A 57,671-nucleotide genomic window follows, 5' to 3' on the forward strand; every position below is an offset into this window, starting at 1 on the left:
TAGCAAAAAGCACCGGGAAAAGTAGAGGATAAATTTTTTCGCTTTGATGGCATTGTGTCGTTTATAAAGCTGAATTAGCGAAGAAGGCGCCTGTTTATTTCAAAGATGGAAAATGCAAGAGTTGATTGCGTATATACCTGGACAGCATATTAATTAGCATTCAATCAAAGTTTCTTTGGGGCAGGCAGTCAGTTTCTACGAAGAAGTGGAAGTGCCAGCAGCAGCAACGCGGGAACAAATCCTGCATTGCTTTCGGGAGAAGAGCTTGAATTGATTTCAACTAATTTTGAGTGAACCCAGTTTCCAGCGCAAATCCGAATAGCGTTGGAAACGGGCACCAATATTCTTTACATGTGTTGGTCTCAATGGCAAAATGACAAGTCGTTCGATTTCGAACAATTTGTCGTTTTTTAATGTAAAAATTTTTAAGTGCCCCCCTAAAGCGCTTGTTTTTCCTGGCGAGATGTACTAATCCAATGCTATAAAGATAAAAGCAATCGTAGGCTGTTTTCATCATGACAAAATTTTTAAAGACGAGAACGATTGACCTTGGTCTAAAAATCTAAATACGTATTATGGCTTAGATACTATTGTTTTTCTTTATGTTGCCTTTAAAAAATTTCTAATTGAGTGATATTTTTAACAGAAAATTAAAACTGTCTTGACTATTTGTAATATTAGGATATATAATAACAATCAATATAACGTCATATGACGTTATCAAAAAATGGGGGTGTTGACTTGAAACAAGAAAATGGAGTTTTAGTCAAAGAAGTTGAAAATGTAAAAAAAACTCAAAGGGGTGTGGACATGAAACAAGAACATGCAACTCAAATCCAGAATGTCGTAAAGGCGGTAAAGGCTAAAAATATTCAGAACGTATATTTTGTAGCATGTGGTGGGTCGATGGCTTCATTATCACTCGGAGAATATTTCATAAGTAAGGAAAGTGATGTACCTAGTTTTGTTTACACTTCAAATGAATTCATCCACCGCAATCCTAAATTACTTGGAAAAGATAGTTTAGTAATATTGAGATCTCATTCCGGTACAACACCTGAAACAGTCGAAGCGGCAAGTTTTGCAGCAAAAAAAGGCGCACTCACGGTGGCCATTTCAATGGAAACTGAATCACCTCTTTGCCAGGCATCTGAACACATCGTTCACTATAATTACAAAGATGGGTCAGATGCGATTGATGGTGAGGCAGGAATGTTTTATACATTAATATTTGAAATACTAAATGTTCTATCACCTAATGAAAAATATTCTCGTATTGTCAATCAACTATCGAAATTGGGGGGATTGATAGAAAAAAATACGGAACTATTTTCAGAGGCTGCCAATGAATTCGGCAAAAAGTATAAAAGAGAAAGCATTATATATACGATGGCAAGTGGAGCCTATATCCATCATGCATATTCATTCACGAGTTGTTTATTAATGGAAATGTTGTGGATTCACTCAAATGCAATTCACTCTGGAGAGTATTTCCACGGACCTTTCGAAATTACAGATTTTGATGTTCCGTTTCTAGTAATTAAAGGAAAAGGAGCGAGTCGTCCGCTTGATGAACGTGCTTTAGATTTTGTAAACAAATTTAGCGAAAAAGTAGAAATCGTAGATGTCGAAATGTTCAATTACGATGGGATTGATGATGATTTACGAGAATATTTTGGAACTGCATTAACGAGCTTTGTTTTAAGACTATATGCTGACGGATTATCAGAACATACGGGCCACCCATTATCGGTAAGAAGATATATGTGGAAAATGGAATACTAGATATCTAGTGTCACCGTTGTTACGAATCATCAAAAGACAAGGAGGGTTTCTCAATGAAAAAAGTGCTAGGTATTCCAATTATATTACTTTTGTTTATCACAATACTTACCGCCTGTAATGCAGACCAAGGAAATGAAAGTGCAAGTGATGAAGATACTGTTGAAATCAACTTTTTCCATAGGTGGCCGAATGAACCAAGAAAATCTTTTTATGATGAGAGAATAAAAGAGTTTATGGATGAAAATCCGAATGTCAAAATTAATGTTGACTCCGTTCTAAATGATTCATATAAAGAAAAGATTAAAGTTCTAGTTTCAAGTGATAAATTACCGGATATTTTTACTGCATGGTCAGATTCTTTTGCGCAGAATCTAGTTTCTTCCGAGAAGATTATGCCATTGAACGATGTCATTAGTAATGATGAAGAATGGTCCTCAAAAATAATTGAATCTCAGTACGGTGGCTTTACTTTTGATGATGTAACATATGGAATACCGTTTACGGTTGACGGCAAAGCATTTTTCTATAATAAAGAGATCTTTAAAGAGAATAACATTGCTGTACCTAGCACTTACGATGAGTTCATAGGAGTATTAGGTAAACTGCAAGAAGCTGGATATAAAGAACCTTTAGTAGAAGGGTTAACGAATACTTGGGCAATTTCTCATTACCTAGGTACTATTTTCCAAAGAGTTGTCGAGCCATCTATCTTGGAAAAAGATTATAACCAAGATACTGGAGAGTATACGGATTCCGGGTATATCACTGGACTTGAAGTGTTCCAAGAATTGACTACTTATATGGGGGATGTTTCGACTGCGATTGATCATGAAGCGGCTCGAAACATGTTTGGAAATGGCGAAGTACCTATCTTGTATATGCAATTTGCGGAGATTAAGATGGTCGAAGACATCGGGGATGTAGAAATTGGTTTCTTCAATTTCCCGGAAGTTTCAAACGGAAAAGGAAATCAAACTTCACTAACCGGAGCGCCAGAAGGTTGGATGTTAAGTGAAAATGCACCTAAAGAAGCTGTAGAATTTTTGAAGTTCTTGACTTCTAAAGAAACTGCGTTTGAATTTACAAAAACGGATGGTCAGCTAAATGCCGTTAAAGGTGCAGTTACTCAGGAAAATGTGAATGCAAATAGTCTGGAGGCGTACGATATTATTATGGAGGCGTCTACAACTGCACCGTGGTTTGATAATGCGGTAAATATAAACATCGCAGATATCTTTATGCGTGGCGGTCAGGAGTTAGCTACAGGGCAAACGACTCCAGAGGAAATATTAAAAGCCGTTCAGCAAGAAGCAAAGAAACTGAAAAAGTAGCAAATAAGGGGTTATAGAAGCCCTAATGCTCATTGAATGTTAGGGCTTATCTATATGAGAGAAGGTGTATGTATGATCATTAGAAAAAAACAAGTTATTCCAACTCTATTCATACTACCAAGTATTTTGTTATTAGGAATCTTTATTTACTTTCCACTCGTACAAAACTTCTATAATAGCTTTTTTGATTTTAGTGTATTTTCACCAACTAAAGAGTATATTGGATTTGCTGCATTTAAATACTTATTACAAGATAAAGTAATCGTTATTTCTTTGTTAAACAATATTAAATATGCAGTGATTTCAATGGTTTTTCAAGTTGCATTCGCATTAATTTTAGCAACAATTTTAGAGGATAAATTATTTAGAAGAGTTGCTCCGACTTTACGTATCATTTATTTTATACCGGTGATGATTTCAATATCTGTTATCGCACTATTGTTTGGTTTTATCTACAATCCTCAAATGGGGCTCTTAAATAGCTTTTTAGAAATAATAGGACTCGAAAACTTTGCGATCCCTTGGTTAGGAAATGCGACTGCATCAATCTATGCAGTTATTGCAATGTCACAATGGCAAAGTATAGGTTTTATCACGATGTTGTTCATTGTAGCAATTCAGAAAATTCCTAAAGATTTATATGAGGCAGCTGATATAGATGGTGCAGGAAAGGTAAGAAAATTTTTAAGTATTACTGTTCCACAAGTGAAGGAAACGATGTTTGTAAACACGTTAATTACGATTACAGGGGCTATGTTGGTTTTCAATGAGCCGTACATCTTAACCAATGGCGGACCAGGATTTAGTTCCATGACATTGTCGGTGCATATGTACCAACAGGGATTTGTTAAAGACAATATGGGGTATGCCTCAGCGATCGCAACATTGATCTTTGCACTGACAGCGATTTTTGCGTTGATACAAATAAAAGTTTCTGGAACTGGAAAGGATGAGTAGTGTGGCTAAAATAAATACAAATGAAGAATACGTGGAACACAATAGAATCACAGGATTCTTTAAATCTATTACGAAATTAAATTTACATGGTAAAGTTACCAAGAATCTAATTCTTCTAGGTTTATTGTTTTTTGCATTACTTATCCTTTATCCACTTTTTTGGATGGTCATTTCATCATTAAAAAGCTATGATGAAATTTATAATAACGTGTGGTCACTTCCCACAGAATGGCATTTTGAAAACTATCTAACTGCATGGTCTAAAGGGATATCAAGTTACTTCGTGAATAGTTTGATTGTTACGTTATCAACAATCGTATTGGTAGTTTTAATAGGATCTATGGCAGCGTTTACATTGTCGAGGTACAAATCAAAGTGGATTGATTTTTCGTTAATTTTTATAATCGGAGGACTCATGATGAATCCTCAAGTAGCTTTAATCCCATTATTTGAAATGCTAACTTGGATGGATTTAATCAATACTCGATGGGCTTTGATATTAACTTATGTCGCTTTTAGATTGCCATTAACTATTATATTAATAAGAGCTTTCTTCTTAAGTATACCGAAAGATTTAGAGGAATCAGCCATCATTGATGGATGCAGCGAGTATGGGATCTACAGTAAAATTTATCTTCCATTGTCAATCCCGATTATTATGACTGCAATTGTTTTCACTGCATTTTTCGCTTGGAATGAGTTTTTATTCGCCACTGTTTTTATTGATTCGGATGTTTTAAAAACAATTCCTTCTGGTCTGATGAATTTTAGGGATGCACTGCGAACGGATTGGGGCGTTCTGTTAGCTGGGATGGTAATAGCATCTATTCCAATGATTATTTTATTGATTGTACTACAAAAATATTTAGTTAGAGGTTTGTCTGAAGGATCAGTTAAGGGCTAAAGGGAGGAATTTATATGAATTTAATAGCTGTTGGTGATAATGTTGTAGATTGTTATTTGGATCAACAAACATATTATCCGGGGGGGAATTGTGTAAATGTAGCTGTCAATGCCAAAAGGAATGGTGCTGAACATGTAGCTTATATCGGGATTTTTGGCTCTGATAGCAAGGCAGAACATATCCAATATGCATTGAAAGAAGAATCCATTGATTATAGTCTTTCCCGAAAAGCAGATGGTTTGAGTGGCCAACCGGAAGTATCGCTTACGCCATCTGGCGATCGAGTTTTTGTTGGGGGAGCTAAAAATACTGTGCAACATACATTAAAGCTACAATTGATTAATGAAGATGTAGATTTTATATCGAAATTTGATGTCTGTCACATTAGTTGCTACTCCTCGATGGAAAGCGAACTAGCAAAGATTTCAAAGGTAATTGATATTTCCTATGATTTTTCGAACAGATTAGAGTTGGATTATATTGAATCCATTGCACAGCACATCAAATACGCATTCTTTTCTGCTGCTGAATTAAAGGAGCAAGAATTAAATATATTTATCGAGCAAGTAAAAATACTAGGCTTTGAAATAGTAGTAGTAACTCGTGGTAGTTTACCAGCTCTATTTATTGAAAATGGGAAGATTTTCAATCAACACTTAAATCCGATTACTGTTGTAGATACGATGGGAGCAGGGGATAGTTTGATTGGAGCATTTTTAGTTCATTATAATAATGAAGTAACGATAGAAGAGGCCATTGAAAGTGCAACAAAATCTGCTGAAAAAACATGCGGATTCTATGGCGGATTCGGCTACCCGATGGAATATAAACGATGAATTGTTTTATATTAGCTCTTCATGTAAAGTTAAATAACAATAATATCATGGCGTGCTGATAGGAGTTTAAAAATGAGGAGCCAAAAAAATGCGAATTCCGATGACTCGATTTTGTTATATGAGCAAATTAAAATCGGTATAAAAGAATTAATAAAAAGTAATAACTTAAAAGCTGGAGACAAGATACCTAATGAAAGTGAATTGGGCAAGATTTATAATGTAAGTCGGATCACGATTCGACGAGCTATAAAGGAATTAGTTGATGAAGACATTATAGAAGTCATTAGAGGAAAAGGAACTTTTGTTAAAGCAGCCAAAAAGGATATCCATTTATTAAACTTAAATGGATTTACAGATGGATTATCTACTGAAGAAAATAATATAGAAAAAGAAATTTTGTATAGAGGAATGGTATCTGGGAAATTAGACATTCCGGAAGTTGTTTCGAGTAAATATTACGAGTTTTTAAAATTAGTACGTGTAGTAAAGGATGCAGAAGGTCCCCTAAGTGTTGATTTTGCATATCTTCCAAAAAAACTTTATCCAGATATTGAAACATTAATATCCGATAGTTCATCTACATTTAAAATTATTAGAGAAAATTACAATATCAAGTTCACCAGGGTTGAAAAGGAAATTGAATACATACATCCATCGTCGGAAATTTGCAAACACTTGGGTGTTAATAAATTGTCAATCGTCATCCTAATAAAGAAAATAATCTATGATTCAAATAATTTGCCTGTTCATTATTCAAAATACTATTTACTAGGGGACAGGATTAAGTTTTATATAGATGCTGACTACACTGAATGAAATTTTGAACTGAATGAAAATAGGGAGGTGCTAAATGATAAAAGGTATTATTTTTGACTTTGACGGGTTAATAGTAGATACAGAAACTCATCAGTACCTCGTATTGCAGGAGATTTTTTCTGAACATGGAAGTGAGTTGCCAATGAAACGCTGGCAACAAGAAATAGGGACACAAACCGGTTTCTCTCCTTTTAAACATTTGGAAGAAAAGCTCGAACGAAAACTAGAACATCAAATTTTACAAGAACAGTTTGAAGAGAAGTACCATTCTATATTAGCTGAGGAGAAAGCAAGGGCAGGTGTAGAAGGCTATTTAAAATCAGCCAAAGAAATGGGCTTAAAGATCGGTTTAGCTACTAGTTCAACTTACCAATGGGTGTCTACTCATTTGAAAAACTTGAACATATTCGATTACTTTGAATGCATTCAAACCTCGGATGATGTTGAGAAAGTAAAGCCTGACCCAACATTATACTTGCAAACCGCAAACTGTTTAGGGCTAGCCGTAGAAGAATGTCTTGTATTTGAAGACTCCGCGAACGGTGCATTAGCAGCTAAACGAGCGGGAATGAGTTGTGTAATTGTTCCAAACCAGATAACTCACACAATGGATTTCTGCACCGTCGAACACCGACTAGAATCGATGACGGACATGCCACTCAAAGATGTGATTGAGCATGTAACTAGTAGTCTTTCAAGAAGATAAAACGCTTAACCCCTCATTTACTTAGGTAAATGAGGGGTTTTGACTTAGCAAAATTTGCTTTTCAGTATTTATATAATTTTCCCGCATAACATATTCCAGAGTAATGATAAGCCCTAACAAGATAAGGATTTTCGCCAATAACTGTTCACCAAATAAAACGCGCTCTTTTAAAAATCATACATTTTTGATGGGATGATCATGACAACATATGTTTTGGCTCATTTCTATGGTATCTTATACGCTTTCCGATAAAATAAATAATTCAGATTTGGAAGAGTACCCAATTACAGCAATTCTATTAAGAAGCTAAAAAGTATACAAAGTGAAAAAATAAGTTGTGTTGATGAAAAGGGCAGACAAATGTGGTTAGATTTGTCTACTCTATTGATTGTAAGAGTAAAGTGTTGTAATGAAATCAATCTCCACAAGTGCATCCTTATAAAGATTAACGACTTGAATCCTTGTTTTCAGTAACTTGATTTTCACTAAAACACCTCATTTCTTAGTAGTCCTTAAGGATAGTATAGCCCGATATAAGATTTTATCCAAAGTTATCCCTTTTTTTCGTAAATTCCTAACTAAATAGGATATAGTAACAGTATAGATTATGTGAATAGAGGGGAGGAATGCTTTATGAAAAAAGTGATTTTTGGAGAACACGAAGAAAATACACTGCGACAGTTTCATAACTGTTTGGGAACCGGAAATGTCTTAGGTGGCGTGCTTTGCGCGGATGGACATTACGGCTACAGTCAGCCAGTGGGGGGCGTCGTCGTTTACGATGGACAAATATCTCCATCCGGCGTTGGCTATGATATTGCTTGTGGAAATAAAGCTGTCAGAACAAATATTAAGTATGAAGAAATTAAGAATATACTTCCAAGTGTTATGGATGAAATTGCGGGGAAGATTGCTTTTGGGATTGGTCGGAAGAATGCGAAACGCGTAGATCATGAGTTGTTTGATGATCCGGATTGGAATGTTTATAGTCAGATTGGCAAGCAAGAACATGATAGTTTAAAAAAGTTAGCGATTGACCAATTGGGAACTGTCGGTTCGGGCAATCATTTTGTCGATCTTTTTGTTGAAGAAAAGACGGGAGATTTATGGATTGCCAATCATTTTGGCAGTAGGGGATTTGGTCATAAGACGGCAAGTGGTTTTTTAAACCTGGCTAATAATCGTGCGTTTTCAGACCGAGCCCCTGGTGAAAATATGGAGCAAGCGCCGACACTGATTGAATTGGATAGTGAACTTGGGGATATGTATTATAGGGCGATGACATTGGCGGGCAAATATGCGTATGCCGGAAGGGATTATGTGATCGAACAAGTTCTCCATATTCTGCGTGCCAAAGCGCTATTTGAAGTGCATAATCACCATAATTTTGCATGGAAAGAGATGCACCAAGGCAAAGAAACGATTGTTGTTCGTAAGGGAGCAACACCTTCTGCGCCGGGACAGTTAGGTTTTATCGGGGGGAGTATGGGGGACATTTCGGTGATCGTGCAAGGGAAAGATCATGTGGAAAATGAACATGCATTTTACAGCACAGTTCATGGTGCAGGACGGATTATGAGTCGTACGCAGGCAGCAGGGAAGATGAACTGGAAAAAACGTACTCGCTCAGGCGGGGCAATATCTCAGAAGCAGATGGATGATGCAGTGAAAGAATTTGGCGTCATGCTACGTGGAGGAGGGACAGACGAAAGTCCCTTTGTCTATCGAAAACTACAACCTGTGCTGGATGCGCACAAAGATACAATCGATATATTACACGTCCTTAAACCAGTCGGCGTTTGCATGGCCGGTGCAAATGAGTTTGATCCGTATAAAGATTAAGTGAATGTAAATAAAATCATTACTTGAGGTATGCGTGAAATAATCTGGGGGTGTTGACATTGGCGTTTTTTACAAAAGATTGGTACGAACAAATGCAAGATGCGCATGTTTTGATATTGCCGGAATCGGATGAGGAATGGCAGGATTATATGCAGGAATTTGCGGAGAATGGCGAGGATGGTCATGCTTATTTGCGTGAAAGATTGGAGCAGGAGAAGGGACGCTTGCTGAAAGTACTTCCTCAGGAATTTCATCTATTCATTGAGGATGGTTCGATTAATCAGCCGTATTTACCAACAGAGGTAAGGCGGAGGCTGCTGATCTGGCACAATGATATGGAGAAAAAATACATGACTGTACTTGAGCAAGCCAATAGACATTTTGAAGCGATTTGCAATCTGGTCCCTGAAAACTTCGTGAAATTGCGGAAGATGGGGCTGCACGATGCACGTATTAAACACATTATGCGCCAAGACGATACGATTCGAATCACACTCAATGGTTCGGGGTCATTCAATAAAGCGAGTTGTATTGTGTTAACTTTTCAAAAGGTAAAGGAAGAGCGGAGTGAGCTACCACTTGGGAAGGGGCAATTCTGGCTGTATGAAGATATAGATGTACACGAGCTGGGGGCTGTTTTTAGTGTACTTGTTGATTGTCCGATGACGCAGTGGATGATTGTCGCAGAGGATGTAAACATGGAGTCTTATTACAGGGCTGCTAGTTTACCTGTCTGGCAGGATGGGGAGTCTACTTTGGGAGCCTCAATTGAAGAAATATCTGAGGCAGAAGAAAGGTTGCAGGTGAGGTTTCCACCAGCATACGCTGAATTGCTTGCGGAACAAAATGGAGGAAGGTTAACTCACGATTTAATTGCGACAGCAGATAAGGTAGTAGATGTTGGACTGTTATTTGGAACTGCCCAGCTAGTGCGCAAGGCTGAACGTGTCTGGATTAGCGACAATATGTACCTACAATTTCATGAAGATTCGGAGCCGGTTGTGGTGGATAAAAATAGTGGGCAACTGGCGGAGAACTTTGAACAGTTTTTAGAAAGCAGTGTGTCTGCCAAATATACGGATGAGTATGCGATATTTTCAGTTCCCTTAGCGGATGAAGAGCTAGAGCCGGCCTTGCTTGGAGAGGATTTGGAACTCATGGTACGAGCCTGGAATACGATGTCTGAGCGACCTGAGGATTATGTGCCACTCATTGAAAAAGGTATCCTGTTTTTGCTAGAACAGGAGGACAGTAATCTTTACACTATGGGTTCAACCAATGCCTATATCTTTGATAATAAAGGTGTTTTGACAGAGGTATTCAAAGAGAAATTGAATATGATGATGGATTGTTAACAGTAATACTCATTCCATATTTATATCGGGTGCTTGGTTCTGAACATTTCAGATCCAGGCACCCGATTTAATTTCCTTAAAGAACTATACACGACGTACCTAGTGCTTGGTTGTTTTTGGATAATTCACAGATGTGTTCTAATAAAATAATTCCATATAGGACTGTTCCACTTTTTGTGTGATAGTCCGATTCGCCTAAGAAAAGCTGAATCACATACAACCTAACTATCAATTTGGATAATTACGAATTATATAGACTGAATACTGAACTATTATCGATTGATTCGTGTTATATTACATTTACTACTAGATTCTACTTGCATACGTTTGTTAACTCACCTACATACTACCCACCCAAGAATTTAATTCCTAATGAATGAAAGCGCTTAACAAAATCACTCATATGTAAAACCCTGTAAAAACACTCTATTGGAAAAATTGTTTGTGAACGCCAAATAAGGGAGGTGAAACCGATTGGTCAGAAAGGGACGGGTAAATACTGATTAGGGTAAGCAGATATGTGGGAATCTTTGAGAAACATAGAGGATTCGCATCTTAGTTAATTACTTTAATTAATGTAAGGGGGATCATGAACGTTTAGACTCCATATTCGCAGCCTTATTGCCATCCAACCAGTAGAAAGGGTCAATCCACTTTGGGAGGTAAAAGTATGAGAGAAATGAAGTTTCTAAAGATTATCAGTGTATCTTTTTGTTTACTACTTCTAGTTTCGAGCCAACTGTTAACAGGCGTGCAGCGTGCTTTGGCAAACGATGTCGCAAAAAATGCCGAGGCTGTAACTGGAGTCACTTTGAGTGATGGGATTGTCAGTTGGATCCCTACAGGCTCATTTGATATGTCTTCATTTGTTCGTGTAGACAGGACATTACCTAACTCAATTCCAGCGCAGAATAGCGATCTTAACTTGTTAACAGTCCGTAATGGACAGGCATCCGCTCAACTTGCGATTACAAGTGAGGCAGCGTTACAGGATGTGCAAGTCGAAGTAAGCGATTTGCAAGCAACTTTTGGGGATGCGGTTATCCCACAAGCACAAGTGAACGTATATTATCCAAGTTTCGTTCCCAATGAAGGAACTGGCGGCGGCGTGATTGCTGACCCACTCGTCAAAGCGGATAAAATCGATATTCCTGCACGTGAAGTACAACCTGTTTGGTTTAACTTTATGATTCCAAAAGATGCGAAACCCGGAAAATACAAAGCGAAAATTTCAATTACGGCCAATGGAAAAGAATCTGTCACACATGATATGACGATAGAAGTTGCCGATGTTACATTGCCGAATCCTGAAGACTTTAACTTTCATCTTAACTTATGGATGCAGCCAGACGCTGTTGCTGTTGCTCACGATGTAGAGCCATGGTCTAACGAGCATTGGGACTTATTAAAGCCATACATCAAGGATGTTGCTTCACGTGGCCAAAAAGTCATTAATGCAGTGCTCGCGGATGATCCTTGGCAAATACGTCAGTCGGATGGTAGTTATCGATCTCAAACTTATACGCCATACGGGAACCTTGTGGACTGGAGTTATGACGGGGAGTCTTGGTCGTTTGACTATGAACATTTTGACAAGTACGTAGAATTATCTCTACAAGAAGGAATGGGACCATACATTCACGCTTTCGGAATGGTGATGTTTGGCAAGGATCACTTGAAATATACGGATACACGGACAGGAGAAACGGTTGATGAAGTTGTCCAACTGGGTGGGCCACTTTGGAAGGATGCCTGGTCTTCATTTCTACCTGACTTTGAGCAACATTTGCGTGATAAAGGCTGGTTTGAGCACACGCTACTCGCTTTTGATGAGCGTCCCCAAGCGACGATGAAAATTGCTTTTGACTTTTTAGATGAAGTGGCGCCAGTATTTAAAAATAAACTAGCGGTTGCAGCTGATTCGAACGGTTTAGAACCTTACTCCGCTGAAATCAGTTTTAACTACTCAGCAACCGGCATTGCTGCGAAAGATATTATTGATAAACGTCGTGCAGATGGGAAGATTACAACCTTTTACACGTATTATCAACCGCACCACCCGAATACAAATACGATTTCACCGTTAATTGGTTCACGCACGTTGCCATGGATTTCGGCACAGCATAATTTAGATGGATACTTACGCTGGACATATAATAGTTGGCCAGCGGATGTATTTAACAAGCCTTCTTTTCAGTACACACAGGGGGATGAGTATATTGTCTATCCAGGAGAGAATGGCCCCATATCTAGTTTGAGATGGGAACAATTCCGCAATGGTGTGGAAGACTTTGAACTGATCAAACAACTAAGAGAGCAGGCAGGTTCGGAAAATGCCGTACTTAAAAAGGCATTAAAAATGGTGAATGCAGATGCAGCCCCATCGAATGAAGTATTCGCAAACGTACTTCAAGCGAGAAAAATGATTATTGACGAACTCATTCGATTTCGGGATGTTTCGGTGTCTCTTACGCCTGAACAGCCATTTGGCAAAGCAGGGGATGTCGTGAAATTAGATGCCGTGATACAGAATACGGGCGCCGATAGTTTGACTGATGTAAAACTTAACCTAAATGTACCTGCTGGATGGTCGGTGAAGGCGTTAGGCTCGAATCAAATCGACGCTATAAAACCTAATGGCACATTTAACACAGCATTTGAAGTGGGTATTCCAGATAGTGAACATGTAGGTCGGTTTGCACAACTTGAGGGTCTAGTAACCTTTGAACGGAATCATAACAAAGTCGAACTTCCGTTATCGACCGTCATAGAGATACTCGATTTGCGTGTGATACCGCAATCACAGATGACTGCAACTGCAACAAGTGAGGAAGCTGGCACTGATCTAGCTGCACACGCTATTGACGGGAATCTGGATACGATGTGGCATACAACTTGGTCTGGGAAAGATACCTTGCCACAGTCGATTACGTTAGATCTAGGCGACACCTATTTGATTGACGAATTTACCTACCTCCCAAGGCAGGGGGGTATAAACGGGGTCATCACTCAATATAAATTGTACACCAGTAGTGACGGCGTCAATTTCACAGAAGTAGCGCAAGGAAATTGGGCGAATAACAAAACGGAGAAAAGTGTTCAGTTTCCGGGGGTAGCAGCTTCGCATGTAAAACTGGAAGCGATTCAAGGTGTTGGGGGTTATGCTTCAGCAGCCGAACTAAATGTGTTCCAGTTGATCAAACCGAAAACAACTAGTATTTCCGCTATGAAAGCGCTTGTCGAACAGTTTGAAGTCGAAGGAGAATTCGACAGTGAAAAAACTGCCCGTTCTTTGAAAACACATCTAACTGCAGTCGCTCAGTACGAAAAGCAAGGAGCTGCGGACAAGGTAGTCAAACATATGAAGAGTTTTAAAGTGTTACTCGACTATCAGAAAGAGAGACAGTCGATTTCTGACAAAGCGTATAACGCTTTACAAGAAAATGCGGATGTAATGATAAAGAACTGGGAATGAACTAGTTGACGTGAGTTGTGCCATCTCGATTGTAACAAGCTGCTTGTCACAATCGAGATATTAATAATAATACGACTCCAGTTGACATAAGGAAGGAGAACAAAAGATGAAAAGAGTAGTCACGAGTATTTTTTTAATTACATTACTAATACTATCAAGCCTTAATACACCGCATTCATATGCACAAGAAGTAGGGGAACCGGTTGTGAAAAGTATTTCAACACCTAACAATCAAAAGGAAGAAGATTATTCAATTAGCTCGCCTGAAACTTTTATTTATAATACTAATTTAAGTGGAAATGAACGTCGTCAATTATTTAATGATAATTGGAAGTTTTTTTATGGCGAACAAAGTAATGCTCAGTTTAATGCATACGATGATTCTAAATGGGATGATGTGCAATTGCCGCATGATTTCAGTTTAAGCCTGCCATATAGCCAAGCAGGCGAAGCAGAGAGCGGTTATAAGCTTGGTGGAATTGGATGGTATCGTAAGTCATTTACATTAGGTGAAGCCATGAAAGACAAGCGTGTTGTTGTTGAGTTTGGCGGCGTTTATATGAATGCAAGTGTGTATATTAACGGACATAAATTGGGTGATCATCCAAATGGGTATACACCATTTGCTTATGATTTAACTGACTATATCAATTACGATGGGGAAAACGTGATTTCTGTTCGTGTTAATCATCAATTTCCTTCAAGCCGTTGGTATTCAGGAAGTGGAATTTACCGTAATGTGCATCTTACAATAACGGATGATATTCATGTGGATCATTATGGTGTTCAAGTATTAACGCCAAATCTTGAAAGTCAAATAGGCAAGGATATTGATGTAGTCGTTAATGCTGAAATTTCGAATCAGTCATCTGAGGATGTTAATGCAATTGTAAGACAAAGTATTCGTGAAAAAGGTTCGGAAGGACGTATTGTTAGTGAACAAAGTGACGTATTAAAAATAAATGCTAATCACTCAGTCCCGTCAATGGTTACTTTGAAAATGCCTAATCCAACACTTTGGTCTCTATCTAATCCTCACTTATATGAAATTGTTACAGAAGTTCTAGTGGATGATAAGGTTATTGATGAATATGTGACGGATTATGGTTTTAGAAGTTTCGAGTTTAAAGCGGATACAGGATTTTATTTAAATGGAGAAGCAGTTAAATTAAAAGGTGTAAGTATGCACTCTGATCAGGGATCATTGGGGGCAGCAGCACATTATCGTGCTATGGAACGCCAAGTCGAAATCTTGTTAGATATGGGTGTCAATGCGATTCGTGTTACACACAATCCGGCAGCGGATGAACTCATTGAAATTGCAAATAGAAAAGGTATGCTTATCATTGATGAAGCATTTGATACATGGATAGGTAACAAAAATGGTAACTCCAACGATTATGCTGGATGGTTTAAAAAGTTAGTTGGTGATAATCCTTTATTGGGCGCAACTGCCGATATGACATGGGCGGAATTTGACATTAAGACCATGGTTCGACGTGGAATTAATGCACCATCCATCATTAGCTGGTCAACAGGTAATGAAGTTATGGAGGGTAATAGTGGTCCATATAATGAATATCCAGCTATTTTAGAACAATTGGCAACATGGGTTGCAGAAGTTGATCAAACTCGTCCATCTACTATTGGAGACAACAAACTTCAAGCAAGTTGGGGTGAGGCAATAAAGTTTGGTGAAAAATTGACGGAGCTTGATGGTACCGTTGGTTTTAACTATGCAAATGGAAATATACTGGACCAATTTCACAAAAATCACCCGGATTGGAAAATGTATGGTGCAGAAACAGCATCATCCGTCAACAGTCGTGGGGTTTACAAGCCTTCAAACTATGACAGACACTTAACATCATATGATGAATCAAGAGTTGGATGGGGTAAATTTTCAGCTGATTCATGGTATGACATCATTACTCGTGATTTTATGGCGGGGGAATTTGTTTGGACTGGTTTTGACTATCTAGGGGAACCAACACCTTGGAATAACGTAGGTCCAGGTGCAACAGGTGCTTGGCCTTCACCGAAATCAAGTTATTTCGGTATTGTTGATACAGCAGGTCTTCCAAAAGATCGATTTTACTTTTATCAATCACAATGGAATGATGAAGTAAATACGCTTCATGTACTTCCAGCTTGGAAAAAAGATATGGTTCAAATCGATGGTAACGGAAATGTTCGTGTTGATGTTTATAGTGATGCACGCAGTGTTGAGTTATTCTTTAAAGATGCTGAAGGTGAAGAGAAATCACTTGGCAAGAAAACATTTACACAACACACAACAAATGCAGGGCATACTTATCAGACATATGAGGGCAGTGATAAAAAGGGTGAGGCATTCAGAAATCTTTATCTAACTTGGAATGTTCCCTATGAAGATGGAACGGTCTATGCTAAGGCCTATGATGAAAATGACAATGTTATCACTGATACACAAGGCCGTGACAGTATTACTACATTTGAAGAGGCAGCTGAATTAAAACTTAAAGCTGATCGCGACTCTATTGTGGCTAATGGACGTGACTTGTCCTATATTACAATCGATGTAGTAGATGAAAATGGGGATATCGTTGAGGACGCTGCAAACTTAATGAATGTAAGTGTAAGTGGTGGTGGGGAACTGATGGCACTTGACAATGGTGACCAAGTGGATCATGAACCATATGACAGTGGCAAACGTAAGGCATTTAACGGAAAACTGGTTGCTATTGTTAAGTCAACAACTGATGCAGGCACTATGACACTTCATGTAGAATCTGAGGGGATCAAAGGGCAAAATATAACCATTACAACCACACCTGATCCTGAAGTATCAACAGAAAAACATGTCATAGGATATACAATGCCTAAAAATTACTATGTGAAATTAGGATACCAGCCAAATCTTGTATCAAAAACAAAGGTACTTTTTAGTGATGGAACTGAAGAAACTCTTCCAATTACATGGAATATTGAAGGAAACATGTTTGATAAAGCTGGAACTGTTAACGTTATAGGACAAGTTGATAAGCTTAATCATCGTGTCTTAACTAATGTTACGGTTATTGAATCAGTTGGTGCACTTCTAAACTATTCACTAGCAACTCCGACAGGAATTGATACTGTTAATTTACCTTCAACTAGACCTCTCGTTTTAGAAAACGGTGATGTTTTACAAACTGAATTCCAAGTAGAATGGGATACTCAAGATGCTGAAAACTATAAAAAGCCGGGACTTGTAACGGTTAACGGAACTTCAACCGTGTTTGGTGAAACAATTCCTGTTACTGCGTCAGTTCGCGTTAATGATGCAGATGTTACGTTAGGGGATAATGTAGCAGGAAATAAATTGACATTAACACAAGATATACCAAAAGAATTGCAATCTGATAATTTGGAAGCAATTGTCGATGGTAATACAGGATTCAAAACGGTTCAATCAGGACCGAACCCATCTGTTTGGACAAACTATGATATGGCTCAAACAGGAAATAACAAAGCAGAAATTATTTTCACTTATGCAACGGCTCAATTCCTAGGATCTGCTGATTTATACTTCTACCAAGATGCTTGGGCTGCACGTTTACCTGAAAATGTTGAACTATATTGGTCCAATGAAGGGACAGAGGACGCAAACTGGACAAAATTGGAGAATGTGAGAGAAACCCGTGGAGAAACATCCGTTGGTACCCCGAATATCACGAAAATTAACTATCGTTTCAATGGTGTTCCAGCTGTTGCGTTTAAGATTGTTTTAGAAAGCAATCCCGGAACCAATAGTGCAGGTAAGAAATTAGCAGTCGGACTTTCAGAGGTAGAATTACGTGTTGAACATAGTTCGCTTAAGGTAAATGCCGAAGCAACACTTGACGATATACTTCTCAACGGCAATAGTGTTTCACCTAAAGAGCTAAAAGATAAGGTGATTAACACTGAATACCAAAAAGCAGTTGTTGAAGCAATAAGTGATAAAAACGTTGCAGTAACAGTACTAAAACCGTACGAGAATGTGATTCGTATTCTTACAGAATCAGAAGATCACTTGACTAGAGAAATGTATACGATAAATTTAGATGGACATGCACCCGATACGGATTTACCAGCAGATGATGATTCTCGGGACTATCCATATGAAAAAACGACGGCAACCGCAGGAGATTACCATAAAAATAACGCAACAGAAGGTGACCCGAAGTATGCTGTGGATAACAAACTATCAACAATATTCCATACGCCATGGGGTGGAACGGATAAATCAAACTTCTGGATTACTTTGGAAATGGAAGAAGTAACAGGAATTGATGCACTGCGTTATTTATCACGAAGCGGCAATGGTAACGGTATTGTAAATGCGTATAAAGTTGAAGTTTCTTTAGATAACGAAACATGGCAAGAGGTGTCGGTTGGTAATTGGCCAGGTAAAACGGATACATGGTCTATTGCTAAATTCGACGAACCAAAAGAAGCCAAATTCGTTCGACTCACTGCCCTGTCAAGCTACGGTGATGGAGATCAAGCCAATCGATTTATGACAGCGAAAGAAATAAGACTTCGTAAAGCAGCTACTGCAAAAGAATCAATAGAAAGTGCAGAAGTTACGCTCGATCAAGATGTATTTTTATATGATGGAAATGCAAAGACTCCTAAAGCAACTGTAACATTGGATTCTATCGTGCTTGAAGAGGGAATCGACTACCGCGTAACTTATGAAAATAACATTGAAGCCGGTGAAGCTAAAATTATAATTAAAGGTCTTGTAGAATACGAAGGCACCTTAGAAAAAATATTCATAATCCTAGACAAGACTAAACTAGAATCCTTGATAATTGAAGCAAAGCAGTTTAATTCGGATGATTACACAGAAGAATCATTTAACCTTTTAAGTGAAGCAATCATTGCAGCGGAAAAAGCATTGATCAGTGTTCAGACGGTAGAAGAACTAGAGGCTGCGATTGAAGCACTTGAAGATGCGATTAATGGATTAGTTGAGAATAAACAAGTTGTAACTGCCACTACGATACTTGCGCTCGTTCAGGATTTTGAACAGGAAAATGCATTTCTAGATGCTCAAACGGCTCGTTCGTTGAAAGTACATTTGAATGCAGTGGCTCAGTTCGAAAAGGAGAAAGCTGCTGACAAAGTGGTTAAGCATATGAATAGTTTTAAGGCTTTGTTGGATTATCAGAAAAACCAGCAGTTAATTTCCCTTGACGCTTATAAGGCTTTAACAGCTAGTTCAGATGCATTGATTAAGAAATGGGAATGAAGTGGATAGAATAGGTTTATAAAGATCCTTGCGACCAGTTCATTTTGTCGAGGGGATTCCAGAGTAGTCGAATGGATATTATAATGAAGATATTTCAATGTAAATCTGCCAATGGGGAATGGATAGATGTGACGAACGTAAAGAGTAATCCAGCGTCACCGACATTAAAAGCGGCCAACGTCTACACATTCGACGCGGTTAAAACCTCCGCAATTAGAGTGGACATGACAGTCCAAAAAGGCATGGGCTTAGGGATTACAGAAATGAAAATCTTTTCTAAGTGGCCAAAGGCAAATGCTGAACCAAAGGTTTCTGACATTCAATTGGATCGGAAAAGCATTCTCGCAGACTTTAAGCAAACAGACGGAACCTATAATTATAGTGTCAAAGTAAGTGATCTTAAAGCGTTACCTGAAATTAAAGCAACAGGGGAAAATAATACTGGAGTTACCGTCGTATCTTCTGTCACGGCACCATCTACGGCAAAAGTCATTGCCAAGTCAGAGGATGGTAAACGTACTGTAACATACAATATCCATTTCATTTTGGACAAAACCAAGTTAGAGACGGCTGTGAGCGATGCGAAAGCCCGTTTGGCGGATACAGAAGGAGGCACAGAGCTTGGCCAGTACCCGAAAGAGGCGCGTACAACATTGGATGCTTAAATTAGCATTGCAGAAGCTGTATGGAATCGTGATTCGGCTAAACTACAAGACGTAGATACAGCCATTAAAGCGCTTAGTGCTGCAATTGAAGAGTACAACGCAGCTGAAATTACAGAGTCTGGGCCGGGACAGGAAGTCGATGTAACAGAACTGGAAGCATTAATTGCAACAGCAAAAACAATCTCCAACGATGAAGGTGTATATACAGTAGACTCCTATCAAGCATTGCAGGAAGCAATTACTGTAGCGGAGTTGGCACTAGAATCGATTGAAACAGAAGATCAGCTAGCGGCAGCAATTGCCGCGTTAGAAGCAGCGATTGTCGGTTTAGTAGAAATAACACCAGACGTAAGTGCAGCTACGATTCATGCACTTGTTGAGCGTTTTGAAAAAGAAGGAGAGTTTAAAGACGCTCAAAAGGCCCATGCTTTGAAAACGCATTTGACTGCAGTCGTTCAGTACGAAAAGCAAGAAGCAGCCGATAAGATTGTTAAACACATGAAAAACTTTATCGTGTTGCTCGACCATCAGAAAGACAGTAAATTGATCTCAGAAAAAGCTTATAATGCTTTACAGGCGAGTGCTGATGGATTGATTAAGAAGTGGCAATAAGTTGTTAGTTTTGACCTGAAATGTAGGGTGCTAGGTTCTCATTCAATTTCGTATTGACTGAGAGCTTGGCGCCTAATTTACTATAGTACCAGATACATTCCATAGAAAGGAAAATAGGATGTCGTAGATTAATATAATCTACCTATACTTGATTCATATAGTAAAACTTAATTATCAATTGTTTTAATTCTGAATTAAGTGGACGTAAACAAGCTGTTTTTGGTATATTTGTGTTATATTGCTATTAATGCAAGTTTATTTACTCTCAAAAAGATTTGCACCCACCACACCTTAAGAATTTCCCTCCACGTGCAAGCTATCTATCAAAGTAACCACCAATTATTTAATTTCATATAATGAAAGCGCTTTACCTATTAAGGGAGGTGAATCAGATGATTAAGTATGCGAAAGCAATGACTCGACTGACTACTTTCATGGGGAAACAATGAAGATAGTAGGATTCCGCTATAAGTTAATTATCTTAATTAACTACTGGGAATGAATAAGTACAAAATAAAAGATAGGGATAGGAAAAACATGGGATCATTAACGATGACCATAATTTACAGCAGATCTATATGTGAAATCGAGAAGGAGAGTGAGATAAATGACATATAAGCCGCGGAATAAAAGAAAAAAAGTAACATCGATCATTCTTTCTAGCTTCCTAGTTGTTCCAATGTTAATGGGGAGCATAACAACCAATGGACATGTAGCTTATGCCAATGAAATCGTATCGCAAACAGATATCGTTGACTCGGCTGGAAATCATGCATTGGGCAAGAATGTAAAAGTCAATAACTTTGAAGGTGTAACAATTGGGGCAAATGCGGTTGACGGGAAACTCGGAACCCATTGGGGAACTGTGCCGAGAAGCAGTTTTGCAGGCAATCCAGAGCTAGTAGTAGATTTAGGGAATGTAACAAAAGTGAAGTCTTTTTTAATCCATTGGGAACGACAGTCGGCAGCCCAAAATATAGTGAACTATGACATTTTAACCTCGGAAGATAATCAAGTTTGGCATACAGCTTTCAGCCAAACAGAAAAAGTCATGAAACAAAGGCATACGATCAATCTTGAGAAACCAGTGAATGCGAAGTATATAAAGTTAGTCGTGACAAAGTATGATGGTGGAACTTTGAACTATCATAATGTAGGTGTGAAGGAGTTTGAAGTTTACAGTAACGATGTCATTTCGTTAGATGATATAACTTCCATTGACTACAACAGAGAGACGATGAAGTTAGAAATACCTAAGGCGACTCTTGGTGAAATCACGTTAGTAGGTAGTAACTCAACACCTGTCATAGACTTAGAGGGAAATGTACGTAAACCATTGGTGCAGAAGGATGTAAAAGTTTCACTTCAACATGAAAGTGAAACGGGGATCAAAACGACTAGAGAGTTTACGGTTTCTGTCGAGGGTCAGTTTGATAATGAGGGTGTAAATAGTAAACCAGAAGTGATCCCCGCATTATCAGAATGGCACGGTCTACAAGGGACGATGAAAATAGACGATACAACAAAGGTATTTGTCAAAGATCCTAAGTTTACCGATGCTGCTAATATGCTCATCGAGGATTTGAGGTCAATTGGTCTCAATTTATCGTTAAGTGAGGTTGAAGCAGAAAATACAATCGTTTTTGCCGCAGATGACGCAAATAACTACGAAGAAGAAGGCTATGGCATGGAGATTGAAGATAATAAAATTACAATTTCCGCCGCGCACCATACGGGCGCATTTTTTGCCACTCGTTCGTTACATCAAATCTTAAAGCAAAGCGACACTAAAGAAATCAATAACGGGTATGTAAGAGATTATCCTAAATTTCCTGTTAGGGGTCTTATGTTAGATGTAGGGCGTAAGTTCACAGAATTAGACTATATTTACGACCTCATGAAAACAATGAGCTACTACAAAATGAATGATTTTCAAATTCATCTAAACGATAATTACATTTTCCTTGCGGATTATGCAAACACGGAAGACGCCTTATACAATGCTTATGAAGGTTTTCGACTTGAATCTGATATCGAAGGAAATGATCAACAATTAACTTCGGATGATGGGCATTATACGAAGGATGAATTTAGAAAACTAATTTCAGATTCAGCCAAGCACGGGATTACCATTGTTCCAGAATTTGAAACACCTGCACATGCAATGTCTCTCATAAAGGTCAGACCCGATCTTATGTATAAAGGGGCCATCGCCAATGGCAAAACAGATCAAGAAAGAGCGGCCATGCTAGATCTTGATAATCCCAATACGCTTCCATTTATCAAATCTATGTATGATGAGTATTTAGATGGGGACAATCCAGTCTTTGCCGATGTACCGATCCATATTGGTAGTGATGAGTACTATGGCGGAGCAGAGGTTTACAGAAAATATGCTGATGATATGCTCAAATTCATTCGGGATGACAAGCAAAGAACGGTAAGAATATGGGGAAGTCTATCAAGCAAAAGAGGCAATACGCCAGTCACTTCCGAAAATGTTCAAATGCAAGTTTGGAATACGGGTTGGGCAGAGCCTAGTGCGATGTTGGACCAAGGATTTGACATTATTAATATCGACGATGGACAAGTCTATCTAGTACCAGATGCTGGTTACTATTATGATTACCTGAATATCGAAAATCTCTTTAAGAACTATAAGCCAAATAAGTTCAGTAATGGTGTCGTCATTGATGAGTCACATCCTCAATTTTTAGGAGGAATGTTCGCGCTTTGGAATGACCAAGTGGATAAGCGGGAAAATGGCATCACAAGTTTTGACATGTTTGATCGTTTGTTTGATGCGATTCCAGTAATGGCACAGAAAAATTGGGGATCAGAATTGGAAGGCTCCTTTGAAGAGTTCAAAAATCTGAGCAGTGAAGTAGGGTATGCGCCAAATAGTAATCCACGATTTAGCGTAGAGTCAGCAACAGATTCTGTTTTAGAATATGACTTCTTAAAAGGGACAGAAGATCAAAGTGGCAATAACTACAATCTACTAAAAGAAAATAACACTACATTGAATAACGGGCTTTCTTTTAATGGAAAAGATAGTTATGTCGAAACACCTTTGATGAATCTTGGGCCAAAAGACAAAGCTAAATTGGAAGTCGAAGTGACAGTGAATCAAACTGATAAAGAACAAGTATTAATGGAAACAGATGGATTCGGTACGATTTATGCTGTCAATAAAGACGGCTATGTAGGGTATAAGTATGAGAATAACGAGTACTCCTTCAATTACAAACTTGAGGCAAATAAGAAAACCAATTTATTATTTACCACTGCCTTGCACAAAACACGATTGTTTGTAGATGGTAAAGAAGTACACCTAACTGCTGATACGGTGAAGAAGAATAATACGCTTGTATTACCTATTCAAAGAATTGGTGGTTTGGAAAATACGTTGGACGGTACTATAACAAAATTACATCTAAGCTTAGGCGGATATATCGATCCGACTGTAATTGAACCTAAACATTTCACGGTGACAGCAACGAGTGAAGAAAAAGTTCAAGGAAATACGATGAAAGAAGGACCCATTAAACTTGCATTCGATGGTGATGAAAGTACAATGTGGCATAGTGCGTGGAACAAAACGCCGGCATTGCCATATGAAGTCACTATTAATCTAAACGAAGTCACAAAGATCAATAAAATGACTTATTTACCAAGACAGGATGCTGGTCCGAATGGGCATATTTTACAATATGAACTTTTGATTAGTGATGATGGTAAAGACTACCGTTCAATTTCCAAAGGCGATTTGGCCAATAATAAACTGCGTAAAGATATTGAGTTTGAAACGGTTGATGCGAAGTTTGTGAAATTCATAGTGTTGAACGGTGTTGGCGGATTCGCAAGTGCAGCGGAATTTACATTGCATAAGGCAGTAGATCTTCCTGATGAGCTAAATAAAGATGCGCTATACCGTTTAATAGAAGAGGCGAAAGCAATTTCGAATGACAACGGTGTCTATACAGTAGAATCTTTCCAGACATTGCAAAACGCTATCAAAGTAGCGGAGGCGGCTTCTGAATCGATCAAGACGGAGGCAGAACTTGCTGCTGCAATGGCTTCATTACAAGCGGCGATTGACGGGTTAGTAACAAGTGAAAAAGTCGTCAGCGCAGCTGGGATGAAGAAAAGTGTTGAAAGATTCTTGGTGCAAGGGGAGTTTAAGAACGAGCTTGCTGCCCGCTCTTTGACAACACACTTAACTGCAGTAGCTCAGTATGAAAAGCAAGCAACTGCAGAAAAAGTTGTCAAACATATGAAGAGCTTTATCGTGTTACTTGACTATCAGAAAGAAAATGACTTGATTTCTGACAAGGCATATAACGCACTAAAAGCAGACACGAACGACTTGATTAAGAAGTGGCAATAAATTTATAAAAGAGACGTACGAAAGCCCTGTGACCAAAGAAATCTCCTGGCACAGGGCTTTCTTTTTGAGAAATGCCAACATGGATGAATTGCAGGTGTGTTATAAAAATAGCCTAACATTACTTTGGAGGTGTATTGTAAATGAAAACAATAATGAACAAGAAAAGAAATAGTATGAAAAAAATAGGATTATTTTTATTAGCTCTAAGCTTAGTGTTTGCGACTGTTGTGAAACCGACAATGGCATTCGCAGTGGATATAGAAAATGACCTTTCAAATGACATGCGGTTTTCTGGAACGGTAGACACTGTAGAAACACCTTGGGGGAAAGGTGCTTCCTTTGATGGGGAGAAAACGCATTATTTGGATTCGACAACGAAGTTAAATATGAAAGATGCCTTTACACTTCAATTTTGGTTTAACATCGATTCTAGTGATAATAAGTCCAATATCATGTTTCAATTTTTGGATGACGGTTCAAATGTAGGGAGAAGCGTTCTTTACCATAGGGCGGATAAACTTGGAACTTATATAGACGGAAAGGATATCATCTTTGATGAGTACATTCCTTATAGGAAATGGGTAAACGCTGCTTTAAAAATCGATAAGGCAAAATCAATGATAGCTTTATACCTGAATGGTGAAAAGGTTGATGAAAAACCACTCAATTCTAGTAACGTAAGTTCAGGAAACTTTACATTAAGAATTGGGGCTCATAAAGCGTTAGCAGATCCCGGCGTGAATAGGTATGATGGACTGATTGATCAGATACATGTTTCAAATAGCCTACTATCTGACGACGTAATTCTAAGTAACTTTGAAAATGAAAAGAAAAGCATAGTTGAGGAACCGACGATTCCACAAGAAGCTACTACAATCTCGATTCAACCGGAAAATGAGATTGGCGAAATAGCGAAAAAAATGTTTGGAATTAACCACAGATATGCTAATGATGGCTACAGTTCTTGGGATGCAGAAAATAAACAGATATTTGATAGTTTTGAAGTAGAGTTTAAAAAAGCAAACTTCGGCTCAGTACGTTACCCGGGAGGCACCGTATCCAATCTTTTTGAGTGGAAAAGATCAATAGGGTCAGTAGAGGACAGGAAAAAAACAATTCATGGGTTGCCATATGAAGAGAACAATAAACCACTAGCACCTAACTTCGGTTTAGATGAAGCTGCAAGGTGGCTCGAAGAAAATGATAGTGAGATGATCTATGTTTATGGCATGGGCAATGGCTCTGCTCAAGATGCTGGAGACCTAGTCGAATATTTAAATGCCGAAGTTGGAGAAAATCCTAATGGAGGGATTGATTGGGCGCAAGTGAGGGCTGATAATGGCCATGATAAGCCCTATGGTGTGAAGAGTTTTGAACTTGGCAATGAAATGGACTTATGGATTCAAGACTATTGGATGAGTGGAAATACTTACGGAAGCTTATTAAAGGCTTATGTACTAGGTGGCGAAATGGACTTCACCGGTGTATCAACAAATAACGTAAATAGCTATAGACTAGCTCAGGAGTTGGTAGATGATGAGGATTGGAGACGTTCACAGCGTTTTTCAGATGCAAGCGCAAATCAGGTTAAATACATTCGATACAATCCTGTAGTTGAGAACTCTGAAACTATTTTAGTGGATGGGAAGGCTTGGACAAGAGTCGATGACTTGAGTACAGCTGGAACAAGAGATGTGTATGAAATCGACTACAGCACTGGCCAGATCATATTCGGGGATGGGGTAAATGGTAACATTCCACCTAAGGGGACCGAATTATTAGCTAAGTACAAGACCATTCAAGATGGATTTAATGAAATCTATAAACAAATGAAAGCAATTGATCCTGATATAAAAATATATTCCGGGTATCCAAATAGTAATTTCATCGATTTAATGGAAAAGAAGTATCCATATGATGGAATAGCGATACACCCTTACTCTGGAAATAGTGTTAGTGCCGGCGATAAGTACCTTTATGAAAAAATCATGGAAATTGGTAGAAATAGGGCTCTTGTAGATACTAAAAATTTAGTGGACTACATGAGAAAAGTGTCTGGCAAAAACTTAAATGCTGCACTTTCCGAGTTTGGAATTTACAATTATAACGATGATTTCATAAGCTCTCAAACCCATGCTATCTACATTGCTAATTCAATCATTGATTTCATGGACGTTGGGGTAGATTATATCAATAAGCATACTCTGATAGACTATCCGCTAGGAGACTCACTTGGGCCTGGAAAACAGGCAGTCATTCAGGCATTTAAACAGGGGGATGGGACGTATGAATATGTTTCAACTCCAAGCGCAAGAGTGTTCGAACTTTTGAATAATCATACTGGAAACATCAGAGTGGATAACAAAATAACCAATAATACCAAAATATCTGATTTCTCAAATGTGGATTCGATTAAAGCGTTTACTAGCAAAAGTGATGATGGAAGGATTTATGCGTTCGTAGTAAATACAGATCGAAACAATGCAAAGGATTTAAATTTGACACTTCCAGAAGGTGAGTATATTTCAAAGGTTCATGCACTTGAAAGTGAAAGCCAATTCTCAGTTAATACGGTTATGAATCCGAACAATGTTCAGCTCGAACAACTAGCTGATATAAGATCTGTTGGAAACATGTTTACGACGACAATTGAACCGCATTCTATAAAAGTATTTGAAATTACTGAAGGCGTTGACAAGTCTTTGCTTGAAGCAAAGCTAACAGAGGCAAAGGGCGTGGATACAACAGGAAAGACGAAAGAATCAGTCCAGAAGCTTAACGAGGCGATTGCAGCCGCACAGGTAATTATCGACGATAAGAAAGCTTCTCAGGCAGCAGTTGATGCGCAAGTAATCGCTCTTGAAGAAGCGATGAATGGCTTAGTAGAAGAAGGTGCAAGGCCAAGTGCCATTGGTATAAAACAGCATGTGCAACGTTTTGAAAAAGAGGGGGACATCAAGGATAATCGTACTGCACGTGCTCTGACTACCCATTTAACTGCGGTTGTACAGTATGAAAAACAAGCAGCAGCTGACAAGGTTATTAAACATATGCAAAGCTTTAAGTTGTTACTTGATCAACAGTTAGAAAATCAGTTGATTTCTGACAAGGCAAATAATGCACTAAAGGCTGATGCTGATGCATTGATTCAGCAGTGGCAATGAGTCATTAAGCAAACAGATTGGGCAGCCGAAAGGGCTTGTTCAATCTGTTTTTCATTACAGCTGAGGATAGAAGAAATGATTGGTTGCAATAAAATCGGACCAAACGGCATCTGTTTGAATCGATTTCGTGATTTTCATCATTTAAATTGAGCTATAGAATCATACTAACAACGCTCGGAATTAGGTGAAAATGATAAGTTCATCATATATAATATGTAAAAATAGGAGATATACTAGCAGAAAAAAGGCTAGTGCGTTTAATAATAAGGCTGATATACTCTCTGAGACGTTCGGATTACTTTTTTAAAGTGTTTAAGTATTGCTATAATCAGAAAAAAATAACACCTATATGTTGTTTGTTTTAACAATTACTGTTATGATTATTTCGATATTTTAAATTGATCACATGTTACTGATTCGATCAGGCAGCGTGGTACAGTTAAAAGAATTTTATTTCTTTTAACTCGGTACCCCTGCCTTTTTTTTGCGTCTAATTAAAATATTTATTAGTAAATGTTTGATCAATATTATTGAAATATTAAAGGAGGAAAATCGTCGAAAAGAAACGTCAATTTGTAAATAGTCTATTTACACCGCAATTAAACGGATTATTATGTACCAGAATGAATTTCATAATTACCAAATTCGAAAGGGGGATTTTATTTGAAAAAACGTTCGGAAAAGTGGTTATTTACCATGTTATTTACTATGTGTTTAAGTGTTTTATCCATCGTTATATTCGAAGGTGCAACTATTAAAATGGTGAAAGCAGATTCACCGTCGAATCTCGCATTAGATAAGCCGGTAACTTATTCCGGTGTTGAAGGCGGTAAAGTGAACGGTAATTGGAAATATCCGCAGTTTGTAGGGGAAAAAGCCGTTGATGGGGACGAAATGACGAGATGGTCAGCGGATAAAGTGGATAAGCAATGGCTTGTTGTAGATTTGGGTGAGCAACAGCCAATCCAAATGCTTACAATCAAATTCCATGCGGAGAGCCCTGATTACGAGTTGCAGGTTTCTGCTGATGGTATCACTTATCAATCTGTGTTTAAGGAATCGAATGGTTCACAAGGGGGGGCGGTACTGAAGACAATCTCGTTTGAAACCACGGACGCTAGATATGTGAAGTACGTTCAGAACAAACAATTCAAGAATGCTTCAAATGGTCAATATTATGGTTCATCAATCAAAGAACTTGAAGTGTATAAAGAAGTACCACAAGTAATCGATGTGCATCTAGAGGATACGGAAATCCAGTTAACATCTGGCATGCAACTACAACTGACTTACACGATTACCCCAGGCTATTTGACTCCATCTGAACAAGTAGAATGGGCGTCTTCCGATCATGAGATTGCGACAGTCTCTAATGATGGACTCGTTCGCGCCTTACAGGAAGGACAAGCAATCATCAGCATCACGACATCAAATGGGAAAAAAGCAGAGGCAATGGTAGAGGTCGTAGCTGAAAAAGTCCAATATGTTCAAATGCGTAATCGTTGGAAAGAACAATTGGTTGGTCAAGTCGATTTAAATGTTCAAGATGCAGATGTGGAAGCATACGTAAATAAGGTTTCCACCATGGGGGAGCAACTTTGGACAACTTTGAATAAAGATGTCAATCGAACGTATTTATGGCCAAGACTCTCAACAGATACCGTGTCGGCAGATTATACGACGCAGTTCAATAATTTAAAGAAATTAGCCCTAGCATATGGCATAGAAGGAAGCGTGCTGTATGGGAACGAAGCGCTTCGAGCAGATTTGTTAGATGCACTTGATTTCATGGTCATCACGAAAAAATATAATGGTAGCTATTCGACAGGGAACTGGTGGGATTGGCAAATTGGGAGCCCGCAGCCCTTTGTCGATACGCTCATTATTCTGCGAGACGATTTATTGAAGTTGCCGGGTGGATTAGAACGTTTGGACATGTATGTGAAAGCGATCAGCGGTTATGCTTCGGATCCAGCAAAGCAATGGCCATCTTATACAGCAACCGGTGCAAATCGCACTGATATCGGAATTTCTGTTTTGGGGGCTGCTATATTAATAGAACAAGATGCCAAAATGAAGCTTGTACAACAGACAGTTCCAGATGTATTCAAAATGGTTAAATCTGGCGATGGATTATATCAAGATGGTTCTGTAGTCCAACACACAAATCATGCGTACACAGGAAGCTATGGGAATGAACTCTTGAAAGGTGTAGGACGTATCCAATCGATCGTTGCAGGGACAGAGTGGGAGATGAAAGATGCTTCAATAGAAAACGTCTTTCAGACTGTTCGTAATGGCTATATTCCTCTCATGTTTCGTGGACAAATGATGTCAATGGTAAATGGTAGAAGTATTTCACGGGCACCATTTACGAATCCATTCACAACTGAATTTGCGGCAGGTTCTGAGACGATTGCCAATACACTACTGATTAGCCAATTTGCTAGTACAGAAGATCAACAATACTTTAAACAAGCAGTCAAGCATTGGCTAGACACTTCTAAGAATGCAAACAATTACTTTGAGCATGCACGTGATCTAGGTGCTTTATTGGCAGCAAAAGAAGTGATCAATGATCATTCAATTAGTGCTGCAATCCCGTACAAAGGGATGAAAGTCTACGGTTCAATGGCACGTGCTGTACAAGTGAAGGATTCGTATGCAGTCGGGATCAGTATGTATTCAAACCGCATTGCTAACTACGAGTACGGTAATACTGAGAATAGTCACGGCTGGCATACTGCAGATGGGATGTTGTACGTATACAATGCTGATTCCAAGCAATTTAACGAAGGGTACTGGCCAACAGTAGACCCATATCGTTTACCTGGGACAACTGTAGACACGAAACCACTGGCAGATGGTGTAGCACAATCAAAGACCTCACCACAAACATGGGTCGGTGGTGCAACCGATGGACAGGTTGGCGCTGTCGGTATGTACTTGGATAAAACGAACCTACAACTCGGTATGGATTTACGAGCAAAGAAATCATGGTTTTTACTAAACGATGCGATTGTCGCCTTAGGTGCAGATATTCAGGGGGAGTCAGCTAGTTCAATTGAGACTATTGTGGAAAATCGGTTAGTGACGGACGAAGTGTTCAGTTTGAACAATGAACAGTTATTCAACGAGGCACAAACTATGGATGTAAGTGCACGTAGCTGGGGGAATTTAGCGGGTAAAACAAAAGAAGAGAGTATCGGTTACTATTTCCCTCAACAGACATCTTTAACGCTTCAAAAAGAAACAAGAGTAGGAAAATACGCTGATATTAACGGCTACTTTAATAATGACCAAACGTATACAAATGATTATGTGAAAGTGTTGATCAATCATGGGAAGAGCGTTAAAGATGCAACATATGCTTATGTGATACTCCCAGGTCAAACAGCGCAAGAAACGAAATTGTATGCTGAAAAGAACACGTTAGAAATTCTTCGTAATGATGCATTCATTCAAGCTGTTAAAGTGCAGGATAGTGATATGCTACTCGCTAATATTTGGTCAGCGAATGGTGGCACTGTGTATGGGATTACTGTAGATAAGCCAGCTTCTATCGTCGCAACAGAAGAAGATGGCAGGTTTGTCATATCTATTTCTAACCCGACGCATTCGGCCACGAAGATTCAGTTGAATGTAGACCGGGAAGATCTTACTTTGCTCTCAAGCGACACAACAGTGACAGAAACCGAGAATGGGTTTGAAATCGATACAACCGGAGCAGCTGGTGCGACGCATCGTCTTGAGTTCGAGGTTCCTGAACCTGTGGCTACATTGAGCGCAGCAGAGATGAAATCACTTGTGGAGCAATACGAAAAAGATGGAGAATTCAAGCACGCTGTTACTGCACGTTCTTTGACAACACATCTAACTGCGGTAGCGCAGTATGAAAAGCAAGAAGCAGCAGAGAAAGTTGTCAAACATCTACAGGGCTTTATCGTGTTGCTCGATTATCAGCTTGCTAGTCAGTTGATTTCTGAGAAGGCGCACAATGCTCTCAAACCTAATGCTGAAGCATTGATTCTGCAATGGCAAAAGACTGAATAGGATTTACTTTAAAGCCTGTTACCCAGACAGAAAAGTGGGTAACAGGCTTTGTTTATTTTGTCATAGCAACGACCGACAACAGGCAAAGTACTACGAAAAACGAAAGAATCCACGTAAAACAACATAACCAAAAGGGGTGATGGAATTTTGTGTGTATACGAACAAAAGGAAATGCACAAGGGGATTCTGAATGAATCTAGTATTGCATACTCTCAGATGATACAAATAACCTATTAAATTTCAATTACTACAACTTAGTCACTACTTTAGAAAATTTTGAATTATACCTACAAAATGAGGATTTGTTTTTGAATGGCTTGTGTTATATTACATTTACTACTAGATTTACTACTCATTCAAGCCCGTTACATCCTAAACATCATTAGAATTCACCTCAACGTGCAAGAAGCCTTTCAATGTATCTACTCTTAAATTCCATAAACTGAAACAATTGAAACGAAAGATTAACTAAAAATGAAAGCGCTTTATCCTTGTTCGGCAAAAGACTCCCACCTCTTTAGGTCGCGAGATGAATGCGGTTTTATTTCCTATTCAGCGGATGTTCATACGCACACTAAAAGAGTAGGTATGCAGTTCAATTTCTCCCTGATAAAGCCTCCGGCGTAATTTATCACGGCCTAACCAACAAGATTCGAATGATTACTGTCAAACGACAAATGGAGTCTTGCAGCAGAATAACTAACTTAAAGGAGGTGAAACAGTTGAAGAAAAGGGGAGGAAAATCCGGGCAGTGTTGAATACATATATGCCATCCGACCATTGAGAGTAAAGTGAGACGAGCAGTATAACTACAAAGAGAGCAAGGGGAGGAAATGTAATGAAAAGGACGACTAAGTTAATGACTTCTTCAGATGGGTATGTTGAAAAAGTACAGTCACGAAAAAGGTTGAGACGGTATGGAAATCGGGTGATCTATTCGTTAATCGCACTTATGCTTGTCATAACGAGTCTATCACTATCGCCAGCACTTAGTTATGCCAATGCAGAGCCGATTAGCAAGGAGGTTCTGGATGTTTCTTTTGGTGGGGTCTTTTCGACTGAAAAAAACTATACGAATCCAACCGGGGAGATTAAGGATGGGGACCTAACTCGTCGTACAGGTAATGAGGAAATTGTAGAAGGAAGAGTGATTGTTAAGGGTAATCGTGATGGGATTGATCTTAATCCACGCGAATCAGTAGGTTCTGCGGCCTCCAAAGTAATCGACAAGGCTATTGTTGTAGAGGCGAAGTTCAGACCGGATTCAAACCCGCAGAATTTTAATACTATCCTTGCAGTTGGAGGAAACTTGTATGTTAGATATGTTTCAGCTACTGAAATTGAGTATGGATTTGAAGTGAATAATAACAATAGTTGGAGCTCTGTGAAGCAACGAGTGGCTGCACCTGAAGCGAACGTGGATCATACCATCGCGATTGTGTACGAGCCTACGAAGGATGGGGCAATCATGCGTACATTTCTCAATGGATTAGAGCTTCCATCAGCCGTTTCCACTAAAGGTGGAGCTGCTTGGTCCACAAATTTAGGAAATGAGATTGGTTTTGGTAACGATGTTCACGCTTCAGCGTTGACTCGGGGTTTTAAAGGTTCCTTTTCACGAGTAGTAGTGACGAGCTTCGAAGGAGAATTTCAACCTTCGTTATTGAAGACGATGAGGCTATCACGCATCGACAGAAGTTTGTCAATATCGGGACTTGGCACATTAGAAGGGACAACTTATTTACCAGTAGGGGATGAAATCGTTAACGGTAATCTTGCGATCCAGAGTGGAGAATTTTCTGGGCTTGGGCGATTGAATATGAGTGGGGACAATTCACATATCACCTTTACTCCAGATACTTCAATAGCTGAGGATGGATTGCTGTCAGGGGATTATCTTGCAGAAATTGCAGTAGAACCTGCTGCAATGAAACCTGGCACAGTAATATTAGATTTGGCTGGAGCTATTACACTACGTCGGTCGGTTGAAGCTGAGTCAATTGATATTTTGGTAGACGGTCAACTAAAAGCCACTGTAGATCTTTCTGGTAAGCTTACTGAAGAATTTGTTCATCTTTCATTATTGTATAGAAATATTGGTGAAGCAGAAGCAGAAGTAAGTCTATTGTTAGGGAGTCAGCAAATTGGCGACACGCTAACGCTAACAGAGCGCCCACATGCAGATGTGGATACAGTAATTTTCGCTGGCAACGGTTCTGATAATGTGGGTGAAGATCTAAGCGGCGAGGTATATGGTGTTGCATTTGCAAAATTAGAAGGCGATTTTATGACTGACTTTTTAGGTTTACTTGGTGGACCATGTGTATTGCCAACGGGACTAGAACCAGGCTATCAAATTGAAATAAAAGCGAATGAATGTTCAGCGGCACTTGCTGCAAGGGCTTCACTAGTTCGTCCAGAGCCTAAGCAAGTAGAATGGCAAAAGTACGAACAGACCGCATTCATTCACTATGGGATCAATACCTATTATGGGGTGGAGTGGGGAGATCTTTGGAACCATAATGACCCTAATATGTTCAATCCGACAGACCTTGACACAGATCAATGGGCGCGTTCATTGAAAGATAGCGGTTTCAAAATGGCTGTTCTGACAGTCAAGCATCATGACGGCTTTGCACTATATCCATCACGCTACACAGACTTTAGTGTTGGTAGTAGTACATGGAAAGGCGGTAACGGGGATGTATTACGCGAATTTGTAAATTCTATGCGCAAATATGGCATTAAAGTTGGCGTATACCTTTCACCATCAGATCATGGCGCCTACCGAGATGGTATCTTTGCCAATGGAAGTCCAAGATCTACACGGACAATCCCGACATTGGTTGAAAATGACGATCGTATTGGAGATCTTACTCTCCCATCATTCGAATTGCCTGCGACGGATTATGGCGCAATGCTGTTAAATCAATTATATGAAGTATTAACAGAGTACGGTGAAATTGATGAGGTTTGGTTTGATGGTGCACAAGGTAATATTCCAGGAAATAAGGAAGAGAAGTATGACTGGGATAGCTACTATACGCTAATTGATGCTCTTGCACCAGAGGCGGTAGTCGCTGTTACAGGTGATGATGTTCGCTGGGTTGGTAATGAATCAGGTTGGGCTCGGGAGAACGAGTGGAGTGTTCTCGGTGCTACTAGAGACGCAGATGGAAGACAATCTTATTATCCTTCTTACAGTTCACCAGACCTTGGAAGTCAGTCGGCTCTTGCTGGTGCAGCTGCAAACGGTATGAAATATTTGACTTGGTGGCCAGCAGAGGTGGATGTCAGTATTCGAAATGGTTGGTTCTATCACGATAATCAACAACCAAAAAGTATTGATACGCTAAGAAATATCTACTATCAGTCTGTTGCTCGTAACTCAGTGCTTCTATTAAATATCCCACCCGATAAACGCGGGAAGTTTGCGGATGTAGATGTGAAAAGACTGAAAGACTGGCATAAATCAATCAAGCGTGATTTCGCGATTAACCATGCTGATGGGGCAACAATAGAGTCGGAAAATGGGGCAACAGGTGCAGATTCGGCGATGGTAAGTGACGGATTTTACGAAACGTCTTGGCAGTCGGCTTCTACACAACCTAGTAGCCTAACATTTAAGCTTGATGAGGCTGTCAAAGTTGATAGAGTAGTATTGCAAGAAGACATTAACCATGGACAGCAAGTGGAGTCCTTTGCAATTGATGTCCGTAATGCAGCTGGAGAATGGGAGCAAATCTACGCAAATGAAGTAATCGGATACAAACGAATTGCTACGCTTTCTAAGGCAGTTACAGGACAGGAATTCCGAGTACGTATTTTAAAATCAAGAGGTCAAGTACATTTGGCTGAAATCGGGCTGTATCAGACTTTGCCACAGGGTAAAGCGATGGCCAAATTAGATGGTCTGGAGAAAGTAACAGCAGGCGAATCAGTATCTCTGAATTATGGGTTAAGTGAATTACCAGTGGAAATGCAGGAAGGTGTTTATAAACAACAAGTAACGATTCAATATGATTCGGAGATTTTCGAATTTGAATCTGCAGAGTTGTTAAAACCGGAACAATATCAAATCTTGGTAACTGAAGAACAAACACCTGGTGAAGTTCGTGTGGTTGTTGAAAGTAAAGGCAAGTTAATGGAGATAGACGAGCAAGTTCTATCGTTAAATTGGAAAACAAAAAGCAATGTAAAACAAACACAAACAAAAATTAACGTATCAAAAGCAACACTTATTGACCGCAATGGTTTAGAAGTTGAAGCGGTCGGTGCAACGCATGTCATTACGACGAAGGCGGCGGGCACTGAAAGTGTAGAGAAAGACGGATTGCGAAATCTGATCATAGAATCGCAAGATGTACATGATACTGCAGTAGAAGGTACAGAAGTTGGAGAGTATCCAGTAGGATCCAAAGCTGTTCTGAATGAAGCCATCGAAGCGGCTAAAAAGGTGGAGGGAAATCCAACTTCTACACAAGCACAAGTAGATGCCGCCTCCAGTGAATTACAGAGTGCGCTGGATACGTTTAAGTCAACTGTAAATGCTCCAACATTGGGAGCTGCAGAGATGAAAACGCTTGTGGAGCAACTCGAAAAAGAAGGGGAAATCAAGAACGCTGTTGCTGCACGTTCTTTGACAACACATTTAACTGCGGTGACACAGTATGAAAAACAAGAGTCAGTAGAGAAAGTTGTCAAACACATGCAGGGCTTTAAAGTGTTGCTCGACTATCAGAGGGAGAATGAGTTGATATCTGATAGAGCGTATCATATTCTTCAAGAAAATACGGATAACTTAATAGAGAAATATCAATCGAAATAAAAGGTTAATTTGTTCGAGAATATTTTGGGATAGTTTGTTATTAAATATGTCTCCGGGAGTGTGGGTGTGATTACAAATCTATTTTCTTGTAATCATGCCCGCAAAAGCTCCTTTTATATTGATAGAAGTAACTTCAAATTGTTCCGACTTAATCCGTTATAAATGAGAGGAGATTGAAAGATGAAAAGAATAGCAAGTACTTGTTTATTGACTACGTATATATTAACAAGCTTCAACTCACCTTCGCTTGCACTGGAAGTAGAAAACGCAACTATCATTCAATCTACATCTGGTAGCAAAGCTAAAGAAAACCGAGTGAGTCAAGTGAATGTCAAAGAAGAAACGACTGTCATAAATGTGACTGATTATGGCGCTGTGCCAGATTCCGGTCTAGACGCGGGTCCTGCTGTCCAACAGGCCATAGCTGCTGCGAAAGAAATCGAAGGCCCTGTCACTTTAAATTTCCCAAGTGGGAATTATGACTTTTTCCCAGAGGGCGCGACTAAATTACCGTATTTTATATCAAATACGGCTTCTGAAAGTCAAAATGCCGATGTGACAAAGACCATCGGCATTTTAATAAAAGAGATGAAAGATGTCACGATTGAGGGGAATGGCTCGCTTCTTCTTTTTCATGGAGAGATGACTTCTGTCGTGATTGACGAAAGTGAAGATATCGCAATCCAAAATATTCAAATCGATTATTCTCGTCCGACCACTTCTGAAATGGAGATACAAGAGGTAGGGAATGATTATTTAGTCGCAAAAATTCATGAGGATTCATTATATCAAATTGAGGGTAATAATATTGTTTGGACAAGCGAACTCGGTCAAAACGGAGTCCCATATTGGAAGTTTACATCGGGGAATGCGCAAGTATTCGACCCTAAAGAGAATATCATGCGCCGGACGTGGAATCCTGGTTCCACAGCAACACGCGTTGAAGAAATAAACCCTTTTTTACTCAAGTTTAATTATAACAATAAGCCTGATGCTAAAGTGGGGCAAATTTTCACCATGCGTGAAGATGTCCGTGATCAAGTCGGCATGTTTATTTATAAAAGTAAAGACATTGTTATGGAAAAGGTTGGCATGCACTACATGCATGGATTGGGCGTTGTATTCCAGTACAGTGAGAACTTAACGGTAGATAATGTCGATTTTGCGCCGCGGGCCGAAACGGGTAGAGTAACGGCGGGATTTGCTGACTTCTTACAGGTTTCAGGTGGACGGGGATTGATAAAAGTTGTAGATAGTCGTTTTTCAGGATCAAATGATGACCCGATTAATGTCCATGGGACTCATTTACAGGTAGTGAAACAACCTGCTCCAAATCAGATAGTCGTTCGCTTTATGCACCATCAAACGTATGGATTCGATGCTTTCTTCCCTAAAGATGAAATTGAATTTATACACACCGACTCGCTTACGGCTTTTGGAGGTGCAAAAGTAACGGATGTGGAAAGAAAAAGTGATAGGGAAATACTGCTCACTTTGGACAGACCGACTCCGGAAGGTTTGCGAACAAATGATGTCGTAGAGAATGTGACTTGGACACCAGAAGTTGAAATTCGGGGTAACCATTTTGAACGTGTGCCGACGAGAGGTGTTTTACTTACGACACGCCAAAAAGTCGTGATTGAAGATAATGTTTTTCTACGCCCGCAAATGAGTGCAATTTTAATAGCGAATGATTCGGGTAACTGGTATGAGTCCGGTATGGTAAAGGATGTAACGATTCGAGGCAATGAATTTATTGAGGCAGGTAATCCGGTTATTAATATTCATCCAGAAAATCGTTTAGTAGATTGGAAAAATCCAGTCCATCGGAATATTCGAATAGAAGACAATATGTTCAGAATGACAAATGGCATGACAGTAGACGTTAAGAGTACGGAAGGATTTAGTTTTGTAAACAACGCGATTATCTCTCCGAGAGTGAATATGAATTTTAATGGAAGTAGTAATGTAAACATTGGAGGAAATAAGTTTGAAGGCAAAGATGTCAGCAAGACTGTGACATTAAACAATTCTTTTAGAAACTCATTTACAATTGATGCAAATCAAGGCTTTACCATTGTTGATGATGAAGAACTAGTGTCGGCTACATTATCGAGCGACATTTTTGAACTGGATAGATCAAAAATGACTGCGACTGCCACGAGTTTTCAAGCCAACCCATCTGGAAATTCTCCAGATAAAGTACTAGACGGGGATGAATCCTCCATTTGGCATAGTCAATGGGATCCTTATGCGAAACTGCCTCAGTCGATTACAATCGATTTGAAAGGTACGCATACCATTGATGGTTTACGATATTTACCTCGTACTGGTGAAACTAATGGGAATATAAAGGAATACAATGTCTATGTTAGTGGCAATGGGGAAGATTTTATAAAAGTTGCAAATGGTCAATGGGAGAATACAAGTCATTTAAAAGAAGCAAAGTTTTCCCCGGAAGAGGCAGCTTTTGTAAGGCTCGAAGCAATCGATGGCCAAGGTGGATGGGCCTCAGCAGCAGAAATTTATATTGACAAAGAAAACGTCATTAACCCTGGTGATCAAATTCCACTCCAATTGAACGTCAAGAAAAAGAATGGACAGAAGCAGGATTTGAAGAATGTGGAGATTGCTTATTCTAGTGATAATCATTCTGTAGCAACGGTGGATGAAAAGGGTGTAGTTACAGCTATTGTTGGTGGAACGGCACATATTAAAGTTAAAGTTATCAAGGATGGGATAACAGTTGAGGACATATTCACTGTTACAGTAACGGATATAAGTGCTGGCGATGTGAGTGCCAACAATCTGAAGGCGTTAGTTGAGCGTCTTGCGGAGGACGGGGAGTTTTCAAATCAAGGCACTGCTCGTTCGTTACAAGTTCATTTGACTGCAGTGTCTCAGTATGAAAAGCAAGAAGTAGCAGGAAAAGTTGTCAAACACATGCAGAGCTTTAAGTTGCTACTTGATCAACAGTTCGAAAATAAGTTGATTTCAGACAAAGCTTATAAAATGCTTTTAGCAGATGCTAATGCATTGATTAAAAAATGGAAATGACATCCAGATAGTATTGAAGAAACAGATTGGACAGCCGATGTGGCTTGTTCAATCTGTTTTTTGTATTTGTAGATGCATACTATATATTGTGAACAAATGACTCTATCCAATCTCCAGCGAAGGCATCCCCTAGCGCCGAGCGGTGTTAGTAAGATTCTTTATTTCAACATATATAGATAGGGCAAATTGAGTCTATTTTGCAGTCTATTTTCAATGAACTGTAAAAATCCTGACCTCAAACCCTATCCTCATTGATGAAATGCCTATATAATGAAAAGGATTCGGCATTTCCCAGTTGAAGATAGCGCTGGATAAGTGGAATAATTCTTAGTGAAGGAAAAGGTGTAAAATAGATGAGTTTATTGACTGTAACAAATTTAAGCCACGGCTTCGGGGATCGTGCGATTTTTGAAGATGTTTCATTCCGTTTATTGCAAGGGGAGCATATCGGGCTAATTGGTGCGAACGGTGAAGGTAAATCGACATTCATGAATATTATCACGCGTAAGCTGGAGCCTGATGCAGGAACGGTAACTTGGTCGAAGAAGGTACGGGTCGGCTATTTGGATCAGCATGTTGTGTTGAAACAAGGGATGAGTATCCGTGATGTGCTACGAACTGCGTATCAATATCTTTATGATCAAGAGACGGAAATGAATGAGCTCTTTGCCAAGATGGCTGAAGTGGATCCAGATGATTTGGAGGCGTTGCTTGAGAAGGCGGGCCAGATGCAAGAAGAACTGACAAATAATGATTTCTACATCATTGATTCCAAAGTAGAAGAAGTAGCGAATGGACTGGGATTGGATGAATTCGGTCTGGATCGGGACGTTCATGATTTAAGTGGGGGTCAGCGGACGAAGGTTCTGCTAGCCAAACTATTGCTAGAGAAACCGGACATTCTTCTTCTTGATGAGCCGACGAACTATTTGGATGTTGAGCATATTGAATGGTTGCGCAATTATTTGCAGAACTACCCGAATGCATTCATATTGATTTCCCATGACATCCCGTTCTTGAATAGTGTGATTCAGCTTATCTACCATATGGAGAATCAAGAAATCACCCGCTATGCCGGGGATTATAATGAGTTTTTGCGCGTTCACGAGATGAAGAAACAGCAGGTAGAGGCAGCCTTTAAGAAACAACAAAAGGAAATTGCGCATCTGAAAGACTTCGTAGCCCGTAACAAAGCGAATGCAGCGACGAGCCGAATGGCCATGTCTCGTCAAAAGAAACTGGACAAGATGGAAGTCATCGAGTTAGATGCGGAAAAGCCGAAGCCGCAATTTGATTTCAAACTAGCGCGGACACCAGGAAGATTTCTGTTTGAAACAAAAGAGCTTGTCATTGGATATGAAGAACCATTGTCCAAAGAACTGAATTTGACGATGGAACGTGGACAAAAAATCGCGTTATCAGGTGCAAATGGTATTGGGAAAACGACACTTTTGAAAAGTATTCTCGGGGAAATTCGAGCGCTTGACGGTTCCGTTGAACTTGGAGATCATCTAGAAATTGGGTATTTCGAGCAAGAGACGAAGTCGGAAAACAACAACACATGTCTAGAAGAAGTGTGGGAAGCCTTTCCGCATTTTACGCAATATGAAGTACGGGCCGCTTTAGCTAGATGTGGTTTGACAACAAAACATATTGAAAGCAAAGTGAAAGTGTTAAGCGGTGGGGAACGGGCAAAAGTACGTCTTTGTAAACTCATCAATAGTGAAACCAATCTGCTTGTCCTGGATGAGCCGACAAATCACCTCGACAAAGATGCGAAGGATGAATTAAAACGTGCCTTAAAGGAATATAAGGGTAGCGTTTTGCTAATTTCGCATGAGCCTGACTTTTATGAAGGCGTTGTGACAGATATTTGGAACGGTGAAAATTGGACAACTAAAGTGTTTTAATGAGCATTGGCCGGGGGAATTCCCGGCCTTTTTTTGTATTATTATTTATGATAATCTAGTTTCTGTACTAGGTGTGTCAATTCATACGGCAGAACAAGCATAATAGGAAGAGCCACATCAGGTCTAACTTGATGTGGCTCTTCCTATTATAGGGAGCTTCTAGCGAATCGAATGTAGACGATAAAAAAGAGAACAGCTCCAAGAAAACGTAAACCGGAGTTAACCGTCATAGCAATTTCAATCCCGAACATGTTTAACAGCCAAATGCCGATTTGCGGTGCAATAAAAGCCACAACTGCGAGCAAAACATTGTAGGTTGTAATGCAATAAGTCCGTGAGGTTTCTGGCGATTGTTCGAGCAGTAAATTGAAAAGGATAAGAACAGTGCCTGATAAGAAAAAGCCTGATGTCGTCTGGACGACAGTTAAATAATATAAGTTCGTTGATAGTATTGTTAAGAAAGGTGTAGTTGCCATACCGACGGCTGCCCAGACAAAAACGCGGATGTTGGATTGTCGTTCCGCCCATTTTTTCCAAAGTGGGATAGTTAGAATCTGCATTAACATACTGCCGACGGAAAACATGCTAATCCAAAAGATTGTTGCCCCGACAATACGAACATGATAAATATTGAAAATCCCCCAAGCCATTTGCCACGCAAAATTGAAAAAAAGTGCTGCAACTAAAAATGAAACATAGCGGGAATGTTGAAAAATGGACCAATCCATCACTTTCTTTTTCGCGATAGATTCACCCATTTTCATAGGTTCTTCCTTGTGCTTCATCAATAAAAACACTTCTACTAAACCAAAACAAAATGCGATGGCAAATAAAACTTGGTAGGCCGTCACGTTGTCAGAGGCATCTTTCATAAGAATCCCTATCAATAGCGTCGAAACGAGCCCAACCATTGTCAGCAGGCGGTTGCGGACACTAAAGAATGCCCCGCGTCTTGAATCGCTAACCAAGCCTCCAATTAGCGTTTGCCATCCGATGTTGGCGACGGTATTAGGCATGCTCATAATCGCAATAACCACTAGAAAAACCCAGGCCTGAAGTGTAGTGGATGGTATGTAAACAAGCGCAATGATCAATAAAAACATTAAACGCGCCAACAACACTGACATGGCGACGAGTTTCTTTTGTGCATGTGCACGGTTAAGTAAAATTGCGGCCGGAATCGTCATCAGTAATGCCATGAATGGAGGCAGAGAACTGATAAGCCCCACCTGATAATTTGTTGCACCTAAAATGGTAATTGCGAAAATCGGAAAAAAGTTATTGGAAAAATTTAGCGCAATGGTCGACGCCATGCCATGATAAATACTAATCTTTTCATTATAGGTTCGCATACTCTCTCCACGCTCTATTAAATTTTAATAGCTTATGTATTGAATTATAATCCTGAATATTGATAATTCAAGTACTTTGAGACGCGAAATTTTTATGCTTAATAAAAATATATACCCTCGTTTATATGTCAGTTGACCTATACCTCTATTGAATCCAACAAAACATCAATGGGACCCCGTTCAATCACACTTTCATACTTTTTCGAACAAATATCTTCTTGCTAGTAGTTCCTAGTGAAATTTAATTCTTTTGCTTTAAATTATAAAGTTTATTTTCTCGAATTTTTAAAAAATAGCACACAATTATTCTGGATTAAGAACGAAGACCCCAACTCTACGTTGTTATTTTAGGGGGAGTATACATCATTTTTTATCGAAATAGATTATTTTATAGGTTTTTATGTCGAATCTAATAGACTTATAGTCGTTCCGAAACCCCGATTGCCAACAAGATGTGCGTAATGTAACCTGAAGTTGTCATAATAATTATGTATTACTTATGAATATTCGAAATCAACTTAGTGGTAACCAGGTTCATCGATTAGCTGCTATGAAACATTGGTGCGTCTGTATGCATTTAATTCGACTATGTTTCCTACGGCTAATCTACTTTAATGAGTGGTCAAACTTCATTACAGGGTGGTGATAATATTAAACTACTATTTGTTAATAGAGTAATTCAACAAAATCCTACATAACAAATTATGTAAGTTCTTGTCGGCAATAAATATGTACTCACATTCATACTAAAATAGAATAGGAGAATTATCGATGAAAAATAGAATGTTTACTAAGTTTTTTACTACAATGATGGCGACGGTAATGATTACCTCTACTGCAACTCAAACATTTGCCAAAGAGCCATCTCTTAATGATAAAAAAGCCATAGATGTAAATGTAGTAGATACAAAATTAATAGGCCAAATTCCTATGAATAGTACAGAGAAACATGTTATTACGCTTATCACGGGGGATGTTGTAACTGTGACTGGCCTTGCAAGTGGCAAGAGTGTCATTAGTGTCGAATCTGCTGATGGAACTGATGAAGGTGTACGTATTATGACGTTAGGTAAGGATACGTATGTCATTCCAAATCAAGCAATGTCTCATTTAGCTTCTGGTCTTTTAGACAAGGATTTATTTAATATCACCGCTCTCATTGCTAATGGTTATGATGACGTGAACCAATCCACCTTACCGGTGATAGTGCAATACGCTTCGACAAAGGCAAAGTTTGAATCCACTTTGCCAGCTACTCTTTCGGGATCAGAACGTACAAATATTTTAGAAAGTATTAGTGGTGTGGCGGTATCTGCGGATAAGGAACAGGTAAAAGAGTTTTGGAATGATATTAGGTTGCAAGCCGTTTCTTCACCAACAGGGAAAAGCCAGTTAAAAGGCGGTATTGAGAAAGTTTGGTTGGATGGTCGCGTTGAAGCAACCCTCGCAGAAAGTGTTCCACAAATTGGGGCACCAGAAGCATGGTCTGCTGGTTACGATGGAACGGGTGTGAAGGTAGCAGTGCTTGATACGGGTATAGACGCAAAACATCCAGATGTGGCTGATCAGATAAAAGTCGTGAAAAGCTTCATTCCTGGGGAAGAAGCCACTGATCATCATGGACATGGTACGCATGTAGCTTCCACAGTTCTTGGTACAGGAGCAGCATCAGATGGTTTCAATAAAGGGGTAGCTCCTGGAGCGAACTTGCTTGTAGGCAAGGTACTTTCTAAGGACGGGTTTGGTCTGGATTCCTGGGTAATTGAAGGGATGGAATGGGCTTCTGAGAATGCTGATATCGTAAATATGAGTTTAGGAGACCCTCAACCAAGCGATGGTACGGATCCAATGTCTCAGGCTGTGAATAGGCTAAGTGAAGAGACGGGTGCATTGTTTGTTATCGCAGCAGGAAACTCTGGAATGGAAGGCATTGGTTCACCGGGAGCTGCAGATGCGGCACTGACTGTTGGTGCAGTGGACAAGTCTGATAAGCTTGCCTGGTATTCGACAAAGGGACCACGTTTTATGAATGGAGGATTGAAACCAGATCTGGTAGCTCCTGGTTCAGATATTGTAGCAGCCCGCGCCCAATTAGCAACAGGGGGTAGTGGTTATTATCAAAGTATGGATGGTACGTCCATGGCAACCCCGCATGTAGCTGGAGCCGCAGCTATTCTTTTACAACGCAACCCTAACTGGACAGGGGAACAGTTGAAAACTGCTTTAATGAGTACAACGAAGAAATTGGATCATATTAAACCTTTTGAGGGTGGGACTGGTCGTGTTGATATTGCGGCAGCAACATCTGCTACTGTATTTGCAACAGGTTCCGTGGACTTTGGTTTTTTCAATTGGCCACATGATGATCATGAGAAGGTTGAGAAGACCGTTACGTATACCAACGAAAGTGAAGAGTCTGTTACACTGGATCTATCAGCAACATTTACAGATAGTAGCGGCTCAGCGGCGCCTGAAGGCCTATTGACACTTACAGCTACAGAAGTTGAAGTACCGGCTAACGGAAGTGCTGATGTTACAGTTATGCTGGATCCGGAATTTGCTGCTCTAGGAAATAGATACCAAGGTCACCTTTCTGCTGAAGTGGACAGCCAAACGATTGCCCATACGGCGATGGTAATGGGCAAGGAAGAAGAGAGACATTCTTTAACCATTAATGCAACAGATCGTGATGGCTCGCCTAGCGAAGCTGTTATTTCTATTATTGGGCCTAATAATAGTCCTAATTTTCTAACTGTTAATGGGACAACGGAATTACGTCTTCCACCGGGGATCTATTCCGTATTGACATTGATGGATGTAGATGTCGACACGGATCACGCAGGTGTTGCACTCCTTGGTAACCCTGAAATTAATCTTAATGGCTCAAAAACAGTTGAACTGGACGCTCGCAAGGCACTGGAAATTGAGGCAAACGTTGTAGAAAAGACTGAGGCTAGTTTTAGAAAAATGGAATATTACCGCAGCTTTGGTGAAGAAAATATTGCAAACGGCAAATATTTAATTCCGCCAACAGTAGATAAATTGTACGCAGAACCTACCCTAGTCGTTGAAAGTGGAGTGTTTGAAATGAACACACGTTGGCGTCTAACCAAGCCATTTTTGACTATCAACTTTGATGGGAACGAGCTAGATTATTTATCTCAGTTAGGAAGCAAATTATTAGAAGGTAAACATCAGTTGACTGCTGTTTATGCAGGAAAAGGGGCTCCGCAAGATTATAACGGCCTCGATGTGAAAGGTAAAGTTGTGTTAGTTGATCGTAGTGATAAAATTACAGGCTCTAAACGCGCTGCAGCAGCACATGCAGCTGGTGCAAAATTAGTCATTACGGTGAATGATGGTCCAAAAGAGCTTCTCGAATGGGTTGGAAAAGAGGATTATAAAACTGATAGTGATATTGCAGTAGCCTCAGTGAGTCGAAAAGATGGCGAAGCGCTTATTAAAGCTGCTCGTTCTGGGGAATTACTTTTAAAAGTTGAGGGTACACCAAACACGCCATACGTATATGATTTAGTAGATAGCCACAAAAGAGCTATTCCGGAGGACTTGACTTATTCTCCTAGCGAGAGTGAGCTTGTGAAAATAGATGCACAATATACTTCAGATCGTCCTGTAGCAGGCGATGAGTATCGCTGGGATATTCCATCATATAGTGATCATGGAGTTGGTTACCCAATTGAAATGGCATTCCCTTCTGTCCGCACTGAGTGGGTGTCAGCTTCAGAAGACACAATTTGGTACCATCAGGCTAATATGACAAACGAGTGGCAAGTGCGGCAACCAGCGGTGATTTATAAGCCAGGACAACGCTTAAATGAGAAATGGTTTGCACCGGTTGTACGTCCTCGCTTCGGTGATGGCTTCTGGGTACCAGAACGGTTTGCTGATGACTTGCAATTCAATGTCCAAGTCTTAGCGGATTCAGGAGACGGTCACACGGGGATGGATTTGTCTGAAAGCGGAAAGCAAACATTGAAACTATTCCAAGGGGATAGGCTTATTGACCAGTCTAGAGGAGATGTGCTTCTTGCTGATGGAGTTTCAAATGTAAGAACTCAGTTTAGGTTGGTTTCAGATGCTTCTCGTGATGCAGAGCGGTGGACTACATCAACTAGCACCCATACAGAGTGGACATTTTGGAGTCAAAGACAAGAGGAATTTCATACGTTTCTTCCAATGGTTTCACTTGATTATTCAGTAGATACTGATATGAATGGTAACACAGTTGCAGGTGACACCATCAAGCTAGGATTGAGTGCGTCACAGATAGATTATGCATCTGGAAATGGGGAAATTGCCGGTGCTTCTCTTGAAGTTTCATTTAATGAAGGCGATTCGTGGGAAAAAGTGGAATTAGTTCAGAAGGGTGAAGGTTGGACAGCCGACATCAAGAATCCAAAGAAAAGTGGAAGCTTTGTTTCACTTAAAGCTAGTGCATGGGATGATGAAGGCAACCGCATTGATCAGGAAGTCATCAAGGCTTTCGGGGTATCGGATGCAGACGTATCGCTGTCTGTAGATAAACAAGATTATCGTGTAATGCAGGGATCTACAGAACAAATTAAAGTGACAGAAGTAACAACGGTAGACGGCGAAGTGACGGAAATAGATGTAACTGATAAGGCTGCATATGAAGTTGAAGATGAAACTGTTGCTTCAGTAACAAACGGTTTAATTACAGCTAAAGCAAAGGGTTCAACGAAAGTTACAATTTCTTACGGCGGGAAAGAAGTCGCAGTAAATGTGACTGTTGCGGAATCCGATACTAGTACGATAAGTGCGGTTAGTATAAAGTCACTTGTTGAGCGTTTTGAGAAAGAAGGGGAGTTCAAGAATGCTACCGCTGCCCGAGCTTTGAAAACGCATTTGAGCGCAGTAGTTCTTTACGAGAAGCAAGAAGCAGCTGAGAAAGTAGTCAAACACATGAAGAGCTTTAAGGTGTTACTAGATCATCAGCTAGAAAATAAATTGATTTCCGAGAAGGCATATAACGCCCTCAAGGCTGATACAGATGTATTGATTCAGAAATGGCAATAATATCAAACATAAAGTAAGAAAACAGATTGGACAACCGAAATGGGTTGTTCAATCTGTTTTTATATTGGGAAACTCCCAGTAATCAAGCGCTTCTTTCATTATTCGAAAGGCGTTTTTATCGGAGGAAGATAGAATGTAAATAGGGTACTTGGTTTTGAATGCACAAGTTCGCCATTTATTTTCCTGATAGTTAAAATAGCTATCACTGAATATACTCCCGCGTGCACTTTCCCGGCCTCATTCGAATTGTAATTCCATGTACTTTTCAATTGGAATTGTTCCCTACTATTTAACGTCGTACTTTGAAGTGCCTGTAAAAACATTTTGCCTTCACCAAAACGATACACTTGTCTCCCCGCAGCATTATACACCGAATAGTCATAGGATTGACTCGTTGGAAATTCTAAAGTGATTGACTGGTTGCTTTCATTTTTAACTGTAAAAGAAAACAGGGCTTGATCCGCGTCTACAGCGACTTCACCATTCCATTTCAATTCAATTATGGTCTTACCTCCTAGTTGGGATATTTGATTATACCAGTTCATTATTTTTTCGATACTTTTCTACAATTGATAATGCAAATTTATTAGCTAGTTCCACTTCTCCTTTTTCCATATAATAATCCAATAATTTAAATTCATATGTCTCAGTGGCAAGGCCGTTCCCCATCATCTTAAAGCTTGGGTAAATCTTTGTCGCTAGGAAGTGGTAGTATTTTTCCATATGATTTTGAATTTTAAATATATGCAACTGAAAATAGTGTTGACACATCGTATCTTTTAGTTTCTTAGCCAAGGAGTAACCCTCTTTTGCTATAAGCAATAACTCTGTTTGGGATAGTAACCCAAGCTTAGTGGAGGTATTTAAATACCCTTCCAGTGATAATAAATATTGTGAATTGGTTGGCTCCAGTATTTTTAAGACCTGGCTATAGTTTTCAAAAGCCTTATCATAGCATCCATTGCGACATTGCTGATAGGCAAAATTGTGAAGTAGTCTGGCCTTTTGATCGTCGAATCCTAGACTGTCAGCCATTTCAATTAATCTAGGGTACCCAGATTTTGTGTTGTCAAAATTTTCGTCTTGCTCAATTTGAATCAGCATCAGCATTTCAGTTTCAATTATTCGAGTAAAGTTGTGTGTTTTGGTGAAAAAATCAAGTGCCTTATTGGCGTAATAATAAGCTAATACACGAGAGTCGATATTATGATGAGCAGCCGCTAAATGGTAAAAATACTCAGGGTTATTGTAATATGTGGGATTAATATTTTTTAAATATGATATCGCTTTATGATAGTCTTTTTGATAAATTAGGAAAAATTCACCTTTAATGTGTAATAGCATGTTAGTATCATAAGGTGTCATATTTTCCCAAGAGTCTATTTCTTTAATAAGTGACTCGGCATATGTACCTTCCCCTATCAATAAATAATACCGAGCGAGAATTAGCGTGTTGGAACGATAGAAATCGGGTATTTGTAGGAAAACAATGTCCTCCAATTGTTTTTTTAAACTTTTTGCTTTTGTGTGTAGTTTTGAGATAATAGATTCATGCCATTCTTTTAATAGTAAATCCAACCTCAAGTATGTTTCAATCTCTGCCTGCATGTCTATGCCTAATTTTTTTGCTAATACCTCTATTGTATCCTTGGATACCTCTGTAAGACCTCGTTCAATCTTACTAATATGCGTTTTCGAACAAATGTCTTTTCCTAAATCAGTTTGCTTCAAACCTTGTAGTTCTCGGTGAAATTTAATTATTTTACCTTGAATCATAACGATCAGCTCCTTGCATTTCCCTAAAATGATGAACGGAGACACCGACTTCATATACTATTTGAGGGGATTTTCTATAAATTTTAGCGAAGTTAGTTTCTTTGTCTTGCTATTTGTGAAATAGATGAGACTTTTAGTCACAGTGAAACCCGGATTGCCAACATGGCGAGACGATGCTACTCTAATAGTAGCATAGTAATTATATATTATTTATGAATATTCTAAAATAGCCTTTTTTACTCGCTTTTATATATAAATTAAATTAAAAGGGGATTATCATTTGTTAACGTTACGGCGGAGAAAGAAAAGAAAGAATAATCATGAACCTTATTCAATTGGTGATTTTTTCGTAGATATTGTATTTTGGATACCAGAGTTATTATTCCTTCCTTTTCGTTTGTTGTTTTTGGGTGCGAGGAATATCATACGTTGGATAGATAATTTTTCATAAATACATTTGGGGAAAGCGGAAATGGATTCTGCCAATAGAAAAAATATAGTTTGTAAAGACCGCTATGCCTTAGTTTTAAGGTATAGTGGTTTTATTATTGCTTTGAGGATGTTATCAGGTATGTAGGATGTAATGGAGGGAACAGTATGCGGTTAAATCAATTTATTAGTTCTTCAGGATTTTGTTCTAGGCGAAAAGTCGATGTATTAATCAAAGAAGGGAAAGTGACGGTGAATGGTGAGCTGATTTCGCTTGGTCATGTGATGAATGAAGGAGACCGAGTGGAAGTTGACGGCCAGCTGATTGAAGCGAAGGAAAATGATATATACATCATGCTCAATAAACCGCCTGGTGTGACGTGCACAGCGGCGAAGGGAATTGAGAGGAATATTATTGATTTTGTCAATTATCCTGAGCGAATTTTCCCCGTAGGGCGACTGGATAAACAATCTGAAGGATTAATCCTCTTAACGAATGATGGCAGTATTGTGAATGAGCTTTTGAAGGAAGAAAATGAGCATGAAAAGGATTATATCGTGACTGTCGATCAAAAAATAACGGCGGCATTTATAGAGGATATGGCAAGAGGTGTAGACATTTATAATCCAAGAAAAAAAGGAAATGTGCGGACAAAGCCTTGTCGTGTGGTTCAAATTGACGATTATTGTTTTAAAATTACGTTATCACAAGGATTAAATCGGCAAATTAGAAGAATGTGCAGACGTTTTCAATTTACGGTTACTCGATTGCAGCGGGTGAGAATTAAGGAACTAGCGCTCGGAGCGCTAGCTGTTGGTCAATGGCGTCTATTGACACAAGATGAAATTACAGGATTAAAATGATGATTTAAATTTTGTGGGAAAATACCAGATTGTATTTACTCTATCTGGACATACTACAACGTGAATTGAAAAATTGATGTGTTGTCTAAATGGAGGTGAAAGGGATGTCGAAAAATAACAATAGCAATAAAGGTAAGAAAGTGATGAGTGTGACGCCACAAGGTTACGCGGATACGGATTTCGCGGAAGCACCGAAAAGTAAGCTGGAACAAGCCGCTAAAAAGAAAAACACAAAATAATCTTAAGTGTTACAACATGATTCCATGATAAATGGAGAAATCGAAAATACCCTTATACAAGAAAAAAATGAAAGGAGGAATTTGTAAATGAGTAAGAAAAAAGCCCCGCACGAAACATTGACCGATAAACATAATGGTTTGTCTTCCGCACAAGAAGTACTTTATCAAGGGGAGTTTAAAAGAGCGGATAAAATCGCCAGAAACGAAAAGAACAACAGAAAGTAGTGAAAAGAACCAAGTGCTGAATGATTTCGGCGCTTGGTTCTTTTCACTACAACTGGATAATGTGTTTGGAATAATGCATTTTCTTATGACGATGGGATGAGAAGGACCATCTTTTACTATTTCAAAGGGAGTATTTTTCAATTTACTTGCGCCATTGCCATTGGTGGGGGATTGCGACTTCAAGTGCGATTATCGTGAATGAGATTAGACTTGAACGATGTCCGGAATTGAAACGAGAGTTGACCAGTGGCACGAAAAATTATATAATTAATACTATTCTATTGATAATAGAGTAAAATTTTTGTGGTAATCGACATGGTTCGATAATGGCTGTTATCAAGAGAAAAGAGGATATTTCAATTGCTGCATCATGAAACGCATATTTTAAGTTCAGAGCATGATTGGGTCGTATTTCTTCACGGATTGGGCGGAAATTCTAATATATGGTACAAGCAAATAAAAGAGTTTAAAAAGCATTTCAATCTTCTTTTTATAGATTTAAGAGATCATGGTGGATCTGTGGATTATGATCCCGACACATTGACGTACACGCCGGAAGTTTTGAGTAGGGATGTCGTGCAAGTATTGGATTATTTATCCATCGAAAAAGCTCATTTTGCGGGGATTAGTCTAGGCTCTGTCGTTTTACATGCGCTACATATTTACGCGCCTAATAGAATTAAAAGCATGATTCTAGGCGGGGCAATCATTCGTTTGACAAGTATGGCGAAAGTGATACTGAGAACGGGGAATCTCCTGAAAAGTATTGTTCCATATATGTGGCTCTATAAAACATTTGCGCTAATTTTGATGCCGAAAGCTCATCATAAGAAGTCGAGAGACGTCTTTATTCAAGAGGCAAAAAAGCTGCGACAAAAGGGGTTCATTAAGTGGTATAGATTTGCTGCGAAAGTGTGCAAGATTTATCCGCAGATAGATACTGAAAAAAATGTTATTCCTAAACTGTATATTATGGGTGATCAGGATTATATGTTTTTAGGCCCTGTCAAGGAAAATACTGTGAAAGACAAAGCTGCCAAGTTGCATATTATTGAAGCATGTGGCCATGTTTGTAACATCGAAAAGTATAAGGAGTTCAATCATAAGGCTATCAGCTTTTTTAAAGAGCAGGAATTACTTTCAAGTACTTTGCTAATAAAAAATTCTACGAATATAGCATAAAAAAGAAAACCAGCCAAAGTGTATCAGTGGCTGGTTTTTTGTTTACTTTATTTCGGGAAATGTTATGACCAATGTGCCGTTTAGGTTGACCACATCGATGATTTCGTCATTAAAAAGATAAGGTGTATCGTAACTATCTTGCGGTGTTACTTTTTCGTAAATATTTTTCACCGATAACACAGGAAACGTAACAGGGATATAGCGACCTTTACTTAGTGTTTTCATATTACCCATTAAAAATACTTCTTTGCTGGAAGCTGCAAAACTGAGATGGCCTACTTCTTTATTCAACGAACCTGACACCAAGGCAACGCTTTGTAATAAAGAAATGGTGCATAAAATGAAATCATTAATGATTTCATTCGACAACTTTTCGAAGCCATAGCTACTAAATAAAGCGTTAAAGCCGTTTCTTATTTCCTTAAAAGAGAATATATCTTCGATTTTCTTCTTACCTTTTACTTTTTCCAAATTAGTAATAATATACTTGCATTCCTCGAGATAGTCCTTGACATAACCAGTACATTTTTCTCTATGTATAACAAAATTACAAAGTTCTGTTATTACGGTATTATCACGACTATCTTCTTTTACAAGCATTAAGAAACTATACAAATCTTTTTCGTCAAAATTTCGTTCGGTGAACTTGTTATAGTAGTATTCGATTAGCTGCTGCTGTTTTTTATCCATAATTTTTACACCTCATTGTTTATTCAAAGTCTATTTTTAATCATATCATGGCGGCGGTCCAAAATCACGGGACATTCCATCAGAAATCGACTATAATAAGAACATGAGCTTGTATATACGGAGTAGATAAAAAATCATGGTCAGTTATCTCTAATGGGATACTGACTTTTATCAGTTTGTGGAAAGAAGGCATTCGGGTGACTCAACAATCAACTAAACAGAAAGTGATGCGATGTGGACTAGGTCTGACAGATAACGCACGTAAAGGAATGGCTCAATTTGTAAATGGAGAACATGCCTTTTTTGCGTTGCAGGTAGCCTTTGACATACATATTGAAAAACGTCCCAATAATAAACAAGGCAATATGTCATTTTCATTTTTCTTTGATAATGATTCGAATGATGTTTTAGCGAAACGGCTCAAGGGCAAGGTCGCAGTGATGGAATGTGTGTATCAGCATGATGGTTTTTTGGCAACGGGTTTTCATGTGAGAGGTCGCAAAGAAGTCGTTCGCACCAATCGCCGGCTGCCTACGCGATTGAAGTTTCAGCTGGGGCGTAATACTGGCGCTACAATGCCGGTTGAATTGTACACGAGTCTTCGGGAGTTGCCGATTGCGGAAGAACGATCTGAATATGTGAAGAAAAGAATTTCCAGTTGGGAAGGTTATTTACGTATACAAGAACGCAATGCAGATGTCGCGGATGTGACGTCGGCTTTTTCGCGCGCCAGCTTCAGTGAGGATTTTAGTAAGTTACGTCTTGTGTGCAGTGACTTAAAGGGGCCAGATTGGCAGGCAATCAAAGGCTTCAGTGCCAGGATGACGGGGACTTCACAGGATATAGGGAATGTTCTAAACGTGAATCGGTCTAAAAATATGGTCGAGATCGAACTCAGTCGCCAATACAGAGAGATGGCTAGACAGAATAAGTGGCATCCGAAATCATTTAAGGAAGTTACGTTCAGTAACTTTTTGGAATTAAGCCAAGTTAGGCGACTGCGAAAAGGTTTTAAAGATTTGCAGGACGGTCTGGCGGCAAACGCAAATTTAGAAAAAGTTCTATTTGAAGAACGGCCAACTGTACGTATTTCAAAACAACAGCAACAACTCGTTTTCCATAATGAGTTAAACAAATTTCAAAAAGAAGCTGTCACGGGGGCAATGACATCCCATGATTTGTATGTAATCCAAGGGCCACCGGGAACTGGGAAGACAACGGTGATTTCTGAAATTTGTCACCAAAATGTGAAGGCGGGACTACGCACACTCGTCGCATCCCAAGCTAATCTGGCTGTGGATAATGCGCTTGGTCGATTGCTATCCCATCAAGACATCCGCATTTTACGGTACGGACGAACGGAAAGCATTGAAGAAGAAGGAAAAAAGTTTATCGAAGAAAATGTGGCACTCAACTGGAAAAACCAAACCCTAGCTGCGGTCAAAGAACAGCTGAGGTCACACAGCGAAAGGGCTACGCAACTTGAAGCTGCGTTACAAGATTGTGAAGACGAATCACAAAAACTTCAACTTGAACTAGATACATTAGCCGAAAAAATCAAGTTAAAAAAAGTTGCCCAAGAAGAACATCTTACATTATCCAAACAAGTGGATCAGCAGATGGAGAGTATAGAAAATGTCACAACACTGCATGAGGACTTATTACAGAAACAAGCCGCATTACAAGCATCCGCTGATACCGTAACGACTGAAATTCGGGGGATTGAGGAGCTTTTTCGATTACAAAGTATCAGTCCGCAAACCGTTGCGCAAATGGAAGTCGTGGAACAGCAACTTGAGAAGCTTCGCGGTGACATCACTTATCGCCAAATATTACAACAAATTGGGGAAACGATACATTCACTAGCAGCAATTCAGAAAGATCTTGAAGTGAAGACAAGTCAGTTCAATGACTGGCAAGGATTTGTACAGCAAATGGATACGATAATGAAACTAGAGCATTTCCAACAACGCATCCGTGAGGTTGGAATTGTTGTAACATCGGATACAAATCGGAAAATCAGTGACTTACAGCGGCTAATTGCTGAGTTGAAATTGAGTACATCGACCGCCAGCTATAATGAGTGGATGGAACTGATTAATAGGCTGTCAACAGCTATTGAAAAAATAGAACGTTTACTTGTACAGTATGGGTTTCTTCAAAAGTCCATGAAAAGAGCTGGTAGCCAAAAATATACCACCGTGACGTCTATTCATGAACTCATTGATCGTATTGGAAGATTTCTAGTCGAGCCGTCCACGAAGCAAAGTCTTGAGTCGAGAAGCTATTCAGCAGAAAAATATGACAACCTTGAAACAATTGCGATTGCATTGGATATGTTGCGTGAAAGAAGACACTACGCCAAGGCACAAGCAGCCAGCTTTGATAAACATCATCAGCTCATTGAACAAACGAAAACATTGTTTACGACTATTAAAGTGGAGACTACCAAGCATGTGCAACAGGCTATGTTGGAATTGGAACGACAAAAAAATGGCATGCGGCACGATGTAGAGAGTTTACAAATTACGCTGAGTGATCTTCGGAAAAAAAGCTCGAAACTGTTGGAACAGCTTGGTGCTATCGATGAAAAAGTTCCCCTTGGTGAGTTGATAGGGGAATTGGCAGACAAAGAAAAAGTGTACGCTGCTTACCAACATACAAAGGATTCTCTTGAGAAAGATACGGTTAAGTTGAAGCAGCTGAACGCTGAGGATCAACGAACTGCTGAGCAAATGGAGAAGAATGCCGTCCAATTACAGACATTCATCCAGGAAAAAGAAGAACTAAGCAAGAAATTAGCTGAAGCACAAAACCAACTGATGGCACTGGCAGTAATCCTGCAGGGGAATCCCGAAGTCGAGCAACAACAAGTATTTGTAACTATCGAATCACTGTTGCAACATCAACAAGAGCTAAAAATGGAACAGCGACGATTGCCAGTTACACAAAAGATACAACAACAGTGGTTGACCCTTCTGACAGATGCAAATGATTATGATTTGGATGAGATTCGGAAATTGTATGTCAAGCATGCGAATGTTATCGGCACAACTTGCGTGGCATCGGCAAGGCGTGATTTTGTGGAAGAATATCCGACGTTTGATGTTGTGATTATCGATGAGGTTTCGAAAGCAACACCACCCGAATTGCTACTCCCGATGTTGAAAGGGAAAAAGATTATTTTAGTGGGGGACCATCATCAGTTACCTCCGTTAGTTGGTCAGGAAACATTGGAAGAATTTCTTGAGGAAATTGATATTCAAGAAGATAAGAAAGAATTTGAAAAACTATTGAATGAGTCGTTATTTGAACGTCTATTCAGGACTTTGCCTAAGCAGAATAAAACAATGCTCGGCATCCAGTATCGTATGCATGAAAGCATTATGAAAACGATAACGCCTTTTTATGAAGAAGGGGATTACAGTCTGCAATGTGGGTTGACGGATTCGGATACTATGCGCGATCACTTAATGGATTCGCAGTATATTAGCCGAAAAGATCACCTTCTCTGGTTTGATATGCCGAATAAGCCGCAGTACTTCGAGGAAAAAGTTAAAGGTGGAACGAGTCGCTTTAACCAAGCCGAATTAACAGTGATTAACAATATTTTGAAGGATTTGGAAGGAGCAACTGTCAAAGCGAAGAGCGAAGGCAAGATGAAGCAAGAAGACAAAAAAAGTGTCGGGGTCATTAGTTTTTACGGCGAACAGGTAAAGCGTGTTGACCGTATGATTCAACAGGAATTGATGCCAAAGCATTTGCATTGTCGGACGGGGTCCGTGGACAAGTTTCAAGGGATGGAAATGGATATTATTATTTTGAGTTTTGTGCGGAATCACGGAGAAAAGGGCGGCGACATTGGTTTTGCAAGAGATTATAGGCGGCTAAATGTGGCGCTGTCAAGGGC

Annotated in this window: 29 protein-coding genes (1 of these 29 only partly in view); 25 read left to right on the forward strand and 4 right to left on the reverse strand. The window is 39.3% G+C overall.

The genetic code is table 11. The features are described from left to right. Nucleotides 1-741: 741 nt before the first annotated feature. The 19 genes from ACIQ0H_RS17085 to ACIQ0H_RS17175 all read left to right on the forward strand — a co-directional run bounded on the left by ACIQ0H_RS17085 (nucleotide 742) and on the right by ACIQ0H_RS17175 (nucleotide 41,946). Nucleotides 742-1,785: an SIS domain-containing protein gene (locus tag ACIQ0H_RS17085; RefSeq protein ID WP_403417311.1), complete on the forward strand. Its 1,044-nt coding sequence runs from the start codon at nucleotides 742-744 to the stop codon at nucleotides 1,783-1,785. A gap of 53 nt (nucleotides 1,786-1,838) precedes the next feature. Then, nucleotides 1,839-3,116, forward strand: a complete 1,278-nt coding sequence (locus tag ACIQ0H_RS17090; protein ID WP_403417312.1) for an ABC transporter substrate-binding protein — start codon at nucleotides 1,839-1,841, stop codon at nucleotides 3,114-3,116. Nucleotides 3,117-3,188: 72 nt separating this feature from the next. Beyond that, the gene (locus ACIQ0H_RS17095; protein ID WP_403417314.1) at nucleotides 3,189-4,073 is read left to right on the forward strand and encodes a carbohydrate ABC transporter permease; all 885 of its coding nucleotides are present in this window, start codon (nucleotides 3,189-3,191) and stop codon (nucleotides 4,071-4,073) included. Nucleotide 4,074: 1 nt separating this feature from the next. After that, nucleotides 4,075-4,977, forward strand: coding sequence for a carbohydrate ABC transporter permease (locus tag ACIQ0H_RS17100; RefSeq protein WP_403417316.1), 903 nt, complete (start codon nucleotides 4,075-4,077; stop codon nucleotides 4,975-4,977). A gap of 14 nt (nucleotides 4,978-4,991) precedes the next feature. Next, a complete protein-coding gene (locus ACIQ0H_RS17105) occupies nucleotides 4,992-5,813 on the forward strand; it encodes a PfkB family carbohydrate kinase (RefSeq protein ID WP_403417319.1) in 822 nt (273 codons plus the stop codon). Between the two features lie 72 nt (nucleotides 5,814-5,885). Next, nucleotides 5,886-6,629 carry a GntR family transcriptional regulator gene (locus ACIQ0H_RS17110; protein WP_403417322.1) on the forward strand — a complete coding sequence of 248 codons (744 nt, stop codon included), beginning with the start codon at nucleotides 5,886-5,888 and terminating at the stop codon, nucleotides 6,627-6,629. Nucleotides 6,630-6,663: 34 nt separating this feature from the next. After that, nucleotides 6,664-7,335 carry an HAD family hydrolase gene (locus ACIQ0H_RS17115; RefSeq protein WP_403417325.1) on the forward strand — a complete coding sequence of 224 codons (672 nt, stop codon included), beginning with the start codon at nucleotides 6,664-6,666 and terminating at the stop codon, nucleotides 7,333-7,335. A gap of 633 nt (nucleotides 7,336-7,968) precedes the next feature. Continuing rightward, nucleotides 7,969-9,177 (forward strand): RtcB family protein, encoded by a 1,209-nt coding sequence (locus ACIQ0H_RS17120; RefSeq protein WP_403417328.1) that lies wholly within the window; start codon nucleotides 7,969-7,971, stop codon nucleotides 9,175-9,177. A gap of 59 nt (nucleotides 9,178-9,236) precedes the next feature. Continuing rightward, on the forward strand, nucleotides 9,237-10,532 hold the full coding sequence (locus tag ACIQ0H_RS17125; protein WP_403417330.1) for a DUF4085 family protein: 1,296 nt from the start codon (nucleotides 9,237-9,239) through the stop codon (nucleotides 10,530-10,532). 670 nt (nucleotides 10,533-11,202) lie between these two features. Continuing rightward, nucleotides 11,203-14,007 carry a glycoside hydrolase domain-containing protein gene (locus ACIQ0H_RS17130; protein ID WP_403417333.1) on the forward strand — a complete coding sequence of 935 codons (2,805 nt, stop codon included), beginning with the start codon at nucleotides 11,203-11,205 and terminating at the stop codon, nucleotides 14,005-14,007. Between the two features lie 106 nt (nucleotides 14,008-14,113). After that, nucleotides 14,114-19,267: a discoidin domain-containing protein gene (locus ACIQ0H_RS17135; RefSeq protein WP_403417336.1), complete on the forward strand. Its 5,154-nt coding sequence runs from the start codon at nucleotides 14,114-14,116 to the stop codon at nucleotides 19,265-19,267. Nucleotides 19,268-19,395: 128 nt separating this feature from the next. Continuing rightward, entirely contained in the window at nucleotides 19,396-19,932 is a 537-nt protein-coding gene (locus ACIQ0H_RS17140; protein ID WP_403417338.1) for a hypothetical protein, read from the forward strand. A 225-nt stretch (nucleotides 19,933-20,157) separates the two neighbouring features. Then, nucleotides 20,158-20,544 carry an FIMAH domain-containing protein gene (locus ACIQ0H_RS17145; RefSeq protein WP_403417341.1) on the forward strand — a complete coding sequence of 129 codons (387 nt, stop codon included), beginning with the start codon at nucleotides 20,158-20,160 and terminating at the stop codon, nucleotides 20,542-20,544. 607 nt (nucleotides 20,545-21,151) lie between these two features. Beyond that, on the forward strand, nucleotides 21,152-24,934 hold the full coding sequence (locus tag ACIQ0H_RS17150; protein WP_403417343.1) for a discoidin domain-containing protein: 3,783 nt from the start codon (nucleotides 21,152-21,154) through the stop codon (nucleotides 24,932-24,934). A gap of 140 nt (nucleotides 24,935-25,074) precedes the next feature. Beyond that, entirely contained in the window at nucleotides 25,075-28,098 is a 3,024-nt protein-coding gene (locus ACIQ0H_RS17155; protein ID WP_403417346.1) for an FIMAH domain-containing protein, read from the forward strand. A gap of 663 nt (nucleotides 28,099-28,761) precedes the next feature. Beyond that, nucleotides 28,762-32,151: a polysaccharide lyase family 8 super-sandwich domain-containing protein gene (locus tag ACIQ0H_RS17160; protein ID WP_403417349.1), complete on the forward strand. Its 3,390-nt coding sequence runs from the start codon at nucleotides 28,762-28,764 to the stop codon at nucleotides 32,149-32,151. 838 nt (nucleotides 32,152-32,989) lie between these two features. Next, nucleotides 32,990-36,979: an alpha-L-fucosidase gene (locus ACIQ0H_RS17165; RefSeq protein ID WP_403417351.1), complete on the forward strand. Its 3,990-nt coding sequence runs from the start codon at nucleotides 32,990-32,992 to the stop codon at nucleotides 36,977-36,979. A gap of 180 nt (nucleotides 36,980-37,159) precedes the next feature. Continuing rightward, nucleotides 37,160-40,036, forward strand: coding sequence for an alpha-1,3-galactosidase-related protein (locus tag ACIQ0H_RS17170; protein ID WP_403417354.1), 2,877 nt, complete (start codon nucleotides 37,160-37,162; stop codon nucleotides 40,034-40,036). A gap of 353 nt (nucleotides 40,037-40,389) precedes the next feature. After that, nucleotides 40,390-41,946: an ABC-F family ATP-binding cassette domain-containing protein gene (locus ACIQ0H_RS17175; RefSeq protein ID WP_403417357.1), complete on the forward strand. Its 1,557-nt coding sequence runs from the start codon at nucleotides 40,390-40,392 to the stop codon at nucleotides 41,944-41,946. A 146-nt stretch (nucleotides 41,947-42,092) separates the two neighbouring features. Here ACIQ0H_RS17175 and ACIQ0H_RS17180 read toward each other — a convergent pair whose 3' ends face one another. Further along, a complete protein-coding gene (locus tag ACIQ0H_RS17180) occupies nucleotides 42,093-43,298 on the reverse strand; it encodes an MFS transporter (protein ID WP_403417360.1) in 1,206 nt (401 codons plus the stop codon). 771 nt (nucleotides 43,299-44,069) lie between these two features. Between ACIQ0H_RS17180 and ACIQ0H_RS17185 the strand changes: the two genes are divergently transcribed. Further along, nucleotides 44,070-48,356, forward strand: coding sequence for a S8 family serine peptidase (locus ACIQ0H_RS17185; protein ID WP_403417362.1), 4,287 nt, complete (start codon nucleotides 44,070-44,072; stop codon nucleotides 48,354-48,356). Between the two features lie 98 nt (nucleotides 48,357-48,454). Here the strand turns inward: ACIQ0H_RS17185 and ACIQ0H_RS17190 are convergent, their stop codons facing one another. After that, on the reverse strand, nucleotides 48,455-48,850 hold the full coding sequence (locus tag ACIQ0H_RS17190; protein WP_403417364.1) for a BsuPI-related putative proteinase inhibitor: 396 nt from the start codon (nucleotides 48,848-48,850) through the stop codon (nucleotides 48,455-48,457). A 37-nt stretch (nucleotides 48,851-48,887) separates the two neighbouring features. Next, nucleotides 48,888-50,132: a helix-turn-helix domain-containing protein gene (locus ACIQ0H_RS17195; protein ID WP_403417367.1), complete on the reverse strand. Its 1,245-nt coding sequence runs from the start codon at nucleotides 50,130-50,132 to the stop codon at nucleotides 48,888-48,890. Between the two features lie 597 nt (nucleotides 50,133-50,729). Between ACIQ0H_RS17195 and ACIQ0H_RS17200 the strand changes: the two genes are divergently transcribed. The 4 genes from ACIQ0H_RS17200 to ACIQ0H_RS17215 all read left to right on the forward strand — a co-directional run bounded on the left by ACIQ0H_RS17200 (nucleotide 50,730) and on the right by ACIQ0H_RS17215 (nucleotide 53,071). Further along, nucleotides 50,730-51,425, forward strand: a complete 696-nt coding sequence (locus tag ACIQ0H_RS17200; protein ID WP_403417370.1) for a pseudouridine synthase — start codon at nucleotides 50,730-50,732, stop codon at nucleotides 51,423-51,425. A 104-nt stretch (nucleotides 51,426-51,529) separates the two neighbouring features. Next, entirely contained in the window at nucleotides 51,530-51,664 is a 135-nt protein-coding gene (gene sspL, locus ACIQ0H_RS17205) for a small, acid-soluble spore protein L (RefSeq protein WP_403417372.1), read from the forward strand. Nucleotides 51,665-51,751: 87 nt separating this feature from the next. Then, complete coding sequence (locus ACIQ0H_RS17210) at nucleotides 51,752-51,889, forward strand: YfhE family protein (protein WP_403417374.1); 138 nt, start codon at nucleotides 51,752-51,754, stop codon at nucleotides 51,887-51,889. Between the two features lie 360 nt (nucleotides 51,890-52,249). Continuing rightward, nucleotides 52,250-53,071, forward strand: a complete 822-nt coding sequence (locus ACIQ0H_RS17215) for an alpha/beta fold hydrolase (protein WP_403417376.1) — start codon at nucleotides 52,250-52,252, stop codon at nucleotides 53,069-53,071. A 42-nt stretch (nucleotides 53,072-53,113) separates the two neighbouring features. On the opposite strand, the gene ACIQ0H_RS17220 is transcribed toward ACIQ0H_RS17215, so the two are convergent. Then, the gene (locus ACIQ0H_RS17220; RefSeq protein ID WP_403417378.1) at nucleotides 53,114-53,761 is read right to left on the reverse strand and encodes a hypothetical protein; all 648 of its coding nucleotides are present in this window, start codon (nucleotides 53,759-53,761) and stop codon (nucleotides 53,114-53,116) included. Nucleotides 53,762-53,958: 197 nt separating this feature from the next. On the opposite strand from ACIQ0H_RS17220, the gene ACIQ0H_RS17225 reads away from it, so the two are divergent. After that, nucleotides 53,959-57,671, forward strand: partial view of a DEAD/DEAH box helicase gene (locus ACIQ0H_RS17225; RefSeq protein WP_403417381.1) — the 5' portion only. 139 nt of this gene lie beyond the right edge of the window; the window shows 3,713 of its 3,852 coding nt (coding positions 1-3,713); the start codon lies at nucleotides 53,959-53,961; its stop codon lies off the right edge, out of view.

The sequence above is a fragment of the Sporosarcina sp. NPDC096371 genome (assembly GCF_044762865.1).
In the GTDB taxonomy this organism is placed as follows: Bacteria; Bacillota; Bacilli; order Bacillales_A; family Planococcaceae; genus Sporosarcina.

What these genes read in the sequence shown, in the direction of transcription:
- ACIQ0H_RS17170 (WP_403417354.1), top strand. Translation starts at nt 37,160, where the DNA reads ATGAAAAGAATAGCAAGTACTTGTTTATTGACTACGTATATATTAACA.
- ACIQ0H_RS17185 (WP_403417362.1), top strand. Translation starts at nt 44,070, where the DNA reads ATGAAAAATAGAATGTTTACTAAGTTTTTTACTACAATGATGGCGACG.
- ACIQ0H_RS17210 (WP_403417374.1), top strand. Translation starts at nt 51,752, where the DNA reads ATGAGTAAGAAAAAAGCCCCGCACGAAACATTGACCGATAAACATAAT.
- ACIQ0H_RS17135 (WP_403417336.1), top strand. Translation starts at nt 14,114, where the DNA reads ATGAAAAGAGTAGTCACGAGTATTTTTTTAATTACATTACTAATACTA.
- ACIQ0H_RS17130 (WP_403417333.1), top strand. Translation starts at nt 11,203, where the DNA reads ATGAGAGAAATGAAGTTTCTAAAGATTATCAGTGTATCTTTTTGTTTA.
- ACIQ0H_RS17110 (WP_403417322.1), top strand. Translation starts at nt 5,886, where the DNA reads ATGAGGAGCCAAAAAAATGCGAATTCCGATGACTCGATTTTGTTATAT.
- ACIQ0H_RS17105 (WP_403417319.1), top strand. Translation starts at nt 4,992, where the DNA reads ATGAATTTAATAGCTGTTGGTGATAATGTTGTAGATTGTTATTTGGAT.
- ACIQ0H_RS17115 (WP_403417325.1), top strand. Translation starts at nt 6,664, where the DNA reads ATGATAAAAGGTATTATTTTTGACTTTGACGGGTTAATAGTAGATACA.
- ACIQ0H_RS17155 (WP_403417346.1), top strand. Translation starts at nt 25,075, where the DNA reads ATGAAAACAATAATGAACAAGAAAAGAAATAGTATGAAAAAAATAGGA.
- ACIQ0H_RS17180 (WP_403417360.1), bottom strand. Translation starts at nt 43,298, where the DNA reads ATGCGAACCTATAATGAAAAGATTAGTATTTATCATGGCATGGCGTCG.
- ACIQ0H_RS17175 (WP_403417357.1), top strand. Translation starts at nt 40,390, where the DNA reads ATGAGTTTATTGACTGTAACAAATTTAAGCCACGGCTTCGGGGATCGT.
- ACIQ0H_RS17165 (WP_403417351.1), top strand. Translation starts at nt 32,990, where the DNA reads ATGAAAAGGACGACTAAGTTAATGACTTCTTCAGATGGGTATGTTGAA.
- ACIQ0H_RS17200 (WP_403417370.1), top strand. Translation starts at nt 50,730, where the DNA reads ATGCGGTTAAATCAATTTATTAGTTCTTCAGGATTTTGTTCTAGGCGA.
- ACIQ0H_RS17095 (WP_403417314.1), top strand. Translation starts at nt 3,189, where the DNA reads ATGATCATTAGAAAAAAACAAGTTATTCCAACTCTATTCATACTACCA.
- sspL (WP_403417372.1), top strand. Translation starts at nt 51,530, where the DNA reads ATGTCGAAAAATAACAATAGCAATAAAGGTAAGAAAGTGATGAGTGTG.
- ACIQ0H_RS17120 (WP_403417328.1), top strand. Translation starts at nt 7,969, where the DNA reads ATGAAAAAAGTGATTTTTGGAGAACACGAAGAAAATACACTGCGACAG.
- ACIQ0H_RS17195 (WP_403417367.1), bottom strand. Translation starts at nt 50,132, where the DNA reads ATGATTCAAGGTAAAATAATTAAATTTCACCGAGAACTACAAGGTTTG.
- ACIQ0H_RS17220 (WP_403417378.1), bottom strand. Translation starts at nt 53,761, where the DNA reads ATGGATAAAAAACAGCAGCAGCTAATCGAATACTACTATAACAAGTTC.
- ACIQ0H_RS17150 (WP_403417343.1), top strand. Translation starts at nt 21,152, where the DNA reads ATGACATATAAGCCGCGGAATAAAAGAAAAAAAGTAACATCGATCATT.
- ACIQ0H_RS17090 (WP_403417312.1), top strand. Translation starts at nt 1,839, where the DNA reads ATGAAAAAAGTGCTAGGTATTCCAATTATATTACTTTTGTTTATCACA.